Here is a 57671-nt window from a genome sequence, read left to right as displayed (position 1 = left end):
ATTCTGGCTCTACCCCAATTAAGGGGGCACTTTAATCGAATTAGTCTAAACTAAGTCCTTGATTTAGCGATCAAAAGGAGATTAAAGTGCCCGGATATAATCTTATCCTAAATTTACCTGGATTTTCTATAGTAAAAGTGAGTGGTTATCACCCATTAATATTAGATGTGGTGTATCAACGAAAAGCCCGTTGTTCCGATTGTAAAAGCAAAGAAGTAAGGAAGAAGTCGAGCAAAATAAGAGAAGTTCACCATGAGTTAATCGGTCATAGAAGAACGTTAGTGCGATTTAAAGCCTATAAGTTGTATTGCAAAGTCTGTAAACGCTACGGGAATCAGCAATTTCCCGGAATAGCCAAACACCAAAGGTCCACTGAACGGTTACAAGGAGAGGTATTCCATAGCCATACTAAGGGCGTGTCTCAAAAAGACTTGGCGAGCTATTATAAAAAAGGGAAAGCGACCATAGAGCGTTGGTACCAACGTCGTTATCGTCTCGAACATCAAGAATTACTCAATAGACCTTGTCCACAAATCTTAGGTATTGATGAGCATTTCTTTAGTAAAAAAGAGGGGTTTGCTACTACTTTATGTGACCTAAGGAAACATAAAATCTTTGATGTGGTTCTTGGGCGTAGTGAGCAGGACTTATCAACCTACTTAAATCAATTGCCCGGCAAAGAAAAAGTGAAGGTAATTTGTATGGATTTAAGCAGTACTTATCGGTCACTGATAAAAAAGTACTTTCCTAATGCGCTTATAGTAGCTGATAGGTTTCATGTCATACGGCTCATGCAACACCAGTGCATGATGACTTATCGAGAACTGTCTCATCAGGTCAAAAATAATCGAGGAATCCTCGCACTATTAAGAACAAGAGCAGACCGCCTCACTCCTGAGAAACAAAAGAAACGAGATGCCTTCTTGGCCCAAAATCCAGCCATAGAGGCTATTTATCAATTTCAACAACAACTTCATCAACTGTTAATGAACAAGTCTTTAAATCAAAAGAAGTGTCGCGAGGTAATACCTGTTTTTCTGGAGATGCTCAACGAGTTAAAGCAAAGTCCTTTCAAAGCCTTGTCTGCTCTAGGTAAAACGTTGATTACTTGGAAAGATGAAGTCGCTCGAATGTGGCGATTTACTAAATCGAATGGAATAACAGAAGGCTTTCATCGAAAGATGAAACTAATACAACGTAGAGCTTATGGCTTTAGGAATTTTGAAAATTATAGAGTGCGTGTTAAGGTGCTCTGCGGTTGATTGAAGCTGCCCCCTTAAATGGGAAAGAGCCCACAATGGTTTTTGTGGGGTTGGGATAGTCGATTGCAACTTATTGATTTTAAAGGTTTTAATTGGTGGGCCCACTAGGATTTGAACCTAGGACCAACGGATTATGAGTCCGCTGCTCTGACCAACTGAGCTATAGGCCCGGAAGAGGTGGTCATTGTAAACTTAATTTGTGTAATGTTCTAGTATTTTTTAATTTTTTTGATGTTCTTTTTAAAAAAATTTTCGGTGTTTGTTATTCGCTTTAGTTAATTGGCCAATTCAAGCTGGTGTAACGTAGCAACAGTAATGCTACGCTGTTATCCTGAGGAGCTTGTGACGAAGGATCTCCTTTGCCGCACTCTGTATGACAGATGAGTAGGTTAGTACAGCATGGATGGAGCAATGCGTAATCCGAACTCAAAGCTCGAATCAGATTTTGATCCTGGGCTACGGCGGTGCTTTCACCCGGGTTACATCTTTTAAGTTGATGCCATTAATAGCTCAGATCCCCCATGTGAATGTTTACATTAACTGCCGTTCCTGATCGTGGGGGATCTGACCTACAGATTATGATCACTATTTTTGTTTTAATATTCTGATGCGCATAAAAAAATGCCGCTTTAACAGCGGCATTTTTTTATTAGCCTTCATCACCTTCTAAGAAGCTTCTTAGCTTCTCTGAGCGGGATGGATGGCGTAGTTTACGCAGCGCTTTTGCTTCAATTTGGCGGATACGTTCACGGGTTACATCAAATTGTTTACCTACTTCCTCTAGAGTATGGTCGGTATTCATTTCTATACCAAAACGCATACGTAGGACCTTAGCTTCACGTGGAGTTAATGTTTCTAAGATTTCCAGTGTTGCTTCTCTCAGGCCTTCTGCTGTAGCCATGTCTATAGGTGATTCTATGTTGTTGTCTTCAATAAAGTCGCCTAAATGAGAGTCGTCATCATCTCCAACTGGGGTTTCCATGGAAATAGGTTCTTTTGCTATTTTTAGGACTTTGCGAATTTTATCTTCACTAAGCTCCATTTTTTCCGCTAGTTCTTCAGGAGTGGCTTCGCGGCCTGTTTCCTGGAGGATTTGGCGGGAGATACGATTAAGTTTATTGATGGTTTCAATCATGTGAACGGGGATACGTATAGTACGTGCCTGGTCAGCAATAGAGCGGGTGATTGCTTGCCTAATCCACCATGTTGCATAGGTAGAGAATTTGTAACCACGACGGTATTCAAATTTATCTACTGCTTTCATCAAGCCAATGTTACCTTCCTGAATCAAATCAAGGAATTGTAAACCACGGTTGGTATATTTTTTGGCAATAGAAATTACTAAACGTAAGTTTGCTTCGACCATTTCTTTTTTAGCACGTCTGGCTTTAGCTTCACCTATAGACATCTTACGGTTAATGTCTTTAATTTCACTAATACTTAATCCGTACTCTATTTCAAAAGAAGCTAATCTGGATTGTAGACGAAGAATTTCATCGGTGTATTCTTCTATACGTTGTACATCGAGTTTTTTGCCATTTTTTGCTACCAAAGCCTCCAGCCATTTGAGATCAGTTTCTTGGCCTGGGAAGGTATCAATAAATAATTTACGTGGAATTCTTGCTTTTTCTATGCAAAGACGCATTATACCACGTTCAAATTCACGAATATGATTACGCAATTGACGGAAATGACGCGTTAATTTATCTACCTGTCTTGACGTTAATTTAAGTTTCAAGAAGGAGTCAGACATCGCATCCAGCATTTTAATTGTTTTGGGATTGGTACGACCATGTTCTTTTAATGTCTTAATGGCATCATTATAGTGGATGCGCAAATCATCAAAATAAATTTTAGCCTGTTCAGGATTTGGGCCGTCATCAACTTCACCTAAACCACCCTCTCCTTCTCCTTCTTCATCTTCCTCATCATCTAGATTGATAATGACTTCTTCTTGTTGATCCTCATTAAGCATAGAGCCTATATTGGCAGCAGGGGCAATTTCTTCGTCAGAGTCGGCAAAGCCGCTAATGATTTCACTAAGACGGATTTCTTCTGCGTTGAAGCGATCATAATCGTCAAGAACCAATTGCACCGTTTCTGGGTAATGAGCCAAAGACTTAAGAACTTGGTAAATACCTTCTTCAATGCGTTTGGCTATGCGAATTTCACCTTCACGGGTCAGTAGTTCTACTGTTCCCATTTCACGCATGTACATGCGTACTGGATCGGTAGTTCGTCCTGTTTCTTTATCCACAGAAGCAAGTACCATTGCTGCTTCTTCTATGTCTGGCACTTCTTCTGTATTTAATAGAAGTGCTAACTCGTCCTCACTAGGTGGTAGTTCAAATACTTTGATGTTCATGCCTTCTAGCATGCTGATAATCACATCAAAATGTTCTGTATCTACTATGTTAGGTAGTAAGTCGTTAATTTGACTGTAAGTCAAGTAACCCTGTTCTTTTCCCAGGCTGATGACTTTAGTTATCTGTGAGCTCTGCTGTTCTTGGTCATTCATGGTCATAGGCACTTCTTATTCAGGGATAATTAGGATTTACAAAAAGGTTTAAATTATAAACTGGCTGACCGCAACATACCAGTAGTTCAGGTTTTATTTTTTACTATTTGTTAACACTTAATTGAGTAGTCAATCAGTAATAATTAATAATAACTTGTTGAATAATCAATATTTTTATATAGATTCCTTGGTGGGTATTGAACCTAGATAAGGTGAAAACAAAAACAAAAAAATAAAAAACCTTCCATATAACAGGGTATACCAATTTTCAACATGAGGCAAATAATCGGTCAGATTGACTTATAAGTAAATATATCCATTCAGTTCTGAGTATGTTTTTCTTTTAGCATTTCACGCAAAGTCAGTGCTTCTGTTTCAGTTAAGCCAACTAGGCGTGATTTTTCAATTAATTGACGGATTAATAGTTCCTTATTTTGTTTTTGTAAAAATAATAAGATATCAATAAATTCCTTAATTAATTCTTGTTCCGGAACTTGATGATCCCAGGCCGCGAGCTTATTAATGGAATCAAAATAGTCGCTGTTACGCCATGACTCTATCAAAGTAGCGGTAGTTGCTTGGGGATCATCTGCTAATTGTTGCAATAATTGTAGCAAAATATGATGTTCTTTGTCGTCAAGTAACTTGGGATTAATATGGGGCGCACTTTGTGTGTAAATTTCTGGGCTTTGTAATAGTAACGCTATGGCTAGTCGGATCGGTGTGCGGGTAATAGTAGTTAATTTCTCTTGCGATTTAATTTCTGAATTTTCAGTAATGAGGAGATTAAGCCTGTGATTTTCTATATGAGTTAATCGTGCCAAATCATCTATAAGCAATTGTTTATAAGAACTTTCACTCATTTTTTGTAACAATGGTTTCGCGAGATTGATGAGTTGAGTTTTGCCTCCGCGACTTGACAAATTCAGGTCTTTTGTCAGGGTATCAAAGAAAAAACGGTGCAAGGGAGTTGCTTGTTGCAGGCGCGCTAAAAAATTTTCTTTTCCTTCCGATCTAACCAGACTGTCAGGATCATGTTCTTCAGGTAAAAACATGAAGCTAGCGTCTAATCCTTCATTGAGGTGGGGTAGGCTGCTCTCTAGTCCTCTCCACGCGGCTTGTCTTCCTGCAGCATCACCATCAAAACAAAAGATCAATTGCTTCGTATGTTTGGCTAATAATTGAATGTGATAGGTACTTGTTGCTGTGCCCAGAGTGGCTACAGCATTGAAAATACCGTGTTGCGCTAGGGCAATAACATCCATATATCCTTCGACAATAATGATATTATTTACCGTTTTTTGCTGACTTAATATTTGATGTAAGCCATAAAGCTCGCGGCTTTTTTGAAAAATTACGGTTTCAGGAGAGTTGAGGTATTTGGGTTTTTGTTCGGCATCTAGAACTCGTCCGCCAAAACCAATGATACGCCCGTGGCGATCATGAATAGGGAACATGATTCTGTTGCGATAACGATCATAAATCTTACCGTCATCTGTTTTAATGAGCATTCCTGTTGCAATGAGTTCTTTTTGGTGACGAGGGTATGCCTTTTCCAGGTTATGCCAGCCTTCTGGAGCAAAACCTAATTGATATAACTTGGCTATAGTCCCACTTAGTCCTCGACCTCGTAAGTAATCTATTGCCACTTGACCATCGAATTTTAATTTTTTTTGATAGTAAGTATTGATTTCACCGAGCAGTTTATAAAGATCAGTGGAGGTGTTATTTTTTTCTGCTTGCCCTTCGCGCGGTACAGTCAGACCTAATCGAGCAGCTAGAGTTTCAATAGCATCAATAAAGCCCACATTTTGATAGTTCATTATAAAGCTAATTGCATTTCCTGAGGCACCACAGCCAAAACAGTGATAGAACTGTTTTTTAGCGACTACATTAAAGGATGGGGATTTTTCATTATGGAAAGGGCAGCAGGCAACGTAGCTAGTTCCTCTTTTTTTTAGAGGAACATAGCTGTCAACTAACTCTACCAAATCTGTTCGATGGAGAAGATCATCAATGAATGGCTGCGGAATTAAGCCAGACATAGTAATTATTAACTCAATTTGGCCTTAATTAAGGCGCTCACTTGGGTCATATCAGCACGCCCTTGTAATTGGGTTTTAAGCTGTGCCATCACTTTACCCATATCGGCCATTTTTTCAGCGCCAGTTGCTGCTATGGCTTCTTTAACTAATTGTTCTATTTCTGCAGCGGATAAAGGCTCAGGGAGATAGCGTGAAATAATGTTAAGTTCGAATTGCTCTTGCGCAACTAAATCATCACGATTTGCTTTTTCATATTGAGCGATAGATTCTTTTCGTTGTTTAGTCATTTTATCTAGAATGGCCAGCATTCGCTCTTCACCCACTTCAATACGCTCGTCTACCTCAATCTGCTTCACTGCCGCAGTAATTAAACGTAATGTGGTGAGTAGGTTTTTATCCTTCGCACGCATAGCATCTTTGATATCATTATTGAGACGTTCTTTTATAGTCATTTTTATTTCCTCAAAACGAAAAGGCCACATAAATGTGACCTGAACTTCGGCGATCAGATTATTTCGCTATTTTTAGCAAAAAACCGGATACAATTACTTACGTCTATGCTTCATAGAACGTCGTGAAGATGTATCACGAGAAAGCTTTTTCAGATGACGTTTTACTGCAGCTGCTTGTTTACGTTTACGCTCAGCAGTTGGTTTTTCATAAAATTCACGACGGCGTAATTCGGTTAAAATACCGGCTTTTTCACAAGAGCGTTTGAATCGACGCAATGCATATTCTGGGTTCTCGCCTTCTTTTACACGAACGGTAGGCATTAAACTAGTCCTCTGGTTATTTGATCTATATAGGTGGGCAATTCTAGTGCTAGTTTTAATAATCGTCAAGTTAAATTAACTTAAAGTTACGTTGAGATGGAAATTTAGCCAAATAATAGTCTTGAACGTGATTAAATGAGCTTGTGGTATAATGCAAACTATTTTAAATGATGTATTAATAACGCCATATAAACCCCAGGGTTTTATTATGACATTATTATGATTTTGAGGTTGGTTATGCGGGTATTAGGTATAGAGTCTTCATGTGATGAGACCGGAGTGGCTATTTATGATTCGCAGGCTGGTTTATTAGCCCATGCATTGCATTCACAAATTGCAACTCATAGTGTGCATGGCGGAGTTGTGCCGGAACTTGCTTCTAGAGACCATGTGAATTATTTAGTGCCTTTGGTCGATCAGGTACTTTCGGAAGCTCAATTAAGTAAAAAAGATCTAGATGGCATCGCTTATACAGCAGGTCCTGGTTTAATTGGTGCTTTATTGGTAGGGTCATGCTTTGCTAAAAGCTTGGCTTACGCCTTAGGTATACCAGCTTTAGCCATCCATCATTTAGAGGCTCATATATTAGCTGCCAAAATGGAAACCCCTTCTTTGGAGTTTCCTTTCATTGCTCTTTTGGTGTCCGGAGGGCATTGCCAATTAATTAAGGTAAACGCTTTAGGAGAATATGACTTACTAGGTGATACTCTCGATGATGCTGTAGGTGAGGCTTTTGATAAAACAGCTAAATTAATGGGTATTCCTTATCCCGGCGGTGCCGTGTTGGCTTCCCTTGCTGATCAATGCGCCACAACTCCTTATCATTTTCCTCGTCCTATGACTGATAGGCCGGGGTTAGATTTTAGTTTCAGTGGACTAAAAACTCATGCCCTAACAACTTGGAATAACAGTGGCAAGGAAGAACAAGATCGTTTAGCTATTGCTAAGGCATTTCAGCAAGCTATAGTGGATACCTTAATTATTAAATGTAAAAGAGCAGTACAACAGTCCGCTTGTAATCGCTTGGTAGTTGCTGGTGGCGTCGGCGCTAATAAAGCATTGCGATTGGCTTTACAGGAGTGGATAAAAAATATTCATGGACAGGTTTATTTTCCTGCTCTTGAATACTGCACTGATAATGGGGCTATGGTTGCTTATGCGGGTTGTCTCAGGATGTTGTGCGGAGAAAAGGATTCAGGGATTGGAATAGAAGTTAAAGCACGCTGGCCATTAGCCTGAGCCCTTGGCAAAAGATCGACTTGGTGCGTAATGGGCTGTAAAAAGAGGTAAGACAGCTGCTGTAAATGCTTCTGCATAGACTTCAGGACTTTGTACCAGATGAGCATAAACATCATAGGGAATATTTTGCGTAGACTCACTACTATCACCTAAACGAATGTCGCCTAGATTAACAATCCCATTGGTAAAATTGGAAATCATACCTCTGGTTACCCATTGTAATATGGATGCTGTCCCTCGATGATAAGGATAAGAGCGGACCAGATGGAAAACGAGTTTACCTAATTCCGTTACAAATTCTTCGTCATTCAACTCTTTGCTCTTACATCGTGCGAGAAAGTGCTCGTCAAAAAAACGAAGCATTCTTTCAAAGGTTTCTTGATCTAACTCAGAAAATTGTACACTGACTTGCAGAGGCGTTAATAGTTTTTTAGGATTTTGTTTTATGGTCAATTGCATTTCTTGATCTGGAAGCTCTATTTCCTCTCCGCCATCAAGCTGAAAAGCCAATTTGTTTATGAGGGTAATAGTAAATATATTGTTTTTTGATTGGCTTTTACTAGAGGCCTCTGCTATCAAAGCGGGGAGATCATAATTTTGTGAAATTATTCGAGCCACTGTAGGAAATAAAGACGTGTTGATTATTGATGTACTGTCATTTGAATAGGTATCTTGTAGTGACTTTCCTATTCTAACACCACCAAAGTTATAAGGATTATTAGACTCTTTTCTGTAAATAGCTATACGCTGTCTTATATCAGCGGCAAGGCTCAATTGTTCTTGTAAGGGTTTACCCTCATTTATTGTTGCGGCAAGTAGATGTTCTGCTCCAATACTGTAAATAGTCCACATGCGTTTATAGCTATCTTCATCACGACTTGCAGCACCAAAAAATGCATAACCAGTGGCTGTCGTTCGAGCTGGACACGATTTGTCTGGGAATGAGGAACCAAATAGAAAAAGAGGGGTAATGGTTTCTGGCATTACAAGGCCTAACTGGAAAAGAGAGGTCATCTGGTTATGAATTTGAATTATTTTTTCATTAGGCTCATCATCAGCCAAGAGAAATATCATTTCTAAACCATTAAATGAATCTTCATTTAATGCCTGATATTTGGAGATATTAGTTATAATGTCGTGCATACGGTTGAGATTAGAACATATTTTGCATAGTTCTTTTCGCTCACATGAGTCAATGTCACTGGGAATAAAGTAATGTTGTATTCTTTGAATTAGAGCGGCTTTTTCTCCTGCATAGCCTGGAAATTGGGATAATAATTCAGTGAATTGAGTTTCATATTGGTGAATCGCATTTCTATAGTAATCGGGACTTAATTTATTCGCACATAGAGTAAGTTCTTCTATGCAATTTTGAGTTACGGCTTTAAACAAATTAACACTGAGTCGTTGAGGGGAAGAGCAAGCAGAATAACGTTGCTCTAATGAGATAATATCCCCTTCATCTTGTGGATAATCTTCTTCTAGTTTAGTGAGTACTTTCTTAAGCTCATCAATATTATGCATTAATATATCGTACAGCCTAGAAGGTTCTTCTGAAGTATTTTCTGGGTTCTGCAACAATTCTTGGGCGTAACGAAAACTTCTATGCCAATCAGCAGTAATGATCTCTAAAAACTCTGTGTTCAGATATTGTGTTTTAAGGTTTTCAATCTCAATAGATAAATTCTTTAGGTATTGTTCAAAAACTTGTAAGTTATGTTCTTGTTCTGAGCTTACGGAGTCGGTGATAAATAGTTTTTTGCAGCGAGATAAAAGGTCGATGATTCTTGCGGACCACATCGAGTCTAATAAATCTATTCTATAACCTGCACCATCCATTACCAGACAATTATCAGGAGAGTCGTTATTTGTTGCTTCACGGACAACAGGTTCACCATCTGAGTCGGCTTCGGGAAACCCTTGTTTTAGGCGAGTACTAGCTTCATGGTCTCCTGGATAGTCTTCGATAATAAACTCAATAGAATCCAGCCTTAAATAAGATATTTGAGGCCAATGACTAAGTACATCCGTAGTAAACTTAAAATTGATTTTCATACCATTATTCTCCTTCATTAAGGGTATGTAATGGTAATTATAGTCGGATTATGTCTCCTTAGTTTTATTTATTTTAGTTTTATTTGGAGTAGCTTTTTTTACTGTCTTTTTTACCGGTTTTTTTACTGATTTCACCGTTTGATCAGTATTTTTGGTTTTGGGCTTAACAGCCTGGCTTTTTTTAATAGGTTCTTTTGTTTTAGCTATTTTTTTAGTCTTGGGTTGTTGTGACTGTATTGCCTTTACAGGAGTTTCTTCTTTTAATAAGGGCAATTGTTCTTCTATTGTTGATTTTTCTGTTTCCGTATGCATTGTATGCAGTTCTGGCTCTATGACTCGTTCCATCACATTGGATTTTAATTTTATTTTGGGCTCTACTCCATCAATAAGTCGAGTAATATTATTTCTATGCTTGAATAGAATTAGGATAACCATAATGAATAATGGTGGAAGAATGTCCTGTCGGCCTATAAGTAGTAGAGTATAAAATGGGGATAGGCCAATAGCCGTTATAGACGCTAAAGAAGAATAACGACTGAATTTAGCTATTAGCAACCAGGTGATTGCAACCATGACTCCAATGATAAAGTAAAAACCTAATAAAGCACCTATCGCGGTAGCAACACCTTTTCCTCCTTTAAATTCGAAGAAAACAGGATACATGTGGCCGACAACAGCAGCTAGAGCAGTAAAAGAGACTGTAACCGCATCGGCTTCGAACACCTTGGCTATAAGTACAGGAATAGTTCCTTTGAGGAGATCAGCGAGCATTACAAGGGCGGCATATTGCTTGCCAGCAAGGCGGAGCACATTGGTTGCCCCAGGATTTTTTGATCCTTCTTCGCGAGGATCAGGCAAGCCAAATAAACGGCATACTATAACTGCTGAGCAGAAAGATCCCATTAAATAACCAAGGGCTACTAAGAATAGAGAAAGAACCACTGATCACTCCCGTTGCAAAATATTTTTTATTATCAAGGAAACTTTATTTTCTAGCAACCTAAAGTTTTAATGCTAAAGATCGGGGTGTAGTCGAACCGGCCCTAGGGCAAAAAGAGGGCTTGCAGATCATTGGTGTAACGTCTGCCTAAAGTAGTAATTTGCCATTGAGTGTCGGTGAAGGTAATCAGATTTTTGCTTGCGGCGAGTTGTAATTTGGGTAAGAGATGAGTGAGATCTAAACCTGTAGTTTGAGTAAATAATTCCATAGGAATGGGCTGCTCTAGGCGTGTGGTATTAAGCATGAATTCAAATATTAGCTCTTCATCCGCAACTAATTCCATAGTGGCAAGGAAGGGTTTTTCTGAATTTTGATAGTCTTTGGGTTGTCTGTATTTCTGCGTTCTTTGAACCCCTTGGTTGGTGGTTAATTTTCCATGCGCTCCTGCACCAATGCCAAAATAATCGCCAAATGACCAATAGTTTAAATTATGCCGAGCTTGTTTGTTTGGTTTAGAAAAAGCGGAAATTTCATAACGGTTAAACCCTGCCTCTTTTAATAAGTTAAATCCTTGCTCTTCTAACAAAAACGCATCGTCTTCTGAAGGTAAAGGGGGTTGTTCTTTGTAAAAAACAGTATTAGGTTCTATGGTTAATTGGTACCAGGACAGATGTTCTGGTTGATAGTTTATAGCCGTAGTCAGATCCTCTAAGCCTTGAGCGACACTTTGTTGGGGTAAACCATGCATGATGTCTAGATTCAAATTGTCAAATCCAGCAAGGCGTGCTGCTTGGATGGCACTATGAGCTTGTTGCTCATCATGAATGCGTCCTAATGCTTTTAAATGCTGAGGATTAAAACTTTGGATACCTAAGGACAAGCGGTTGATGCCTATTTGTCTATATTCCGTAAAGCGTTGCTGTTCCACGCTTCCTGGATTGGCCTCCATGGTAATTTCTATGTTCTGAGCAAAGGGGAGTATTTTTTTTAATTCTGTAAATAAAACTCTGTATGCTTCTGCAGAAAAAAGGCTGGGGGTGCCTCCGCCTATAAAAATGGAGCAAATTTCACGAGCACCGAAATAAGAAACATCTGTTTGTAAATCAGCAACTAATGCTTGAACATAACTCTGTTCAGGTAAGATCTCAGGACTCTTATGAGAGTTGAAATCACAATAAGGGCATTTGCGAATACACCAAGGAATATGAATATATAAAGATAAAGGCAGCATTACTATTTTTAGACTGGCTTGTTTGGGAATGCAATAGTATCATGATCGCAGTTTTGTCACAAAATAAGTGATATCGAATCATGCGTGAAAAACCAAAGTGCAAACAAAGAACAGTAGTTGCAAAATCACGGTTGTTTACTATAGAAGAAATGCATTTAGAGTTTTCTAATGGCACGCAAAGGATTTTTGAGCGGATAAAAAGTCATGGTCATGGCGCAGTATTGATTGTTGCTTTAACGCCAGATGAGTCTTTAGTATTAGTTAGAGAATATGGTGCAGGAACTGATAGTTACGAGTTAGCCTTTCCTAAAGGGATTATCGATCATGGAGAGAGCCCAGTGGAGGCTGCGAATAGGGAGTTGCGAGAGGAAACTGGCTATGCGGCCAGAAAACTTCATTGGCTTCGCTCGTTGACACTTGCTCCAGGATACTTTGGTGCTCGTCTTGAGTTAATAGTTGCCCAAGATTTGTATCCTTCTCCTTTACCGGGGGATGAGCCTGAACCTCCTGAGGTGATCGAGTGGCCTTTAAGTGCGAGTATGGAGTTATTAGAAAAGCCAGATTTTACCGAGGCGCGCAGTATCGCTGCGCTATTTTTAGTTAAAGAGTGGTTGAATAAGAGGAAATAACATGACAAATAAACGAGTTAGAGTCGCTGTTACAGGTGCCGCAGGACAAATTGGTTATGCTTTATTGTTTCGTATTGCATCAGGACAAATGTTTGGCGCGCATGTTGATGTAGAATTAAATTTACTTGAGCTTGAACCTGCTCTTCCTGCACTGGAAGGGGTTGCAATGGAGCTTGATGATTGCGCATTTCCCTTATTAAAAAGAGTGGTGTGTACTGCTGATATGAATAAAGCTATGGACGGAGTTAACTGGGCTTTATTGGTTGGTTCTGTTCCACGTAAGCAAGGCATGGAGCGTTCTGATTTATTACAAATTAATGGCGGAATATTTACGAAACAAGGTCAGGCTATTAATGATCATGCCAGTGATGACGTTCGTGTATTCGTCGTGGGTAATCCTTGCAATACTAACTGTTTAATTGCAATGCATCATGCTAAGGACATTCCTAATGATCGATTTTATGCAATGACCACTTTAGATGAGTTAAGAGCACGTACTCAATTAGCGAAAAAAGCAGGGGTAGATATTACTGCTGTTAGCGAAATGACCATTTGGGGTAATCATTCTGCTACGCAATATCCTGATTTTTATAATGCTAAAATTAATGGTGTTTCTGCAGCGAAAGTAATTAATGATGACGCCTGGTTGAAAGATACTTTTGTTTCTACAGTACAACAGCGCGGAGCGGCAGTGATTAAGGCTCGTGGCTCTTCTTCAGCAGCTTCAGCAGCGAATGCCATTATCACTGGCGTTAATCATTTAGTAAATGATACTCCTGCTGGTGAGTCATTCTCTATGTGCCGCCACTCTGATGGAGAATACGGTGTTGATGAAGGATTGATTTTCTCATTCCCTTGCCATCGTGAAAAAGGTGAGTTAAAGGTAGTCGAAGGCTTGGAACAAAATGATTACAGCCGTGAAAAATTTAATGCTACCTTAAATGAGCTTAGACAAGAACGCGATACAGTTAAATCTTTAGGTTTATTAGACTAAGTGATATGAGACGCACAGTTGGGCTGCACTTTGTTTAGCCCAACTGTGCTGTCGTCCAAGGAGCTTGCGACGAAAGGCAACAAATTGGCCGACAAAATTTAATTCAAGACTAGGAGTAACTTGTAGCCTGGTTGGTTCTCATCAATATGGTTTCATCACTTCACCAAGAAGCTCTTCTTGTGGTAGCCGCACTCGTTCTTGATGTTTAGCATAGCCTTCACTTTGATATAGTTGAAAAAATATCGAATTGAATAAAATGGGTTTTGCTTCAGCATTGCGTAATAGGGTCGAGATTGATCGCCCATTAGATAAGATATCATTAAGCGTATGCACTAATTGCTCTACTTGTTCAAAGGGCTGGGCCTTTTTATGAACAAAAGAGGCAATATGTTTGATTATTGATTTTGCTATTTGTTGATCAGTTAAATAGAGAATTAACCGACTATGGCAAATTTTAATAAAATTCTTTTCCGAATCCATGATGAGATGAAATAAAAAATCAGGATTTTTTTTCAAATAGGAGCTTAACTTTTGGCTAAATCCAAGTTTATTCTTATTGTCAATGAGGGCCTGAGTGACTTCATTCGGTTCTAACTGAAAAAAAGACTTTCCTGTTCTGCTGGTAATCCAAGTAATTAAATCAGTATCTTTTGTTGCATGATGAGAGCCAAACTGAAAGCGTGACGAGGCTTGGGTATGTGTTTTTACCCTAGTCCAATCTATAGACTGAGTTTGGTGTATTGCTGCTAGAGCATCCATCGCTGTTTTAATTACATCAAGACTAACATGCCTTTTTCGAATATAAGGCATTGCGTCTATAATCGCTTTTTGCAAAGAGAGGAACGTATTGGTAGCATTAGGATTATAATGTTCCATGGCTTCTCGCAGCAGTTGAACTGCTGGATAAATGTACTTTCCATTTCTCATTACTTCCAAATGAAAGACAGACTGTAACGATTTTATCAATGCAGAGAAGGGCGCTTTCATACAATATTCCTTATCTATCCCTTCTTTAAAAGTAGTTTATAAAAATCATAAACGCCAAATTTTTTGCATAATGAATTGCAAAACACATTATCAATTTATAATTTCTATCGATTTTATAAATATAATTGATTTTATTTATCAATTGTTTTCATCTAAAGTTAACAGTGAGTGAAGAACATTTTATTGAGGAGAAAATGATGGTTACAGTTGGTGAAAAATTTCCACAATTTCAATTAAAGGCCACCGTAAGCAATGATTTGAATAATGCTTTTCAAATGATTACTAATGAAACATATCAAGGAAAATGGTTGGTTGTGTTTTTTTGGCCTAAGGATTTTACTTTTGTTTGTCCCACTGAAATTGCAGATTTTGGTCGGTTAAATTCAGAGTTTGCCGACAGAGATGCACAAGTTCTAGGAGCTAGCATCGATAGTGAGTTTGTGCATTTAGCATGGAGGAATCAGCATCCGGATTTAAAAGATCTTCCTTTTCCAATGTTGGCTGATGTGAAACGAGAGTTAACTCAAAGTTTAGGCGTTTTAGATGGGCAAGAAGGAGTCGCACAGCGAGCTACATTCATTGTCGATCCACAAGGTATCACTCGTTTTGTGATGGTTACTGATTTAAATGTTGGGCGCAATACTAATGAGGTCTTACGAGTCCTCGATGCGTTACAGACAGATGAGCTCTGCCCGTGTAATTGGAAAAAAGGCGAAGAAACTATTCATCTATAATAACTCTGAATTGAGGTATGCATCATGTTAGAGAATATAAAACAAGGTATTCCAGATATTGCTAAAGATATTCGCTTAAATCTTAGTAAAGTATTGGATTTATCACAAAATGATGGGTTAACTGAAGGGCAGATCTTAGGTTCTGCCCTGGCTGTTGCTTATTCTTTAGGTGATAAAGAACTCGTTACGGAGTTGAAAGAGGCAATTACTGATGAGCCATTAGTCAATGCGGCGCAATTGGCTGCTTCTTTAATGGCTATGACTAATATTTATTATCGTTTCACCCATCTCACTGGAAGCGCGGAGGTTGGGCATATTCCTGCGGGGTTACGCATGCAAGGAATGATGAATCCTGGGGTGGATAGAGTGACTTTCGAAACTTTGTCTTTAGCGGTTTCTGCACTTAATGGATGTGGCACTTGCATTAGTTCACACACGCGTCAATTGCAGGAGCATGGGTTGTCAGCTGCTACTATTGCGCGTATTGGTAGGATTAGTGCAGTGATTCATGCTGTTTTTGTTTGCAGGCAGTTAGCCAGTTGATGAGATATAGCGTACCCCACTTAACTTTATACAGCGTTGCAAGCTCACTCGGCTTCAGTCATGTATATTGATATGATCCTTTGCTTCATTCGTCTAAAGTTTAGTCGGGGGCACTTTAGATTAAGTCTTACCAATCACACCACAGGCTTCACGAGCACCGCCGCCACCTAATGGGGGAGTATCACTATAATTGTCGCCATTGGCATGGATCATTACGGTTAAACCCTTCAAATTTTTTAATTTTAAACGAGGAGCTAAAGTAGGGGTGTTTGCTTTGCCCTCACTAGTAACATAGAGAACGGGTAAATCTCCCAAATGTCCTTTGCCATAAGGGCCCTGATGGCTATTAGTATTGGCTGGATCATAATGTCCTCCAGCGCTCATGCCGCTGTTTCCACAATTGGGGTGTTGGTGAAGATGGAATCCGTGTAATCCTGCGGGCAGGTTATGTAAGTCAGGAACAATGAGCAATCCATAAGGGGTTTCACTAAAGATAACCGTTCCTAAAGATTCTTGATTGGCGCCTGTTGCATGTATCGTCGCTGTAATGGATGCAGCATGAATTGCATTGATGCTGAATAAAGAACCAATAAATAGCGCAATTAGTTTATTCATTCTCTTTCCTTGAGTTATTTTTTAGCTAGTATTACTCAAGAAGAGGATTTATTCTAGACCTGTATTGATTAAATTTTTTCTTTGAAAATAAGTGGTTATGGGATAATTTTGTAACTTATCAATAAGTTCGAGAAAAAATGTCATCTCGGGTTTATTAAGATGTTACGTGATTTTTGTCGTTGCTTTAATGCATCAAACACTTTATCTGTGCGTGTTTGTTGTTCATCAAAATAGTTTAGAAAACCAATCTTAGAATGAAGTCAGTTGTGTATTTTAGTGTCACTATATTCATCATACTCTCGTTTAAGTAATAGGTCATAATCTGCAGTCTTTATGCTATGTGTTATTTCTTAGGTTATCTTTAACTTAATCGAGGCGGTAGGCATACAATGCCTACTTCTAAAAGAGACCAATGGTCTCAGGTCCTATGCAGACTGGTTGGTTTGCAGCGTCTCTGATAGAATATTCTTCTTGCTTATTTCGGTATTGAATTATGCAATCCTTCAAAGTGAATTGTATTTTAGTAGGCACTATCGTTTTATGGGCCTCAGCATTTGTTGGAATAAGAATTGCTCTGGCCGACTATTCTCCAGGGCCTCTTGCTTTATTGCGTTTTCTTGTTGCCTCTTTCTTTATAGCGGTTATTTATCATTATCAAGAAGTTAGAAAACAGATGCCATGGAAAGATCGCGTGCAATTACTCATTGGGGGAATGCTGGGCATTGGTATTTACAATATCTGCCTTAATTACGGTGAAATTTCGGTGTCGGCGGGAGTGGCTAGTTTCATTGTAGGTTTAATGCCGGTAATTACTATATTGTTTTCTTTCATTTTTTTTCAGGAAAAATTAGCCGGGGCTGCATGGGTAGGGATTTTAATTAGCCTGTTGGGTTTATTTTTATTGGCCATTGGTGAAGGTTTCCATAGCGAGATGAGGCAAGGTATTTTATTGGTGTTAGTGTCTGCTTTGATGGGGGCTATTTTAACCATTATCCAAAAGAATTTTTTGAATAAATACCATCCTGTTACTACTATTGCTTGGGTCATGTGGGGGGGGACTTTACTGTTATTGCTCTATACTCCTGATTTAGTGAAAGAGATTAAAATAGCTGATTATCAGTCTACTGCTGCGGTGGTTTATATGGGGATTTTCCCCGCCGCGTTAGCTTATGTTGGGTGGAGTTATGTACTGAAAAAACTGACTGCATCTACAGCTTCGACTACTTTATACTCTTTGCCCATAGTTTCTACCGTGTTGGGTTTTATTGTCCTGGGCGAACAACCCTCATTAATTTCTTTAATTGGTGGTGGGCTGGCATTGTTTGGTGCTTTAATTTCTCGTCACTATCAAACAAAAGATGACTTAAATATGCCTTTAGATAAAAAAGTGGTTGCTGTATAACCAGTAGGGTTTATACTTCTTTGTTAAGTATTTAATTATTAGAGAGTCCTCATGGAATTGAGAATTGATAATACCCCTTTTAAATCCCTGTTTCAGCCTTTAGATTTAGGATTTACTCAGTTAAAAAATCGAGTACTCATGGGGTCTATGCATACGGGGCTTGAAGAGGATAAAGAAGGTTTAAAACGTTTAGCAGAATTTTATCGCGCTAGGGCATTAGGTGGCGCCGCTCTAATTGTTACCGGAGGTTTTGCTCCAAATCGTGCTGGACGTCTGGCTCCGTTTTCAGCAAAATTGACTAATCATAAAGAACAACAAAAACATGAAGTAGTCACGCATACAGTGCATGAGGCAGGGGGAAAAGTCGCCTTGCAAATTCTACATGCAGGACGTTATGGTTATCATCCTTTCATTGTCGCTCCCAGTGGCATTAAATCCCCTATTAGCCCATTTAAACCTTGGGTCATGAGTAAAAATCGGATTAAGAAAACCATCAACCATTTTGCTCGTTGTGCTCGTCTGGCTCAGCTCGCTGGATATGATGGCGTGGAGATTATGGGAAGTGAAGGGTATTTAATTAATCAATTTATCGTATCTCATACCAATCAACGTCAAGATGAATGGGGGGGGAGTTATGAGAATCGTATCCGTTTTCCCGTTGAGGTGGTTCGCCAAGTTAGAGAGGTCGTAGGCGAGAAATTTATCATTATTTATCGTTTGTCCATGTTGGATTTAATTGCTCAAGGCAGTAGTTGGGATGAAATCGTCACTTTAGCCAAAGCAATAGAGCAAGCGGGGGCTAGCATTATTAATACAGGTATTGGTTGGCATGAAGCACGTATACCAACCATTGCCACCATGGTGCCCTCTGCAGCATTTACTCATATAACCCAACATTTAAAGCCTGAAGTCACTATACCCGTGATTACTTCTAATCGTATTAATACACCGGAGTTGGCCAATCACGTAGTAGAGTCGGGCATGGCCGATATGGTTTCTATGGCAAGACCATTTTTAGCGGATCCTCTGTTTGTTGAAAAAGCCAAATTAGGGGAAAGTGATGCTATTAATGTATGTATTGCGTGTAATCAGGCCTGTTTGGATCAGGTATTTGTTCACAAAACAGCATCTTGTTTGGTTAATCCACAAGCATGCAATGAAACAGAGTTAGTCTATCAAGCAGTACATCAACCCAAATCTGTTGCTGTTGTTGGTTCGGGGCCAGCCGGTCTTGCTTTTGCAGCAGTAGCCGCAGAGCGGGGACATAAGGTAACTGTGTTTGAGAAAAACGATGGTCTTGGAGGACAATTTAATTTAGCAAAACGAATTCCAGGTAAAGAAGAATTTCAACATACGCTTAATTATTTTAATTATCAACTGCAAAAATTTAAAGTCGATATTCGTTTAAATACTGAAGCAACAGCTTCTATGCTAGAGGACTTTGATGAAGTCATTCTAGCTAGCGGAATTAAGCCGCGAGTCCCTGATATAAAAGGTATAGATAATAAGAAAGTCGTGAGTTACATCGATGTGATTATGGGGCGCAAGGAGGTCGGAGCTCGGGTGGCCATTATTGGTGCAGGCGGCATTGGCTTTGATGTTGCTGAGTTTTTGACTCATGAGCATCACGCAAGTAAAGAACAATTTTATGATGAATGGGGTATTGATGTCACAGGACTACACCGAGGCGGAGTGAAAGAGGCCAAACGCTCTTCGAGTCCGCGTGAGGTTTATTTGTTACAACGTAAGAAAGAAAAAATGGGGAAACGTTTAGGTAAAACAACCGGTTGGATTCATCGTTTAAGTCTAAAGCATAAACAAGTCCAAATGATCTCTGGAGTAATTTATGACTTAATTGATGATGAAGGATTACACCTTACTCTAGATGGTCAGCCGCAATTACTGGCAGTGGATACCATTGTTATTTGCGCAGGACAGATTGAATTCAAAGACCTGTATAACCCTTTAAAACAAGCTGGAAAGTCAGTTCATTTAGTGGGTGGTGCTTATAAGGCATTAGAATTGGATGCGCGTCACGCTATTGATCAGGCATGTCGTTTGGCTGCTTTAATATAACGGGTTGTTGGCAAATTTTGAGGGAAGTCATTTAGAGCTTAAGTAGTATTTATTGCTTAATATTAATGGTAATGCTGCTTATGTGTCACGGCGTGTTCGCGGCATTTATCAAGACCACAATTTGCTAAATTGCGTTTATTTTTATTTAACCATTTCCTGGATGTCGCGAACAAGTCGCGGCACATAAGAGTAGGACTAAATTGCAAACATAGCCAATAAAATCGCAGAGAAAAAATTATTTTTAAATCTAATTTAACTGAAAAAAACTATATTATTCAATAAGTAAGTCATTCTCTGTAAAGAGAAAAATAATAAATATAGTGCAAAATCTTGCTTATTTTGTTATTATACTGTTCAATTTTATAACTGTTCATGGCTTTGTTATTTTCAAGAGATTCCTCGCTAAGTTTTGAGAGGACTGGTAGTCGTAAGCGGTTATGTAATTTTTGTATTAATTAACGTAGCGTAGACATATAACAATATACTTATTGTTTATTTCGAACTCACGTTACTTAACCTTATTTCGTTTACGCTTTATTTTATCAGGATCTTTATGACTCAAGAAATAACAAACTTCACTTCTTTTAATTTTTCAGCCGCGTTAAATAAATCGCTAGAGGATATGAAGTTTATCAAGCCATCGCCAATTCAGGCTCAAACTATTCCCTTGCTATTAGAAGGGCGAGATGCAATTGCTTTGGCTCAAACAGGAACAGGTAAAACTGCTGCATTTGCATTACCTATTTTACAAAATTTATCACCGACAGTGCAGAGCACTCAGGCGTTAATTTTAGCACCTACCCGTGAATTAGCGATTCAAGTCGCAGAGCAATTTGAATTGTTAAGCGCTCATCAACGGGGTGTTACTATTGCTGTATTATGCGGTGGACAAGATTATGGGCGTCAATTAAAGCAATTACGTGGCGGCGCTCAAGTAGTGGTTGGTACTCCTGGCCGCATACTGGATCATATAGATAGAGGTACTTTACCTTTAGGTAGTTTGAATACCTTTATCCTTGATGAAGCAGACGAAATGTTGCGCATGGGATTTATAGAAGATGTTGAAACTATTTTAGCAAAATTACCAGAAAATAAACAAATGGCTTTGTTTTCTGCTACTATGCCTTATCGTATACGCCAAATAGCGAATACTTACTTAAATAACCCTGCTTCTGTCGAAATTCGTATGGAAACAGCTACAGTGAAGAGTATTGAGCAACGCTTTTTATTTGCTGCAGGCCATCAAAAGCCTGATGCATTGATTAGGGTGCTAGAAGTAGAAGAATATCAAGGCGTGATTGTCTTTGTTCGTACCAAGAATAGTACCGAAGAAGTGGCTGAATTATTACAAGAGCATGGATTAAGGGCAATGGCCATTCATGGTGATATTACTCAAGCATTGCGTGAGCGAATTATTGCTCAGTTTAAGCAAGGAGCTATAGACATTCTTGTGGCTACTGATGTTGCTGCTCGCGGATTGGACGTAGAACGAGTAACTCATGTGATTAATTACGATATGCCACATGATAACGAAACTTATGTTCATCGTATTGGTCGAACTGGAAGAGCGGGTCGCTCTGGGGTGACTATTTTATTTGTGACACCTAAAGAGTCTCGTTTAATTAGCTCTATTGAGAGACATACTCGTCAACGTATAGAAAAAGTGAATGTTCCTAATGATCATATGATTCAAGTTGCTCGACAGCAGCGCTTTTTGGCAAACATTACCGCTCGCTTAGAGCATGCTAATCTTCATTCATATAAGCGTATTATTGAAGAATATATTAAGGAAAGTAATGTTTCTGCTTTAGATGTTGCCGCAATTCTCGCTTTATTATTGCATAAAGACAAACCGTGGCAAAAAGAAATGTCTTCACCAAAATCAGCATCACAGCCAGCAAAAGAAGGGCGTTCCAATGGTAAATTTGAACGTTCTCGCGGCGGCGATGATAGAAGAAGTTTTGGTGGTGATAAAAAAGGTTTTGGCAATGATCGCAAGACTTTGGGCGATAACCGCAGAAAATTTAGTGGTGATGTATCATCATCTCAAGATCTATTCCGTATTGATGTGGGTAAAGTTCATGGAGTCAAACCAGGTAATATCGTTGGTGCTATTGCTAATGAAGCCGGTTTGCAAAGTAAGTTCATTACTGGCCTTAAAATTCATGAAGAGCATTCCACCGTACGTTTGCCTAAAGGGATGTCTAAAGAGGTAATGCAAGATTTAACTAAGGCCTGGGTTTGTGGCCGCCAGTTGAACATCACTTTGATTGGTAGTGAGGCGTAATAAAGTAAGTTGGGTCATTTGGGCTTATAGCGTTAGGTGAAGGCGGAAATGCATTTCTAAGGCCTCTCCCTAACCCTCTCTCGCGATTTGTTATCGATTTCTAAACAAAAAACACTTTGCGCGGGCGAGGGATCTTTCGTGCTATCGATTATTTCATCTCTTATCCCCTCTCCCTCGAGGAAGAGGGGTAGAGGTGCTAACGCTATTATCGTGTGAACGCTACAGTAGTTATTGCAGCTAGCCCTAATCCCACAACAGCAGCAACCTTGAAGAAGGTATATGGATTAGATCCTTCATCAGAATAATGCTTAGATACTTCGACCGGTTCCTTATCAATTTGTAATTTAATCTGGTCGATGTTCTTTCTTACCGAAGCCAATCTATTGTCTGACTCTGTATTTTGGGTAATTAAAGACAAATAGCGGTCTCTGAGCAAAGTGGTTGCTGCCTCTACCTTAGAGGTTAATACTTCACGAGTGCAAAACTGAAAGCTGGCACGGGCTGTTGCCTCAAAAACAGCAGCTGATAGTACAATTTTTTCTTCGGCCGTCCAGTCTGCTGAATCAGTAATTTTTGATTGTATTTGGTAACGTGGATCTTCCTCATTACCTTGACTAAAAATTAAAACGACCCTTTTTATCTCTTCTTTATCTGAGATAATAGTTGCTATAGAGTCTAGGCATTGTAGTAAGAAGTCCTTTTCAAACTTAGTCATTACAGTCTCCCTGAAGAGGTCTATTATTTGGAGGCGTCAGTGCCCATAAATAGTCACTATAAATAGGTTAGGTTCATAGAGCAATAGAAAAGTGATGCTTCATTATCACTTTAATAAGATCATGAGAAAATTGATTAATTGCCTTATTTTGTAATATAATGATGAACCTTTTTTTTCTAAAAAAAATCAATTAATTAAGGGTATCCATGAAGCTAATAACAACCATAGGTGCTTTTTTATTCTCTGGCATTGTTGCAGCAACTCCGCTTCACAACATAGTCGTATTTGGGGATAGTTTGTCTGATAATGGAAATCTTTATGAATTTATGAAACATCAATTACCTCAATCACCACCATATTTTGAAGGACGTTTCTCTAATGGTCCTGTCTGGATTGAACACTTAACTGCTTCGTATTTTCCTAAAGATCCTCAATCTCATTTGCTTGATTATGCTTTTGGTGGGTCAGGGGTATCGGATGATGATGGCGACGATGCACTATTCACTCTAAAAAGAGAGATGGACAATTACTTTGATGATTATAAAGAGGCAAATGCTGACAGCCTTTATGTTGTCTGGATTGGTGCGAATAATTATCTCGGTATGCCAAGTGAGGTAGAGCAAACTTTAAAACAGGTGAATACAGGTATTGCTCGAGGATTAGATCGTTTAGTGCAAAAAGGTGCTAAGCACATATTACTTCTCAACATACCTGATTTAGGACGTACACCTGCCGCATATGAGTTTGGCTCAGCCGATGTCTTTAGTTATTTCTCAACGCAACATAATAAATCATTAAATGAGACCATTGCTGATTTGAAACAAAAATATCCAGATATTGAGTGGTTGTTTTTTGATCTAAATAGAGCTTTTGATGACGTACTTGAACATGCAGGAGAATATGGATTTAATAACATCACGGAGACGTGCGTTAATTCTGTAGTTGATGATTTAACTAACAAATCAGTTTTAAATATTGTTGCTCGCACTCAACCTAAAATAGGTAGTGATGCTTGTGATGGTTATTTATTTTTTGATTTGGTACATCCGACAGCATTAGCCCATAAAATTTTATCAGAGAAAGCTCGTGTCATGCTGGACGAAGCGGGCGTCGAATTTTCAAATGAATAAGGGCTGTTACAGTTTATTATTAAAAGTATTAGGATATTAGTAGAGCCGTGCTGTATGCACGGTATCCAAAATGCTATTAGAAATTAGAAACATTCTCTCTATTAGAGAGCGAACTGCTAGATGCCGCGCATAAAGCGCGGTGGGCAGAATAAAAGGTTTTTAGGGATATATGAACCATTTCATAAGGACTGCTTTTCTTTTTCTTCTACTCTTATTCAGCTCCCACTGCGGGGCAGACACTCTGGTAATTAAAGTAAATCAGAATCCTATCGATTTGTCTTATTGGCCCGCTGGTAATAAGCATTATGGTGCGGTCTTGCTTATTAGCGGTGGTGAGGATGTGGTTCAATCTCCCATTTTATTAACTCATGTTGCTGAACAATTATCTAGTTATGGCTGGTCTGTAGTTTTATTAAATTGTACTAAAGACAGCCCTGTTCCTTGGGTAAAACAAATTCCACCTACTATTAATATTCTACGTGAACACAAAAATAAACGTATTGTATTGGTTCATTATGGAGAGCAACTGAATCAATCCTTGGAGTATTTTAGTAGGCCTCAGTCTAAAATGATCAATGGATTGATCATGCTTTCTGCTTATGACGATACTAATTGGAGTAAACTTAAAAAACTGCGTTTTCCTGTATTCGATATAGCCGGTCAATTCGATTACGATGCCGTGTTATATCAAATGGAGGTAAGAGAGAAGGAGTTTGGGAGGCATAACTATCAATCTATTGAGATGCCTGGGGCACATCATGATTATCGCTACAGTCAAAAAATGTTGTTGGCTTTTATTCATGGTTGGATGGCCAAATTGCCAGAGTCTGAACCTGAGCCCCCACCAATTTTGGTTTCTTATATTGAACCAGTTTATTCGGCAGCTAGCCATATTGCCAAAGTAGATCACTCTGATTGGGCCGGATTTATTGATGATCCGATTGAACCCGAATAATCGTTTTACCAACCCTTAGTTTTACAAATTAATTCATAAGCTTTCATTATTTTTTGTGTTTTATCATTTGCCATTTTAATCATCTCTTCGGGCAAACCTTGAGCAATTAATTTGTCGGGATGATTTCGACTTAATAAGCGCCGATAAGCCTGTTTGACTTCTTGCTTACTTGCATTGGCGGGGACTTCAAGCAATGCGTAGGCATGGTCGAGATGATTTACAGAAGCTCTTGGCTTATAATAATTTTGTTTGTAAGAGGATGAAGAAGAGTTTGTATTATTTTTTTGTTGATTTTGTTGGCGTTGTTGTTCTTGATATTCTTGGTAGTGATGATAAGCCGTGTAATTAAAGTCTTCGTAGAAGCGATATTGCTGATGTAAAGGGGCAAACCCCAATCGAGACAGGATGAGATCCAAGGCCTGAATTTTTTTTGTGGATAAACCATCGACTTGTGCTGCCCTATATTGGATGTCTATGAATAATTTTAACAATTCACGATTATCTTTACAGGCATTTTGCAATTGAGTGAGGACTGCATCCAATTTGAAATAAGTTTGTTTGCCTTCGTTAAATAAGTGCTTGGCTAATTCTTTTTGTTCACGATTCAGGTGCATTTCCGTCATAAGTAACCTGGCCATTTCAATTTCTTGTTCGGAAACGCGACCATCCGCTTTTGCTATGTGACCCATAATGCTAAACGTCGCTTCAAAGTATATTTTTTGAACTATTTTACGTTTTTCCGCATGATATAAAAAATGAGGATTAGAAAAATGATTTGCCAAGCCTTTATCAAAAAAATTACCCAGCAGTATGCCAAACATTGCTCCCATTGGGCCATGAATCATGTAGCCAAAACAAGCTCCGAGAACTTTTCCCCACCAGGCATTTGTTATAAAAAAATCCCGAATATTCATTGCTAAATAATTCCCTTGAGAAATTGAATCAGTCCAGCTATTGTCTATACTTTAGGCCATGGAATAGATTTCATCCATAGCAAACATCCTCTACTTTTTTGTTTACGTTATTTACTCATCAAAACAGGGACGCCTTACACCAAAGCAAAATCTGCCAGCTATATAAGAAAGTCTAATTTAAAAGTAACGCTTTTAAAGGACTGAGTTAAGTGACAGGTTTTAATTAAATTGTAACATATCGCATAATTGGCTGCTTTAGGTATATACTGTTGCTTTTTTGTATTGGTATTTTTATGCGTTTTATTTATTCCTTTTTGATGTATTTACTGACTCCCTATTTACTATTACGTTTATGGTGGAAAGGTAGACGCTTACCCGCTTATAGAAAGCGTATATTAGAACGATTTTGCCTGGATAAGAAAGAGAATAGTGGTTTTGATGTTTGGGTACATGCTGTTTCTTTAGGGGAAGTTATTGCCGCTACCCCGTTAATCGATGCTATGTTAGACAAAAACTGGTCTGTACTAGTCACTACAATGACGCCAACTGGTTCTGAACGAGTACAGGTTCGTTTTGGTAGCAAAGTGGCTCATCGATATGTGCCTTATGATTTACCTGATGTGCTTAAGCGGTTTTTTAAAAGACAAAAACCTCGAGTTGGTGTCATCATGGAAACCGAATTATGGCCTAATTTGATTTATCAAGCGCACGCTGCTAAGGTGCCTTTGTTACTGGCTAATGCACGTTTATCAGAGCGTTCTTTAAAAGGCTATATGAAATTTAAGTTTTTGTTTAAACCCGTGTTAAATCAATTTACTGGTATCTTAGCGCAAAGTGAGGATGATGCTAAACGGTTTATTGCTTTAGGCGCTAAAGAAAATTTAGTTCATGTATTAGGTAATATGAAATTTGATTTACAAACGCATACTGTAGATAGTGGGAAATTTAATGCACTAAAAGAGCATTGGGGTGCAGACCGAATCGCCGTAATTGCAGCCAGTACCCACGAAGATGAAGAGTCACAAATTCTGGCGCATTTAAGAAAATTACAAAAGGCTATACCTGAAGTTGTTTTATTAATTGCCCCACGTCATCCGGAGCGTTTCCAAACGGTATATCAATTATGCGTTCAGGCAGGATTTAATACGGGATTGCGAAGTACTGTTGATACTTTATCCAGAGACAATGAAGTCGTTGTATTAGATAGCCTTGGCGAACTTTTAGGATTATTTCTGATTAGTGATTTTGCCTTTGTTGGCGGTAGTTTTGTGCCTGTTGGCGGTCATAATGTGCTTGAGCCAATTGCCATGAATGTCCCCGTGTTTAGTGGTAAACAAGTTCATAATTTTAAAACTATTTGTCGTGATCTAGAAGCAGCACAGGCAATTCGTTTGGTCAGTCAAGCTGACGAGTTAATTGATGCCATTATTGAATTACACACAAATCAAGAGTTACAAAAGCGTATGGTCACAAACGCAACTGCAGTCCTTGAGAATAATAAAGGCTCTTTAGAAAAGCATTTACATCAGATAGATGGTGTTTTGGCAAGTAAATAGAGCTTAGGTGATGTTGCTAATACCCTCTCCCTCCCTAGCCCTCTCCCGCGATTTATTATCGATTTCCAAACAAAACTCCTTGCGCGGGCGAGGGCTGATGTATTCCCCCCAATATTGATTAAAGATCGAATTACCGTGGCTTGACCCCTGTATCTACAAGAGGGGTAATTGTTAGTTTAAGCCCAAGAAATAGACTCGTTTTTAACAACTTCATTGAAGAGATAGAGGTGATTTAATAAAGCAACGTGTGGATACCGTGATCAAGCCGCGGTAATTCGAGAGATGTTATAATTTTGTGGGGATACCTCAGGGGCGAGAGGACTTTTCGTGCTGTCGAAATATTATTCCTCTTTTGTCCTCTCTCCGCATCGTGGGAGTCGGATAAGGTTGCAGGATGTAGCCTGGGGACAGCGTTAGCATAACTCAGGAACGATGTGGCAGGAAAAGTCAGGATAAACACCGCATTAGACGTTCTTTGTATCGCTAATAAGGTGCAATAAAGTCTATTTTGATCCTGGGTTACGCTAGTGCCGCACCCAGGCTAAAAACTCTGTCTTATCCGAAACTTACGTTAAGTTGTATCCCCAGTCACGAACCGTTCCACAGTATATAAATTCCTTAATTTTTCATACCTAACACGGTTTGGTAAAATTTTACAGTCTTATCAATGTCGGCGATGGTCAAAACAATATGATCAGCTCTGTCAATGTGAATGTTCATTCATACCTTCTGTGACGAGTGAATCTAAGAAGATATTCTTTAACCGTAAGCATTTTCAATTTCAGGAGTACTTGGAATATCTCCAACAATAGTTAATAGAATTTGTTCTTCGAGTGTTTTTGCAACATTTATAGGTTTATTTACGCCATTGATTATTATGGAGAAGATCAACGTTCTTGCTTTAGGATTAACAATATAACCCGATAAAGATGAGATATCATGCATGGTTCCTGTCTTAGCAATTACCAGTTTTTCTAACTTCGTCTTTTTCATTCTACCTATTAAGGTTCCTGACACCCCTGCTTGAGGTAGTGCTTTTATTATAATAGGGCGCAATTCTTTATCGTTATACAAATTTGCCAGAAGCAAGACAAGTTGTCTTGGCGTTGCCAGATTATAGCGGGTTCCCATACCGTCTGTGAGTTCAATTTGATTCATATTCACATTAGTATGTTCCGCTAATATTTGTTTCATAGCGAATATGCCTTGTTTGATAGATCCCTCTTTTGTTACAGAAAAGGCTAATTCTTTGGTTAAGCTATTGGCATAGAGATTATCTGATTCTTTCAACATGTGAGTAATAAGCTGCACTAAATCGTGAGATTGATGTTGGGCAATCACTTGAGCATCAAGTGGAGCCTTTCCTTCGAGGATTTGTCCTTTTAATGTTAGATTGTTTTGTTTTAGGGTTTTCTTAATAATGTCTTTTGCCATGTAAACTGGATCAGGAACAGCCAACTGAATTGCTTTCGGGGCTTTCTCTTGAACCATGCAGCCATAGAGACGCAGTGTATTATGAGGCTCAATTTCTATATTAAAACTGCAATGATCTTTTTCTTCCTCCTTATCTACAGAGATAATTTGATTAATAATAGTTAAATTTTTCTCTTCTGCCTTGGGTTTTATGGTCACTGCTTGTCTCAATTTTTTGGAGCTAATTACTTCATAGGTTTCAGCATTTTCATTTAAGATCAACGCAGTAGTTGGTGCAGTGTAGTACCAACCGAGATCATCGTAAGATACCCCTCCAGGATAAGCGGGCGCCTTAAAATGAGTGCTGTCTATAATGATATTGCCATTAATTGTTTTACTATTACTTTTTTTAATTTTGAGTAACAAATCGCTAAATTCAGCAATGGTTAACGAGGGTGAACCTGTAAAGGTGATATAAAAGTTATTATTCTTTTGGGATAAAGTGGTTAAAAAATGATAGTTAGGTTTCAATTGATATAATGCCGATGCGGCAGTAAATAATTTGATATTACTGGCGGGATATAACAAAGTATCCGCATTTTTCTTATAAATGACTTGGCCTGTTTGCGCATCTTTAACAAGAATGCCAACAGTTGCAAGAGGTAATTCCTTTTTAATTAACGCATCAATTTTCTCTGGTAAAGTTTGGGCATAGACAACTTGTTTAACAAAATAAATAAGCAAAAACCATACGAACATCGATCGCTTCACTAGAATCTTCCTTTTTATGGATATAACGGAGAATTATCTAATATGGAAAAATATTTGGCAACTCAGGTATCAAGACAATCAGACAACGGCGCTTAAGATAATATCAATTAATTTTATTATAAATAATAGACTTCTTGCGAAACTCTATTGTATCGAAAGAGGCCTAATTAATATTTCTCATAAAATTTTAATCGTCTTGCCCCACAAGAATGATTTTTATGTTTTATAATTTTAATAAGCAGACTTGAAGTGATTATCGGGATATGCAGCTGTTTCTATAGTGGATGGATAAATCCTATCAGTCTGGTCTTTATAGCGTGTAATAAAATGGCTAAGTGAGTTATGGAATTTTTACATATTTAAATGGAATTTTCATATGTCAAAACAAAAACAACAATATCTATATAACCCACATTTTCACGTAAAAATTTGGTTTAGTAATGATCCTAATGTATTTCTGAATGATGAAAATCAGATGCGTTTAATTGAGATGCGTTACAGAAATTCAGAGGACTCGATAAATCTGGTATATGATTCATCGTTATTAGAGACCCATACTGTTGCCGATTTACATCAATTTTGCGGTGAATATTCAATTATTCCTATCGATGCGGCTCAATTGGCTGCATTGCTTAAGACGGATAGAGAAAAAAAATTATATGAATATTATCAAGATGAAATTAATTATTTGCATCATGGTGGTAATTTAGCCGTTGCCAGCGACATTATTAGATGGTTGTCTCCTGTTTATTCATGTGGGACTTACACTGACTTTGATGTTCCTGTAGATACCTCTATGCTTTCTGATACAGTTGAGGTTCATTCACCTTTATTGATGAATATTGGTAGTTTAAAAATTAGAAATAAGGAAGTTATTCTATCTAACAATGATTACATCGCAGTGGTTGACCCTCTTGCGGCGCAAGGCGATATAGAAAAAATACAAGATGGATTTATCAAGATTTTAAATACCTATACTAATGATTTTATAGAAAAAACAGAAAAAGAACTTGTTGGCGATAGCCTGATTAATCGTTATCTATTTGGTTTTTTGCGCAATCGTTCAGAATCAATATACATTGCTAAATCAAAGTCTATTTTTCCAATAACGAAACCAATCTCATCACGCAAGCTCAGAGGGCATATTAATAAAATAATGAGTGATGAGAAGAGGTTTATTGATTTTCATCGGGTTTCTCCAACAGACACGGATGAGTCCATAATAGAAAAGCTACGAGAAGATCTTAAGAAGCAACTTGGACTAATTAAATGGTTGTTTTTTAGTCAGGAATATTATGAAATTAAAAAAATGCTGTCATTGCCCGATAGAGAATTAGTTACTGTACTCATGAGAAAAGAACGATCACTTTATCTAAAATCAATTGTAGTCTGTACAACAGGTCCTCTAGCAATTGCAGACGCTTTATTTCAGGGGCATGTGTTTCATTCAAAATATATGCGTGAAAAGATAGAGCCTTTTTCTTTTAATAGTTATCGATTACAGCGATCTTTTATTTCGAAAAACTCTGTAGGATTACATGATAATGTCTTAAAGATGTTGTGTTTTTTAGGTGCGAGTGAGGGAGAACTTAATGACTCTTCTTGGTTGGAGGAAGGGGCAAAGTTACAAGCACTACGCGGAGTGATTCTTGAACAGAGAAAAAAAGCACTTAGTGTTAATTTACCTCACGTGATAAAGAGGTTAAAAGCAAAGATGCAACTTCATGTTACTACTCTGTTAGAGGGCTCCAATAGTTTTTTAACCTTCTTTATGAGAGAAAAAAGAAAGGAGCAAATAAATACCTTGCATACTATTTTGTCTTGTTTTAAAGAAACCCCTGAAAAAGAGTTTGATTTGATGGCGTTCAGAAAGATTCTACGTGATGACTATTTCAAAAAGAATCAAGTCTTTTCTGGATTACTTTATAAGCAAACAAAAGCGCTTATCCACGAATTAGAGCGATGCATTCATGAGGCAACAATTTTAGGTTTAACTAAAAATCATAAAATAAAACTAGGTGATAATATGGATGAGCATATTATTTTTCCTTATCAAAACCAATTACCTGTTAATACTGTTGAGCCCATTAGTGATCTGATTTTATGAAACGAATTATCATTTGTTGTGATGGGACTTGGGATTATCGCAATATTCAAGTTAATGGGCTACCCGCGATAACTAATGTAGTGAAAGTTGCTAATGCAGTATTAGATATCTATTTAGGTGTAGAACAAAAATTATTTTATGAACCTGGTGTTGGCACTCATGGCAGCCTATTGCGGCGTTTAATCGATGGAATCACTGGTAACGGTTTGTTTAAAAATATATTAAATGCTTATCGTTATCTCGTACAACATTATGAACCCGGTGATGAATTGTTTCTTTTGGGTTTTAGCCGCGGAGCATTTACTGTACGCGAATTAGTTGGCCTGATTCAACATTGTGGAATAGTTCGTATTGATAGTATAAATAAAGTGGAGGAAGGGTTTCATCTTTATAATTCAAGGACATTAAATACACCTGAGGGTAACGCTAAGACGGCACTTTTTCGCCAGCAATATGCTGTGGAGGAAAGTACTCCTATTAAATTTCTTGGCGTATGGGATACGGTGGGTACCTTAGGAAATCCATTATTACTCAATGGTATTTTTACCAAAAGGTATAGCTTTCATGATTATAATCTCAGTCCTACGGTGGCCTATGCTTATCAAGCAATCGCTATTGATGAACAGCGAATTTTTTTTAAACCAGCATTATGGATGAAAGATAAAGTGGATGTCCATCAGGTTATGGAGCAAGTTTGGTTTATTGGCGTACATGATGATGTAGGCGGTGGTGGAGCAATAGGGCTATCTGATATTACGCTGCAGTGGATAATTGATAAAGCAACAAATTTGGGACTAGGGTTTAAGGCCATTGATTTTAAACCTGATTGGATGCAAACATATAGCAACTCCAGAACCGGTTTGTATAGATTATTCCCTCCCTATTATCGCAGGATAGGGGAAGAAATAGAGCCTGAAGGCAAAGAAAGTTGTCAATCAATACATGTTTCTGTTTTAGAGCGCTATCAGCAAGATAAGACTTATAGACCAAGAAATCTTGTCGATTATTTACGGCGCACTAATAAAGGCGGTGGGATTATGGAATAGTCTTTGGTATTGTCGGTCGAGCAACAAATTGCCCGACGCTATAAGGAAGGCGACAAAGAAATATGGCTGCTCCTATTCGCGTGATTTTTCGAATAGGAGTTATGGCGAGGATATTTTGTCGGGCGACACTACAGAAACAAGCCTATTTTTACTGATTTATTGTTAAGGGCTTAGTTAATGTAGCAGAGACATCCTCATTAAAATTGGCCCCTCTAGAGTTCCAAAATCCATAATAGCCTTCAGTAAAATAACTGGTTATTAGATTCTTTATACCTAAAGATAATATAGACGCCACCATATTTAAGAGTCTTATCCCAAACGAGTCTCTGTGTGACGCAATGGTTTCCTGTCTGTTTTTTTGGTTATATAGGTTAGTAAATTCATCGAGGCGATCGTCATCATCAAGCAAAGGTCCTTGCTGGTGTAATGAAACATATAGTTCATATACCGCTTTGTATTTTTTGCTCAAGGAATCATTTTGAGAGGACAGCTCATTGGGTAATGGGTAATTACCTCCTTTTTCTCTCTTCAACTTTGCCAGAATATAGTCCATGTATTGGGTACATGATTTATCTAATTTGGCTATCGTTGTTGTAGATTCTAGGGTATCTCCAGGCTCTATAGGTTCTGGTTCAGAATTATGGTTAGCCGCTTCTTGAGCTTGCTTAAAAGCTTCTTGTCCTTTTTGTGGATTTAGTGAGCCCGGGGCAATTTGTTGTTTAATCCTTTGCCTAAGGGCTTCCTCCATTCTATAGGAACTTTCGTTAGTCTCTAGAGCAAAGAGTTGAAACGGTTTATTAGTACCAATATGATATTCTAATAAAAGATATAAGACATCCATTCCCCATGAGTGCAAACAAGCATTTTCCGGGTTTGAAAAAGCATCACCGGTCAAGACATTTCTTTGTCCATAGGGGCTATATTTTCCAAACTCTATCGCCCATTGATAATTATTTTGCTCTACAGGATCGTGCTCATTGGGGATCCATTTAGCAGGAAAAGTCCATAGTTCTCCTCTAGGCGTTAATGTTCTATAGAGTGTCCTATTAGTAATAAATAAAGAGAAAAATGCATCCTGTTTTTGGGGAGGCATATCCGCAACAGCTTGATAGAATCTATCTAACTCTTCACTTTTGTTAGCGAAAATATCGTCTTTATCTGTATCTATGAATGCCATTTTATCGTTTATGTTTAATATTTCTTTGACATAAGTTTTTAATAGGGGAATAAACTCAGGATGCTTGTCTAAGATATGGGCATTATAATGAGGGGCATTTTGTTCGAATTCAATTCCAGGTTGAAATTCAGGTACTTGGTTAATAATGTCTTGTCTCGTTAAAGGATCCACTAAACGACAGTAATGACTTGCTTTGAAATGTTCTTGAAGTTCAGAGAATAAATACAATCTTTTACGACCATCGGGATCAGTGATTAGTACGGCCTGTTCTTTTAGCTCTTCAGCTGTGAAATCATCTAACGCCTTTATCTCGGTGATGCCCACTAGATCTGCATTGAGGATTTCGTTTCTGTGGAATTTTCTACCGTAACGATCTTTCATTACTATTTACTCTTTAAAGAAGTTATAAAATTAGGATTTTAATTGTACATTATTTTTCTTAAGTGAATATTAAAATGCATCAAGAGTTTGTTTTTAGACATACGGTTTCTAAATTGGCTTTCTCAATGTAGATCAAACTATCCTGCTATAATTGTACTAATAAATCATCTCAACCAAGACAGCATTAGAGGAGTTTTGCTTTTAAATAAGAATAGGACTTCTATGGAAGCATTGCGGTTCAGAAAAGCCAAACTAATTTATAGTACGTTTTTTATAGCATTGGTTATTTTGATTGTTAGTGGCGTTGCCGTCATTCAACAGCTAAAAGAACGTTCTACTAACGTCCAATGGATACAGCATAGTGCCGTTGTCATTAGTACTATTGATGCAATGTCTTTAAATCTCATCGAAGTACAAAGACAATTTCAGTTCTATGTCATGACTTATAATAAAAAATATTGGTCTTTATATGGCACTGCGATTACGAATGCAAAAAGGAAATTGGTGGATTTAAAACTACTGACCGTAGATAACTCGATGCAACAAGGCAGAATTAAAGAACTTGGAACTGTATTAAATAAACTCATTCAATCTAATGATAATAAGGTGGGGCATTCAAATAAAACCAATTGGCTATCACGTTTAGGACAAAATGAAAAAATATTCGCGCAACTTAATGCGCTAATCAATACGATACGTGCTGAAGAAATATCGTTACATAATTTGCGTATCCAAAGATATGAACATACAGCATATATCAATAACATTGAAATAGTAGGGACAATGATTCTTGGCTGTTTGTTTTCAACTGTTGCATTTATTGCGATCATCAATCTAGCGAAAAACAATGATGTGCAATACAAGCGCAAAGAACAGTTAGAGCAAGAGAGATTATTACAGCAGGAAACGCAGCGATTACAGTTAGAGTTTAGCTTAAGCACAACAAAACAGGGTTTTTGGAACTTAAATTTAGAAACTCACAAAATAGATCGCACCTTATTACATGACCAAATCTTTGGTTATTCCTCATTATTACCTGAATGGACTATGGATAAGTTTGTAGCTCACATTCATCCTGATGATCGCTTTATGATGGCTCAAGCTCTTAAAGAAAGTGAGGAAAACAATGTTTCTTTAGAAACTGAATGTAGAATTTATAGGGTTGATGATAAAAGTCTGAGATGGATCTCTGTAATCGGAAAAATTTTGCAGCTTCATGGTAATAAACATATGCTCGGTTTGATACGGGATATTACTGAGCGGAAGTTGATGGAACATTTGCTGACAGAAAGTGAGGAGCGATGGAAATTTGCTTTGGAAAACGCACGTCATGGAGTATGGGATTGGTATGTTCCAGAAAAAATTATTTATTTTTCTCATTATTGGAAGAAAATGCTGGGTTATCAAGATGACGAAATAAAAAATGAACAATATGAATTTGAATCTCGAATTCATCCTGACGATAAAGAGAAGGTATTGAAGAATCTTAATAACCATTTTACTCAGGACACTGATGAATATGTTTGTGAGGCGCGTTTTCGTTGTAAAAATGGTAGTTATAAATGGATTCTTGAACGCGGCCAAGTGGTGAGTCGCGCTCCTGATGGGACTGTACTAAGAGCGATAGGAACTCATACTGATATTAGCGAGTTTAAGGAAAATGAGAGTAATTTAAAACATTTGGCGGAGCATGACTCATTAACGGGTTTGATTAATCGTTCGCTTTTTGAAGACCGGGTAGAACAAGCAATTCTCTTAGCTAAAAGGCAAAAAAGCAGTCTTGCTGTTTTGTTTGTTGATGTGGATGAGTTTAAACAGATTAATGATTTGTATGGTCATGCACTAGGCGATTTAATATTACGTGCTACAGCAAATCGACTTTTATCCAGTATTCGTGATATGGATTCCTGCGCTCGTTATGGGGGTGATGAGTTTATTTTATTGATGCAAGACGTCAAAAATGAGGAAAATGTTATTTATATTGCTAAAACAATTCTTGAACAGTTTTCAAAAAAGCTTGTTCTTGATCATCAGGAATTTAGTATCACCTTAAGTATTGGTATTGCAATGTACCCCAAGGATGGGGAAGAGTTTCTCATTAAAAAAGCGGATGAAGCGATGTATTTCGCTAAAAAGCATGGAAAAAATAATTTTAAATTATACACGAGTGGTCTTTCGTAACCGTATATAGTGAACGCGAACGTTTAAGTTGAGTTAAAGAAAGAAATGTGCAGGTTTATTAGTCATCAGATAAAAAACGACAATAAGGCTAATAAATGCTGGCCAGCCTAAACAAAACCAGTATTTAAAATAGCGAAAATAACCAGGTGGTAAAGGGGCATTATTTTGTTCTGCTGCAACGGCAAAATCACGCATTTTAATTTGCAGATAGACTACTGGAAACCAACAACAAGCAGCAATAACATAGCCAATAATTGAACCCATGATCCATAATGACGTCCACGGATAACCAACCAAATACACCATCCAAAATCCAGTAAGTGGTTGTAGAAATCCGGATGTCCCTGTAAAAATCCAGTCAGCAAGCACAACGTAACGTGTGGTTGCTGCAATCACTTGGACATTTTTAGTGTAATGGCCATATAACATTGTGCAAGCAGTTCCTATGCCTGTACCAAAGAGTATTGTAGAGCTAATTACATGGATAAATTTAAGCCATAAATAAAGCATTATCGTTCAGCCTCCAACGCCATAGAAACCAAGATAGCAGCTAAAAGTGGGATGTTTTTCGCCAGAGGAGCAAACGGTTCAAACCATAAACCAGGCAGCTTCCAAGTCAGCAGCCCACTATATAATAAAATGATAATGAGCTGTAATAGACCAATTTTTTTGGGTTGGATATTGAATAATAGAGCTATTCCTATACCTGCATCAATAATACAGGCACCATAAAATAAAATAGGTTGCCAAAATTCTTTAACCCCAATTTGTGCTAGAAGATTGTAAGAGGCCGACTTAGGATAAAAAAACAAGCAACATAATGCGGTAAATAACCAAATAAAAGCAATACTAAATTTTAAAATGGGTTTGATAAAATACAATCTGGAATGAGTTCTATCTTCTACTGAACTCGGATGACTATAGATCCCTTGGGTAAATTCTCTAGGGACAAAACCAATAGCATCATGAAATTTTTTAGTCTCTTCCTCGCTAGTAATGTTATTTTGGAGCAGTAATTTATAGGAGTTAGTATTTAAAACTGAATAAGGAATAATATCTCCTATAAAAGCCCCTATACGAATTAATCCCACGGGTATAAAAATCAATTTTGATTTGGTAAAGCCTAACCAGGCACGTAATGTGGTTAAGACAGTAACTAGATTGGTCTTTTTTGCACTTACTGCACTAAATATTATGCTTTGTTTCTGTGATGGCTCAATAAGTTTGATGACCGCTTTAGAGAGATCTTCGAGATGAATCGGCTGAAATTCTTGCTTGCCCTTATCGGGTATAGGAGTAATCCACGGTAATCCGGCAAGCCCACGAAATAAAGAAGTTCCTCCATAAGAACCACGCCCATATACTAATGAAGGGCGCAAGATAATGGATAGGATAGGTAACGTCAGTAAGTAATCGTCCGCCGCTTTTTTACTGGTGGCATAGGCTACCTCGGATTGTTCTATGCCCAGCGCTGAAATTTGAATCACCTTTTTTACCCCAACCTGAACGCAGGTATCAAACAGCGCCTTGGGAGTGTGATAATGGATATTCCAAATTACTTTTTTATTGGGATGATAAAGAACTCCTACACAATTAATCACTAATTCAATGTCTTTTAAACGTTCAACCCAAATGGTCGAAGTGTTGTCATTTATAAAATCACAGGGAATTACTTTCGCTGTTGGGAATAGGTTTTGTGTATAAGTAGTATTACGCACACAGCAAGTGACTGTATGTCCTACAGCAAGGAGATCGGTCACGATTTGTGAAGCGATAAATCCGGAGGCACCAGTCACTAAAATCTTCATTAATTAATCACCCACAAAATCATGGGCTGAGGCAAAGAGTTCTTGGCTGTCAGAATAGTCTATTGCTATTTCAACAAGCACTGGGCCTTGAGCCTGCATGGCTTTTTGCAATACATGAGAAAGCTCATCCGAATGATGGACACGCAAGCCAAGAGCTCCAAAACTTTCTGCATATTTTACAATATCTATTGCTCCAAAATGTACCGCGCTATCACGTTTATATTTCATTAATTGTTGTTCTCTCACCATATCATAGGTGCCATCGCACCAGACAAAGTGAATGAAATGAACCTTCTCACGCACTGCGGTTTCCAACTCATTGGCTGAAAAAAGAAAACCACCGTCACCAGAAACGGAAATTACCGTTTTTTCTGGATGCACCAGGCATGCAGCAATCGCCCATGGTAAAGCAACTCCAAGTGTTTGTTGGCCGTTGCTGAATAATAGATGATGTGGCTGGTAGCAATAGAAGTAACGAGCCAACCACATATAATGCGTCCCTATATCACTAATGACTATGGTATTGTCATCAGCGACCTGGCTTAATTCGTAGATAAATCTTAAGGGATGCAATAAATGGCCGGCGTGTTGTGCCCCTCTTGCTATTTTATCATTAAGTTCTTTCTGGTATTCGCTAATACGAGCAGTAGGTTCTTGGTGCTTATTTGCTTTTAGTTCTGCCGCTAATTTGTTAATAGTGGAGGCAATATCACCTATAACCTCCAGTTCGGGCAAATAAGTTGTATGTATTTCAGCACGATTATAATCTAAGTGTATGATTTTTTTAGTATTGTCGCTGTTCCATATTTCAGGATCATATTCAACTGGATCATAACCTACAGTCATGATGAGATCCGCCTCATCTATTAATTTATCTCCTGGCTGGTTTTTGAAAAGACCTACGCGTCCAACAAAGCAATGGAGAAGATCATGAGAAATAACGCCTGCTGCCTGATAGGTGCTCACCACGGCCAGAGGTTTTTTGGTCAATAATTGACGAAGCGCATGAGTATTTGCGGGACGAGTTGCCTCCAATCCCAGGAGTAAAACAGGGCATTTTGCTTCATTGAGTAGTTTTGCTGCTTGGCTGATGGCTTTTTCTGCAGCGGGGCCGTATTGAAGGGATGATAAGGCTGGGTGTGCTTTGGCAGAGGTATTTTCATGCGTAATGTCTTGAGGAATACTAATAAATACTGCGCCACTACGTGGTTCCTTGGCAATTCTAAATGCATTTTCAACAACTTCCGGAATACTCTCCGGTACAAGAATTGCCATGCGCTCTTTAGTAACTGCCTCCATTAGTTTAATATTATCAGTACTTTGATGAGACGATTTTAGACTCATGTTGCGTGCTACGTTGCCACCAATAGCAACTATAGGATCGCCTTCGGTAGTTGCCGTCAACAACCCTGTAACCAGATTGGATACTCCAGGCCCAGAGGTGACTAACACTACCCCTGGTTTCCCCGTTAAACGACCATAGGCTGCGGCCATAAATGCTGCATTTTGTTCATGTCGACATACGATAACTTTAATCGGACTGTCTATGAGCGCATCAAAAACCGCATCAATTTTGGCTCCAGGGATACCAAAAATGTATTCAACCCCTTGTTGTTCAAGACACTCAACTAATAAGGTTGCTCCGTTTTTATTTGCCTCCATGGTTTGAATCCTTTTTATCCAGTTCATCAAAGACTTCTTGTGCTGTTAACAACGCATTGGTTGCTGCTGGAAAACCGCAGTATGCCAACATTTGTGTAATAATTTCTAGAATTTCCTCTCGTGTGACTCCATTATAAAGAGCTCCTTTAATATGCACTCTTAATTCAGGTTGTGAGTAGCCTTGCACTGTTAAAGCGCCAATGGTAATCATTTCTCTTGTTTTGGGATCAATGACAGTACGTGAATAGAGATCTGCGAAAGGAAACTCTACATTAACACGGCCAAAGATTTCGGAAATTTTTTTAATTTTTTCTACATAACCGTCTGCTTCAGGGCCAAGTTGTCTGCGAATGATTTCCATACCTTTCTTATATCGTTCATTTTCCATAATGAGTCCTATCGTTAGTGATTAATGAATTCATCCTATAGGAATATAGGACAAAAATAAAAGTAAAAATTGTTTTTTAAAATTTAAATTCCAAACTACATTGTTACATCTTAAAACAGTAACTTCTCAATAGGTCTGGGCAAGACATCATCTCGAACGTAAGCACAGAGCCACATTCAGGAGATTCCTCACCTTGTTCGGGACTTATTGATAAGTTACTTAAAACAGCAAATAAAGCATACCTTTTGGCTGATCTATACTTTAGTAAGAACAGATTGTTGTCTGTATTTTACTTAACAATTAATGGTACTAACTTAAGCTTTTGTAAGATAGGTTGGGCCAAAGGTTCATAGCCGTCAGCTTAAGGATTACATGAGGCAATAAGTCCAACCTACTTCTTAATAAGTCTACTGAACAACTTAAAATGAGGTTTATGATGGTTAAGGATTATCATATTGAGCGAATGAGTCAGGATGAAGTTAATTTGGCGGTTCAATGGGCAGCTAAAGAGGGATGGAATCCTGGCATCAATGATGCAGTTTGTTTTTATCAGACAGACCCTCAAGGTTTTTTTGCAGGAAAGCTCAACGGTAAAATAATCGCTGTCGGTTCGGCCATTATTTATGATGAGCATTTTGCTTTTTGTGGTTTTTATATTGTCGATAAAGCGTATAGAGGGCAGGGGTATGGCTTGGAGTTAACTCGTGCCCGGCTATCCTATATAGGGCAACGCAATGCAGGTATTGATGGCGTGATGAATATGTTGGATAAATATGCCCGTTTAGGTTATCGCTTTGCTCATAATAATGCTCGTTATACTTTGGATAATCTGCCAGAGCAGAAGGTATCTGATGACCAGGTTATTGCTATTGATCAAATCAGTTTTGCCCAATTATGTGATTACGACCGGTTACATTTCCCTGCGCCACGACCACAATTCCTTAAGTGTTGGCTTCAACAACAGCACAGTTTAGCCTTGAGTTACGTGCAAGAGGGACATGTTAAAGGTTATGGACTAATCCGGACTTGCCAACAGGGATTTAAAATCGGCCCCTTATTTGCCGATACTCCTGAAATTGCAAATACCTTATTTTATAAATTGGCACAGTACGCCAAAGGACAAGTTATTTTCTTAGATATACCCGAAAATAATTCTTTTGCTGTAGAATTGACTCAGCGTTATCAAATGGAAAAAATTTTTGCTACCGCCAGGATGTATTTAAAAGGGGAGCCCCAAATAAAGCAGGAGCATATTTATGGCATTACTTCTTTTGAATTGGGATAAATTAGTACACTCCTGTTCTGTGTTCCTCCCAGGATTTACCTTGCTGCAGTGAGGAGAACATTGCATATTTGGTCAAGATATTTTAATATTGGAAAAAATATGAACTGTATTGGCAAGATAATGACTAAGCAGCAAACTAGTAATTATCTTGCCTTTTTATTAGAGGTATAATAAGTATGCCATTTGTTAAACCAATTTCCTTTCAAGTATTAAAAACCGAAACTCACAAAGAATTAAATTTAGGTTCTTCGCAAGAGTTAGAAAAAAAAGCAGAAGAACATCGGTTACCCAGGCGACAGTATCAGATTTATGCTCCAGTTATTGGCCTTAACTGGCTAACCATGGGCATACCCGCAAGTAGAGATGTCTATGTGCCTATATTAACAGATATATTACGCAGTATTTTCAGCGGACAATTTGACACGCAAAGAATGGGTATCAAAGATGCAATTGAAACAACTCACGAAATAGCCGCTTCTGTTATTCATCAAGTGTATTTTAATTTGTCAAAAAACCACACTCCTTGGGAGGCTAACAAAAAAGAGGTGCTGACCCAATACAAAGACGTTTTTTGTCAATTAGAAGCATTTGGTGCTGACTGGTTTTCCATTCGCTTAAAGAATAAGGCAATATTTGATGACTTGGTTCGTTATGTCTTTAATGCAGATTCTTTAACTAAGGCCCTTGGCGATGCTGAAATAGGTGGCGCTCAGGGCTTTGATAAATTTAAAGAGTTGGCTAATGCTTATTTACCATTGGGTGCTAATATTAATGCTCCTATGGTCTGTAATCCTGATTTTGGTACATTTCTTCATTATTATTTGGCCTTTGAAATGCCCTATGCTGTAGAGTTTATTCAGTTTATAGAGTCAAAACGAACGCAACAGGTACATACTCAATTTCATTACGAAGCTAAAGATGGCTATGGGCACACGCCGTTACACATTGCTCTGATGACTCGCCAGGAAGAAGCCGTTTTGGCATTACTTGCATTAAATAAAAAAGGAATAAAAACAGGTATTAACATTGCCTCTTCCAATGGCAGTTCTCCTTTATTGTTAGCCGCTGCCCTAGGTATGAAAAAAGTAGTCGCTGAATTATTAAAGCAAGGTGCTAATCCTTTAGTAAAAGATAAAAATGGGCTGGGTCTAAGCGACTATGTTCATTTTAATATAGAAAAAATAGCGGAACTTGTATCTCCTTTATTGCATACAGAACGCAGTAATGAGGTGAATCATAGTTATTTATATTATAACGATATATGGAAAACCCCACTTTGCTTTTATGAAGATGATGAATTGGAAAAGGAAGGTGATGAACAGATACCTCATCTTGTCGTTTTATCTCCTTCGTCTCCGCATAAAGAAAAATTGGAGAGAGTAGTTGGTTATTTGAAGGTGGAAGTAAAACGAGGCAATAAAGAAGCCAAAACTTTGTTACCTTTTGTGATGCAGCAAGTAGATCAGGTTCTTGGGAAGAAAACGTTTACGCAAGTGTGCCAGAAAGGCCAAGAGCTTGTAAGCGTCTATCTATCATCTAGCGAGGCCACGGCAAATATTCGTCTTTATAAAGAAAAGCAATTAAGACGAGCATGTGCTTTAGGTCAACTTGATGTTATTAAAACTTTGTTGGAAGAAGGCGTCGATCCTAATGCAACAGATGTACTACAACGAACAGCATTACATTATGCCGTTATGCGTTTGGAGTTAGTGCAAAAAGAAATAGTATTGGAGGCAACTGATCGGGGGAGTAAATTACCTGACGATGTGTTGAGTCAGGCGGAATTAGCGTGTCAACAGCATTCTTTGGTTATTGAATATTTGCAAACTTATAGTAAAGTACCTCTTAATTTCACTGCAACAAATAAAACAGGCAACACAGCAGAAGCAATTTTATTACGAGAAGCCAAAAGTGATAATCTTGTGGATGCACAAAACGCATCGGAGTGTTTAGAGAAAATTAATAAAATAAGTCAAGTTCCATCCTCAGGATACGAAGTGGAACAAGAAAGCACTTTCCATTTATAATATACCCCGTATCTTCAGTGGCGAGGGGGGATAGATTTCTTTCTTAACCCAGTAGAGTTTGGAATAATGTCTCACTTAAAAGAATGGACTTTATAAAAATTGATTTATTTATCACAGGACTTTAAGTGATGTTTCATTGGTTAAAGACATGGTGGCAGGAACGCATCATACAGCATGCGCAATTTACTGATACGCAGTGGCAGGAGGCCTTTCAGCATCTTCCTTTATTACATCGTTTAACAGAACAAGAGAAAATAAAATTAAAGCGATTGGCTATTTTATTTCTTCATTCTAAATCATTAGAGAGCGTGGGCGATCTGGAAATTACTCCTCTCATGCAGTTATATATTGCTTTACAGGCCTGTCTGCCAATATTGTACCTCGGATTAGATTGGTACCGCGGTTGGGTTTCTGTAATGATTTATCCAAGCACCTTTTCACGAAATAGTAATGAAGTGGACGAGTACGGCGTAGTCCATCAGGGAAGATCCATCCTCAGTGGTGAATCATGGCAACGGGGGCCAGTGATTTTATCTTGGGATGATAGCGTACATCGTAGCGACAAGGAGGGACGAAATGTAATAATTCATGAGTTTGCACATAAACTGGATATGTTAAATGGTAAAGCCAATGGCTTTCCTCCTTTACATGGCAGAATGTCAGCTCAACATTGGACTAAAGTTTTCAAAGAGGCCTACGCCGATTTTAATCAACGATTGGAAGAGGGTGATCCTGTTCCCATCGATTCTTATGCCGCTACTTCTCCAGGAGAGTTTTTTGCAGTATTCACTGAAGTTTTTTTTGAGGCTCCTGCAATAATGAAACAGTGCTATCCAGAAGTTTATGAGTTGCTTGTTAGTTTTTATCGCCAAGATCCATTAAATTTCTGAACCTATGGGCTGCTCATATTTTTCATTAGCCCTTTCCAAGGCATTGATATCATTAGCACAGAGATGCTCTTTTAATGCATTAAACTTGTCTTCACGCCAATCATATATCTTTAGCTTAATAAGCCGTCTAATGACATCATCGGAAAAGCGTTTTCTGATAATTTGTCCTGGGCTACCCGCAACAATGCTATAGGGTTCAACATCTTTAGTGACTACGGTATTGGCGGCAACAACGGCCCCTTCTCCTATAGTTATACCGGGCATAATCATTGAACGCATGCCAAGCCAGACGCCATCTTGAATTACAGTATTACCTCTTTTTTCATAAGCTTCGACATATTTATCAGCAAAAGGATACAAACTGAACCAATCTATTCTATGGTTGTGATTACCTCCCAACATAATAATAGCCTCGGCAGCAATACAGACATAGTCCCCTATGTAGAGTTGATCTATATTCCATTGAGGAGTCCAATGGTTCAAGCTGTATTCATCACCATAAAGATAACGTACGACAGTCTCTTCAAAGCTCCCAGTCCAGGCATCACTGTAATAGCTGTGTGTCCCTTTGATGTGGATATTCGGATTTTTTACATTTTGATGAAGTAATTCGATTTTTGACCAATGTTTTTCTTTATTTTTTTCCATTAGTAGTGACTCTTATTTTTTTGAGCGACCCACACGGTAGCTTCTCCGCATTCAGGATCTCTAATTTTATGGATTAAGACAGTAAAGTTATTTTCTTTAAGAATTTGATTATACTCTTCTATCGATAGAGATGCATGGTATAACTCATATCCTCCATTATCGCTCCAAATCTCTCCGTATTCGTCTCCAGAGGTAAATATTAATAAACCATTAGGAAGCACTAATTCGGCCAGTAATTTTAATGTGTGCCGTTGATCCTCATGAGGGAGATGAAAAAAACTATGCCAAGCGATAACAGTATTGAATTGCTCATCTAAACTCAAAGTTCTCATATCCGCCAGAATCCAGCGTTGATTAGGAAAATGTTGTTTGCATTGTTCAATCATTTGACTACTGGCATCTATTCCGGTTACTTCATAACCGTGTTCGATCAAATATTGAGCTATAGGATGGCCTGTACCACAACCTACATCAAGTACTTTGCCTCCAGGAGGGACATGTTTTTGTATAAGATTTAAATAGAACCGTTCCATAGTCAGTTCTTTATTGCGATGCTTATCAAACCAATCAATGAGTTCGTTATAAATTTGATATACGTTATTTTTGTTTTTTTTAGTCATGATTAATCTGAGCCCTCATTAAATAGTAGGGCTAGGTGCATCAGGATTTTCATTTGTTTTATCAGAGACTTTTGTACTCAATGGTGAATTAGTATGGAGGAGTTCGGTTGATTTTGTTCGCTCTTGTTGATGCGATACGGTAGGTTGAGGTACAGATAATTCTAATCCTTTTTCATACATCGTACGTGTTGAGCCGCCGACCACGGTCAACGTCCAAGGATTTTTTTCAAGGGTGAGCATTTTTTCAGTGAACTTTCCTCTAATTTGTCCAGTATTTTGATCGATGACAAAAGTATAGGGAGGATTAAATAAAGAGGTAGATCCTGGTTCTTTTTGTACATTATAAACACTTCGTGTTTCACCATATTCAAATTCTGAGGTAATGCCAAAGGTTTCGTCAAAGAATAATTGAAAATTTTTCCCATGCCCAAACATCCAGTAATCATTTTCCCCTGATTTCAAATTGTCTCTAATTAATCGCCGCGTTTTTTCTGCTTTTTGTACATCCGAAATGTTGGTATCAAAATAATAGGTTCCATCGTTAAGGTTTGCCTCACCTTGAGAATAATAGGTTTCTTCATCGACACCAGGAATTTGTAGCATGAGGTTATCTGTCTGAGTTGATTTTTCCTGAATTTGTTTAAAGACTTCAGGATAACCAAAAAACAATATGGATAATGCATAAATGATCACTTTTAATGGTGTTTTCCAAAATGACATTTGTTGGTATTCATTTTTCATTTGTTCCAATGAGGTAATATTGCTTCCTGATGGAGTATAGCTATTTTCAGATAAAGCGGGCTGAATAATGATTTGTGCAGATTTTAAACCTTGTGGAATGACTAAACTGGCCGTTTGCTTGGCTCGAACTAAAGGTGACACTGCAATATGCACTGGTTGATTAGGATAATGTAATAAGCCCATAGTCATTTGATTCGTTTGGGACATATTCACTATGGCCTGCTCTGCCAGAGGGGCATTGGGATTTAGTCCTAATTTCTTTTGGTCCCAGTTAGAGCTCTCGCCGTGACGGCTAAACAATACATGCCCCTTGATGCTGAGTCCTAAATCTGCAAGAAACTGTTGATCCATCGTTTTAATCTGCTGCACTATGCCATGAACTTGGCTTTGGTAATCATCTATATTAAGGTGATTCAATTGTTCTACTAAGTTCTGAATTTTCTTTTGGTATTCAATAACTTTGTTTGAGGTAGTATCAATGTTTATGAGTTGACTTAACCCCATATTGAATCTCCGATTGTGTTCAAATTAATCAATTTTATTGTATATCAATAGAATTAAGATAATATTAACTCTTTTATGTAGGTTGGACTCATTGGCGCAACAAAGGCTTAGCTCTTTTCCCTTGCTATTTGTGCGATGTTTGATTCGATTGTTCGTGTAATAGCGCCAAGATTTAAACCGTTATCACATATTCTAAAAGGATCCTCTAATTCTTCAGAGACGATCTCCAATCCTAATAAAATATAAACTATCATAACCATCATTGGGATAACCAATATTCCAAAAGAATGAATCCAGCCAAAAGGAAACATTAAGGAATAAAACAGTAATGCTTGTTTCACGAAGAAGGCATAGGCTGGTGGTACTCGAGTTTTGGCAATACGTTCACAACCGCCTACCATATCAAGCAAGTTGGAGATATGGTTATCTAAATGACTACATTGTTCTACCCGTACCCGAGTTTCATTACGTAGCTGATGGACAATTCCATACAGGCGTTGTGCTATTAGAATGACGGGTTGTTTCGCATCGTATTCAGTAATGCCTAAAGACTGCATCGTCTCTTGGAGTAGTTCATTATCATCACGTAGTTTTGCTTTAAGAACTATAGGTAATTTACCGAGTAGTTTTGGAAATTCAGGATATTGATTAAGACCTACATAGGTGTCGAATTTTAACGCAAGATTGCGGCAATTATTTACAATTGATCCCCAAAGAGTGCGCCCCTCCCACCAACGAGAATAACTGGTATTGACCCTAAAGCCGATAATGATAGCTAAGATAAAACTAAAAATCAGATGAAATTGACCAAGATTGTAGCTGCCTCGTCCTTTAAAACAAAGGCCGATGATAATTGCATAAACGGCTAACACTATCATTATGGGAGTTAATTTACGAAATACTCTTTCTTTGTGAAATAAGAAGAGATGCGGTACCCATGTCCAAAGATTATGGGATTTTTTGGTCATAAAATAAGATCTTTTTTGCATAAGAACTCCAATTAATAAGGCCTTTAGGAGATATGATGAATAAACATTTTAGACTTCTTTCGAAACTCTACTGTATCAGCGAGTTGCTTCGTCGGTACAGCGAGTTTCGAAAAAAATCTATTGATATTTTTTCACTGGCCTTTAAATTAATTATTGAAGAGATATCTTTATAAATCAATTCAATTGCTCTTAATTTTATTAGAATGCATTGCCCTATTCTATTCTATACTAAATGAGTTGTTCTCGTTAGATATCAGGGGATTAGTTCATGATGAATCTAAAAAATAAAAAAGTCTGGATTACTGGGGCATCTTCAGGGATTGGTGAGGCTTTGGCTTATGAAATGGCCAAAGCTGGGGCAAAAGTCATACTTTCTGCTAGAACTGAAAAGGATTTAGAGCGAGTACGTACAGCCTGCCATACTTCTGAGAACCATGTTGTGGTTCCTTTAGATTTGGAACAATATTTTCAGTTAGAAGAGAAGGTGAATAGTGTATGGGAACAGCATGGACCGATTGATATTTTGATTCATTGTGGCGGAATATCACAGCGATATCTTGTTGCTGAGTCACGCCTTGAACTTGATAAGAAAATAATAGATATTAATTTCTTTGGTGCTATTGCTTTGACCCGCCCTGTGCTTAAGAAAATGCTGCAACGTAATAGCGGCCATATAGTGGTGATTTCAAGTATGTTAGGTTTGTACGGAATGCAGACACGTTCTGCTTACAGCGCGAGCAAGCATGCTCTTAGAGGGTATTTTGAAAGTCTGCGCAATGAATTATTTAAAACAAAATTAGGAATTACTTTGGTTTATCCTGGATATGTAAATACCCATATTACTCATAATGCCTTACTGGCTGATGGGACAACCTTTGGTCAATTGGATACAGTACATGCCCATGGTATATCACCGGAGCATTGCGCGCAAAAGATCGTACAAGCCATCAGACAAGGAAAGGCTGTGGTCGTTATTTCTGGAGTTAAAGAACGATTTGGCGCGTTCTTAGTCCGTTTTTTTCCTGCACTATTTAGATTGGTGTCTCCTCGATTCAAGGTATAACAGACGCGTCTGTAAGCTCTATTTTATGTTCTACATATTTTGCTAATTATGGTCTACACTTTCTTGAGGGCGCTTAAAAATAGATGTTATTGCATCTTTTCTTTGTCTTGTGCGCGATGAAGAAGCTCCTGAAAAATAAGACTTTATGCTATAATAAAATGGAAACTTCGTTAGGCTCTAATAATAGAGGAAAAACTCAAAATAACGGAGCGAGTAGTAATTCGAAGATTAAAAAATCTATCGTTTTATTTTAATTTTAAGGATATAGAAAATGAAAAATAATAAAAAAATTGCAATGGTCTGTTTTTTTCTAACTACACTGTTTCTATTAAATGGATGTAATACAGTGAAAGGATTTGGCAAAGACGTTTCTAAAACCGGTCACGAAATTCAGAAAGCGGCTTAATAATTGTTTGTTTAAAATAGGTCGGACCAAGGGTCCGACCTATATATCTGAGAAATTTTTCACATTGGATTACAATTTAAAAACTCCTAAGCAATTAGAAAACTAAAGAGCTACTTTGGGTTTTGGATTGTCTTGCGTCTAACTCCATTCTACATGCCTTTAAAAACGCTTCCTTAGCCGTTTTTGCTTCATTATTAGGCAGAGGTATATTATCGATTACTGTCTGTAATGCAGTGAGAAAATCCAAACATTCTTGTTCAGTATGTTTTTTATGCGAATCTATGCTTTCAACAGTTGTTTTAACTGGTTCTTTGCTATCCAATTCACTAGTTAGTTGATGTTCTAATATCGGACTAGGGCTGAGCATACTTTGTAAGTAGGGGGTGTAAAACGGAGACATATCTAATCGCTCTTTACCATCTTTTAAGCCTGAAGTGTTATACCATCGTTCTAGGGCTGCCTTAAACTCAGCTATAGCTTGGGACTCAAGGAATTGATCATAGCGCAATACGCCTGAAGGGAAGTTTTTACCTAAATGATTTCTAGGAGTAATGCCCATTTCTTTCAAAGAGGCTAAAAACTGTTGTTCAAAATGGGTGATTCCTGGGGCATCGGGATGAGTCACTATATCGATGGCCAAAACGCGTTCTTCTTCAGAAGAGGTAGCACTAGTTGACAATCCTCCATTAGTGCCTTTTATATAACGTACATAAATAGCATAGGTTACTGGATATTCGCCTTTTTTACCGCCATTTTCTAATAATTCCTCTATTTTTTGCAAAATAGTTTCTAGGGTTTGGCCTGCCTCATCATCATTTACTGGGATAAGATAGCTAACATCCCTCATTAATTTGGGAAAACCAACCTGGGGGTGTGTGATGTGGTTTTCATAATCAATGACCGACTTTGTACCACGAGATCCGGTGACTGTAGCTGCTGAAAATAGCATAAAATAAGGCAATAAATGTTTTAAACCAGAATCCAGCAGAAATTCCATTATTGATGCGCCTATTCTTACCTCCAATTCTTGAATAAACGAAGTCAGATCTGGAGCATAGGGGGCCTTTTCTTTTTCGGTGGGTTTTGAATCTGAGTAATTCCATTTGCGAATTTGCCATTTGGATATTAACTGATCTGTTTCTTTATTGGTGAAGCTTGGCATACCTATAAAGCTAACATACTGATTATTCTTTAAAATATTTCCTAATTTACCTGACATTTCTTTTGTATTGTGAAACAAATCGACGGTTTCACATAAATTAAACGCCCGAACGGTACGTATTTTCATACTCAAGATAATGCCTAGCAAACCACTATGTCCTCCCATTAGTGTTGCAAAATCAGGATGATCCCTATTAATTTCACGGATAGTTCCATCCATATCACATATCCTGACTGATTCGATTAAGCCACTAAATCCTGGTTCATCACGCCCGGTTCCATGTCCAGCAGTTCCTGACAAGCCTACAGCGCTAACCCAGGCAATCATACTTACTGTCGTTAAAGAAAGATTGTTTTTACGTAAGAAATCGGAAAGTTCCGTAATTTGTACTCCGGCACTTACTTCAACTTCAATAGCGGGCAGTTGATGAATAGGAGTATCCGGATTAAAAATAAGAGGTTTTTTTATAGGGCCTATAATTTGGGTTTGGTGAAATTTTTTACTAAAACGAATAATTACGTCGGTACCCGGAGTATTGGGCTCTGCTCTTCCCCCAACGACTTGGGAAAATGAAAAACCTTCATTATATTCTTCCTTTTGCACCTGACTCCAAGGAAATAAACAACAGGAAACTTCGTGGGTATCTGACCAGCCTGCTGTAGCCCTCATAGTAATTTTATTTTCGGGATTTCTGTTAGCATTGAGCGTTTTAATATTGGTTACTACAGTCTGTAACTGTTGTTCATTGTCGATTTCTATAACGAGGGCTGCTGGATTTTGCACTGTCCCCATATAATTATCCCAGCCATGGCTATAGGATATTTTATTCTTTCTTAATTGTTCAATAAATTTGGATTTTAAATCAGCAGGGAAACTCATTATTACTCCTTGTAGGTTAAATAAACGTCATGTTTTAGCCTATTCCAGTGTAGGTAATAAGTTTCAATTTAGCTACTGGGAGTATGAAAAAAGACCATGGCTAGGTCATTTTATGGACTTGAATTCCTAAAATGAAACAATTATGATGATTTTGCGTTATTCGATCTAAATACCTCAGTTCAATGAATTGCTGGATTTAGATTTATTAATTATCTTCAGTAAGGTAGTAATCACCATGAAAAAATTACTTTCTATTTCAGCCTTGACTATTATGATTAGCGGTTGTGCTTCTATTCCTCTAGACCCGCAAGCTGCTCGCATAGTCGCTACTCCTAACCCTGCACCAAAAGGTTGTAAATATTTAGGGCAAGTCGTTGGCAATCAAGGTAATTTCTTTACAGGAAGTTATACCTCCAATCGCAATTTGGAAGAAGGTGCGATGCATGATCTAAAAAACAAAGCAAGCCAGTTAGGTGCTAACTATATACAATTAATTACCAATAGAGCAGGAGTAACTGGCTCCATGGGGGGATCTTTTGATCGTCATGGCGGTTTTATAAGTGGTAGCTCCGAACAAACCAATGTGACCAATTTGGGTAATGCATATCGCTGCGATCCTAAGGCTATTGGCTTAGAGTAGGTTATTTTTGTACTCAGGTCACATCAATTTAAGACAATCTAACGTCGGTCGGAGCCTCAGAGGGTGCAATGCGTGGCTTCGGCTCTGATTTCTATTGATTTAAATGCTTTTTAGCGTATCATGCCGTTTTTTTTATGTTATTTTTGGAGAAAAAAGATGCAAAGAATTTCTTTATCACAAAGACAGTTGGAAGAACAAAGGTTGAGAATAGAAGCCAATGGGACTTTAGCCCCAGCTAAGCCTGGAAGTGTTTTTGAGACAAGGAGAAAAAATCTTATTGAAAAGCGTGTGCAAGAAGGGCTTCAGAAATTCGACGAAGAACAAAATGAGAGTACAGAATTAACATCTACAATGCAGACAATGAAGCTTTAAATCAAGCGAAATCTGGGGCCAAGGCTGCGTAGGGTTTAGCTTTTGCGCTGACGCGGCCCCAGTCTATGAACCTAGTGCGATAAGGATAGTTGATCATTTTGGTTTTGAAGAGGTGTATACCTCTCATAGTTATCGTCTTAACATCTTCTTGCTGGCCGTATTCTTTGATTCTTTATGCATTAGCATAACCGTCCAAATGAGGTAGCTGAAACATCATGGCCGGAACAAATCTTCCGGGAAATGATTCAAATACTCCAATGTTTTTTGCTCCCATGTATTGATAAAATTGTTCTGCGTGGGGATCTGCAATGATCTTAAATTCAGTCCAGTTCTGTTCAACAGCATAGTGCATTACATGTTGCCACATGATTTTTCCTATCCCTTTACCTATCTGATTGCGGTGGACAAAAAATAAATCCAATTCAGGGAGCTGTTCTTCATTTATTTTGAAAGCAAATAAGCTAATTAGCTCTTTTTCTTTTTCGAGCAAAACGACTTCATTAGTATGAATATAATGCTCCTTTATTCCCCATTGCTTCATGAATTCGTCTAAAAAAGTCTCTGTATATCCCCAATGTCCTTTGGACTCTCTAATTAGAGTGTTTATGATGTTGATATCAGTAGTGTGAGCACGACGAGGAATCATTCAACGTTCTCCGAAAATTAAAAGGGAATTGCTATTTATTGAGCCATTACGATTCTAACTGTAAGCTGTAGGTTTTGAAAATAAAAAGATTATAAGTTATTGTCAGTTCGCGATCTGAGGTATCCCCACAGAATTATAACTTCTCTCGAATTACCGTGGCTTGGCCACGGTATCCACAGGTTGCATTATTGAATCACCTGTATTTCTTGGGCTTAAATTAACCATTACCCCTTCTTGTAGATACCGTGGTCAAGCCACGGTAATTCGATCTTTAATCAAACTTTGTGAGGATACCTCAGTTCGCGATAAGAAACTCAATTATCCCTGAATCGCTCGTCTAATGTTTGCTATAGGTCATTAAATAGTTTTGCCGCAATATCATTATAATGTTAGATTAATAAAACTAAATTCTTTTGCAGGTATTTTAAAATGAGTGGCAAACTAGGAAAGGGACTGGCTAAGTTTAAGGTATTAATTCTCGTGGGGGCGCTGTTTTCATCAAATTGTTTCGCTGAGGATAAAGAAATTGCGATTACTATTGATGACTTGCCACTTGTTGCATCGCAAATGAATACACCGAATAATCAAAAACGCTCTATAGAACGATTTACTAAAATTGTTGAGGCATTACAAAAATATAAGGTTCCTGCTACTGGCTTTGTGATTGCAGGCGCTATAGAGAAAGGACAGTGGACTTTTTTAGAGCAGTTCCGCAAAGCCGGTCTGATGTTAGGAAATCATACTTATTCTCACTATAACTTGAACCAAATGAGTGCAGAAAAGTACATTGCTGATGTTGATCGCGCAGATAAGATTTTGGCTCCCATATTAACTGAGCCTAAATATTTCCGTTATCCTTATTTGGCTGAAGGTAATAAGAACAGCAAACAGAAAGTTTATGATTATCTTGTGGCACACCATTACACTATTGCTCCAGTGACTATTGATAGTAAGGACTTTAATTTCAATGAAATGGCGTATAAAGTGCCATTTCGCTCAAGAGAAGCGTATATTATGAAATTGAAGCCTCGCTATTTGGCTTACATCTGGAAGCAAACGCAATTGGCAGAGAAACGCTCTAAAGGCCAAAATACAAAACAGATTCTATTAATTCATGCTAATTTGCTTAATAGCTATCTACTGGGCGATATTTTAGAAATGTATCAAAAAAATGGATACAAATTTATTAGCCTAACAGACGCTTTAAAGAATCCTGCTCCGACTCTTTCTGTTCCTGCCCATGAAAATGTAGGAACACAATTAGAAAACGAATTATTGGGAGGAACATCCTCACGTTAACTGTTTATAGGGAAAGAATAAATCGTAAAAGGAGGTATTCTAATGGGTCGATTAATGCAATTGCAGCAGCATACAAAATATAAAGAGGTAGACGATACTGATTTTATATTAAGACTGCATTTTAAAAAAGCGAATGAATTACCACAGAAAGCCGATTGTATTAATCTTTCCATTCAATATATAGCGCTTTATCAGGCTATGGAAAAACGTTTAGGGCAGTTAATTAGCGAAAAAACTCTTTATTTGGATGTTTTTAATAAGGAGCCATGGGTAGATCGTTCGGAGTTTTTAAAAAACGATGTGCGTCAAATGAGGACCTGCCTTGCTGATGCAGAAAAATGTCGGGTAATAAGAGACGATCATCTCTACCCCGCAACACAAGAGATGATTAAAAAAATTGAGGTAGCGGATTCGGTCACTTTATTTGCCTATTTTGCTGTGCGCTGTCTAGGCGATGCCTGTGATGCCCAGGCTCTAAATGAGCATAACCAACGAATTTTTGATGGTAATCCATTAACTGGGGAGTTTTACCGTAGTATTTTTCACCAAGTAGATCCCTTGGATAATTTTGTGAGTCAGTTCGCATTTTCTACAGAGCAAGAACATAAGTTTTATACTGCAATAGACGAGTTTTATCAATTGCATATAGATTTATTTAAGCAAATGGAAGCCGAACGCGTTTTACCAGAAAAAAGTACATCTCAGTCCTCTTATTATAAAAACAGTTGTCGCTATGCATTATTTGCTCTTACGGCTGTAGCTGGATTAGCCGCAGTTGCAACTACAGCATACTGTAGTATGACTTATTCCTCAAAATAAAAGAAAAGGTAATGGGTAGGGAGATAATCAATGGCCATTAGACGATTTACTAGAGGTTCTCTATGTTCCTATTTATTAGGTTCAATTTTTTTTATAGCAAACATTAAGCTGGCTGGTGCAGTGAGCCCACCTAAGACTATCAGATCTGGGCACTTAATTGTCGCCACTTATTTTACTAATCCACCCTTTGAATATTTAAAAAATGGTCGTGAAGTTGGGTTTGAAGTCGATTTAATTAAGGAAGTTGCAAAACGATTAAATTTGACCATTGAATTTAAGAATACTCAATGGGAAACGATCATTGCTAATCTAAAGAAGAATAAATACGACCTAATCATGGGGGCTATTACAATAACACCTAATAGGAAAAAGATAATTGCATTTTCAGAACCATATATGACTACTACTTTGAGTATCATTATCAATAAAGAAAAAACGCCACAAATTAATAGCCTTACTGATCTTCATGAGTCTATTGTCGGTGTACAAGCAGCGACAACAGACTATGATATTGCGGTAAAAATGCAAAAAGAACAGGAGATTAAGGGAATAAAGATTTATTCTTTTAAAGATTTTTCTACTGCCATTAACGACTTGCGTGCAGGTAAAGTCGGTGTTGTGATGAAGGTATTTCCAGTGGCGTTCTACTATGTTGAGCATTATCCTGAATTAAAAATTCTTGCTCCGGTTCCTAATGATCCACAACCATTGGGATTTGGTTTTAACCCAAGCAACAAAGAGTTAATGAAGGCAGTCAGTACTATTCAAGCCGACATGCAAAAAGACGGGAGTTATAACACAATTTATCAACGATGGTTCGGCCGATAGAAAAGGAAAAAATAAAACAGTACAGTGCTGCTATAGGCCTGTCACAGTACTATAATTTAATTATAGGGCTTTACTTCATTCAAAAAAAGTCTCAACTAAAGTAATTATTTGCTCGCTTATGTCCTTAAAATAAGCATTTCCAATGACATTTATTGGATGAGAGGTGAAGGATCATGCTGAGCTGGATTGTTAGGGCACTGCTGCTGCTATCGAGTACTATTACAGGCTGGTTTGTTGCTCAAGACTCATCAAAATTTGATATTATTCAGATGGTTGTTGTTATCTTCCTGGTTACAATGACGTTAATTATTATTGCATTTGGGTATTCTCTTTTTGATTGGTTTAAAAATATATTAATAAAATCAAGTCATAAAATTCATAAAGACAAGTTATTGAGACCTAAATAATAGGGGGGATCTCTACTATTATGGCTATAGACTTAAATTAACGTCAGTTTTGGATAAGGAAGTGGTTTTGTTGCAAAATTTTTCTAGGCTAAAACGAGTTTATTTGGGATGAGTTTAGGCAGCCAATCCCAAAAACCGTTTAAAAATAGTAATGTACTAACCTCAATTTTTATTGTATTTTTTCAATAGGTTAGTGCTGCCTTATCCGAAACCGACGTTCGCTAATAGTTTTTGAAACCATTCAAAAAGCACTAATTTTGACAGCTGCTTCCTGAGGCTCAGGGATAATTGAACAAAGATTCTGTATGTTACTATCAACATCAATAATATTCTTTTCTCGTTGAGTTTTATCAAAAAAGAAGGAAGGTTTCCCTTGAGCTAGTGATCTAACGACAATAAATAGTGCACCAACCCCTGTTAATGCCAATAGAATGTTTGCAGTGACCACTTTCCACCATTGTCGATGAACAGCCATTTCAGGATCTTTACTATGCAATTGTTTAATAAAGTTATTTTTGAAATCTGAAAAGTCTATTTCATGCCGCTCTTTATTCTCATTTTTAGTAATAAAATCCTGAGTCAGTTTTTTTAACTTTTTAGCAAGCACAGTAACCATCTCACCATGTACTGAACCTGATAGAGATAAGGTTTTTCCATGCCTTTTCATGTTTTGGATGGATGTAAATAAAAGATCTATTTCTACTTGTTTCGATAATATAAAATTAGATTTTTTGTGTAGATATTTCCCATCAATGGGTTGAGTTTCTATAAAAAGATCTGAGTCTAACTTTTTACTATCAACTATAATTGTTTCTTTTTCTTCTTTAGGTGCAATAGATCTTTTCAGCGGTATGTTTTTATCTGTTGAGGCTATATTTTTTTCATGTTTTTCTTCGCTAAAGAGCGCTGAAC

At 37.9% G+C, this 57671-nt stretch carries 51 protein-coding genes, 1 tRNA gene and 1 pseudogene (2 of these 53 running past the window's edge); 27 read left to right on the top strand and 26 right to left on the bottom strand.

Going from position 1 to position 57671, the window contains the following annotated elements; genetic code table 11:
- Together LFA_RS14945 and LFA_RS14940 are read left to right on the top strand one after the other, a co-directional pair.
- Positions 1 to 11, top strand: a pseudogene (locus LFA_RS14945) (site-specific integrase) (its annotated part extends 571 nt beyond the left edge of the window); the annotation flags it as partial.
- Between the two features lie 75 nt (positions 12 to 86).
- Entirely contained in the window at positions 87 to 1262 is a 1176-nt protein-coding gene (locus tag LFA_RS14940; protein ID WP_045096886.1) for an ISL3 family transposase, read from the top strand.
- A gap of 93 nt (positions 1263 to 1355) precedes the next feature.
- Here the strand turns inward: LFA_RS14940 and LFA_RS14935 are convergent.
- The 5 genes from LFA_RS14935 to rpsU form a co-directional block, all read right to left on the bottom strand.
- A tRNA-Ile gene (locus LFA_RS14935) sits at positions 1356 to 1432 on the bottom strand.
- A gap of 479 nt (positions 1433 to 1911) precedes the next feature.
- On the bottom strand, positions 1912 to 3786 hold the full coding sequence (rpoD, locus tag LFA_RS14930; RefSeq protein ID WP_045096885.1) for an RNA polymerase sigma factor RpoD: 1875 nt from the start codon (positions 3784 to 3786) through the stop codon (positions 1912 to 1914).
- Between the two features lie 314 nt (positions 3787 to 4100).
- Positions 4101 to 5825 carry a DNA primase gene (dnaG, locus tag LFA_RS14925; protein WP_045096884.1) on the bottom strand — a complete coding sequence of 575 codons (1725 nt, stop codon included), beginning with the start codon at positions 5823 to 5825 and terminating at the stop codon, positions 4101 to 4103.
- Between the two features lie 8 nt (positions 5826 to 5833).
- The gene (locus tag LFA_RS14920) at positions 5834 to 6277 is read right to left on the bottom strand and encodes a GatB/YqeY domain-containing protein (RefSeq protein WP_045096883.1); all 444 of its coding nucleotides are present in this window, start codon (positions 6275 to 6277) and stop codon (positions 5834 to 5836) included.
- 93 nt (positions 6278 to 6370) lie between these two features.
- Positions 6371 to 6598 carry a 30S ribosomal protein S21 gene (gene rpsU / locus LFA_RS14915; RefSeq protein ID WP_045096882.1) on the bottom strand — a complete coding sequence of 76 codons (228 nt, stop codon included), beginning with the start codon at positions 6596 to 6598 and terminating at the stop codon, positions 6371 to 6373.
- A 237-nt stretch (positions 6599 to 6835) separates the two neighbouring features.
- Here rpsU and tsaD point away from each other — a divergent pair, with 237 nt between their 5' ends.
- Positions 6836 to 7837 carry a tRNA (adenosine(37)-N6)-threonylcarbamoyltransferase complex transferase subunit TsaD gene (gene tsaD / locus LFA_RS14910; RefSeq protein WP_045096881.1) on the top strand — a complete coding sequence of 334 codons (1002 nt, stop codon included), beginning with the start codon at positions 6836 to 6838 and terminating at the stop codon, positions 7835 to 7837.
- Here tsaD and LFA_RS14905 read toward each other — a convergent pair.
- The 3 genes from LFA_RS14905 to hemW form a co-directional block, all read right to left on the bottom strand.
- A complete protein-coding gene (locus LFA_RS14905) occupies positions 7829 to 9892 on the bottom strand; it encodes a hypothetical protein (RefSeq protein WP_045096880.1) in 2064 nt (687 codons plus the stop codon). The two genes, tsaD and LFA_RS14905, sit on opposite strands and share 9 nt — an antisense overlap.
- A gap of 48 nt (positions 9893 to 9940) precedes the next feature.
- Positions 9941 to 10834: a glycerol-3-phosphate 1-O-acyltransferase PlsY gene (gene plsY / locus LFA_RS14900; RefSeq protein WP_084602204.1), complete on the bottom strand. Its 894-nt coding sequence runs from the start codon at positions 10832 to 10834 to the stop codon at positions 9941 to 9943.
- A 101-nt stretch (positions 10835 to 10935) separates the two neighbouring features.
- Entirely contained in the window at positions 10936 to 12063 is a 1128-nt protein-coding gene (hemW, locus tag LFA_RS14895; protein ID WP_045096879.1) for a radical SAM family heme chaperone HemW, read from the bottom strand.
- An 80-nt stretch (positions 12064 to 12143) separates the two neighbouring features.
- Here hemW and nudE point away from each other — a divergent pair, with 80 nt between their 5' ends.
- Together nudE and LFA_RS14885 are read left to right on the top strand one after the other, a co-directional pair.
- Positions 12144 to 12692, top strand: coding sequence for an ADP compounds hydrolase NudE (nudE, locus tag LFA_RS14890; protein ID WP_045096878.1), 549 nt, complete (start codon positions 12144 to 12146; stop codon positions 12690 to 12692).
- Position 12693: 1 nt separating this feature from the next.
- Positions 12694 to 13686: a malate dehydrogenase gene (locus LFA_RS14885; RefSeq protein ID WP_045096877.1), complete on the top strand. Its 993-nt coding sequence runs from the start codon at positions 12694 to 12696 to the stop codon at positions 13684 to 13686.
- 141 nt (positions 13687 to 13827) lie between these two features.
- On the opposite strand, the gene LFA_RS14880 is transcribed toward LFA_RS14885, so the two are convergent.
- Positions 13828 to 14673 (bottom strand): hypothetical protein, encoded by an 846-nt coding sequence (locus tag LFA_RS14880; RefSeq protein WP_045096876.1) that lies wholly within the window; start codon positions 14671 to 14673, stop codon positions 13828 to 13830.
- Positions 14674 to 14870: 197 nt separating this feature from the next.
- On the opposite strand from LFA_RS14880, the gene LFA_RS14875 reads away from it, so the two are divergent.
- A complete protein-coding gene (locus LFA_RS14875) occupies positions 14871 to 15407 on the top strand; it encodes a peroxiredoxin (protein WP_045096875.1) in 537 nt (178 codons plus the stop codon).
- A gap of 24 nt (positions 15408 to 15431) precedes the next feature.
- Positions 15432 to 15950, top strand: coding sequence for a carboxymuconolactone decarboxylase family protein (locus tag LFA_RS14870; RefSeq protein ID WP_052673993.1), 519 nt, complete (start codon positions 15432 to 15434; stop codon positions 15948 to 15950).
- A 120-nt stretch (positions 15951 to 16070) separates the two neighbouring features.
- On the opposite strand, the gene LFA_RS14865 is transcribed toward LFA_RS14870, so the two are convergent.
- Positions 16071 to 16565, bottom strand: coding sequence for a superoxide dismutase family protein (locus LFA_RS14865; protein WP_045096873.1), 495 nt, complete (start codon positions 16563 to 16565; stop codon positions 16071 to 16073).
- 493 nt (positions 16566 to 17058) lie between these two features.
- Between LFA_RS14865 and LFA_RS14860 the strand changes: the two genes are divergently transcribed.
- From LFA_RS14860 to LFA_RS14850, 3 genes are all read left to right on the top strand, one after another.
- Positions 17059 to 17967 (top strand): DMT family transporter, encoded by a 909-nt coding sequence (locus LFA_RS14860; protein ID WP_045096872.1) that lies wholly within the window; start codon positions 17059 to 17061, stop codon positions 17965 to 17967.
- Between the two features lie 51 nt (positions 17968 to 18018).
- Positions 18019 to 20043, top strand: a complete 2025-nt coding sequence (locus tag LFA_RS14855) for an NADPH-dependent 2,4-dienoyl-CoA reductase (RefSeq protein WP_045096871.1) — start codon at positions 18019 to 18021, stop codon at positions 20041 to 20043.
- 553 nt (positions 20044 to 20596) lie between these two features.
- A complete protein-coding gene (locus tag LFA_RS14850) occupies positions 20597 to 22330 on the top strand; it encodes a DEAD/DEAH box helicase (RefSeq protein ID WP_045096870.1) in 1734 nt (577 codons plus the stop codon).
- Between the two features lie 205 nt (positions 22331 to 22535).
- On the opposite strand, the gene LFA_RS14845 is transcribed toward LFA_RS14850, so the two are convergent.
- On the bottom strand, positions 22536 to 23045 hold the full coding sequence (locus LFA_RS14845; protein WP_045096869.1) for a hypothetical protein: 510 nt from the start codon (positions 23043 to 23045) through the stop codon (positions 22536 to 22538).
- Between the two features lie 206 nt (positions 23046 to 23251).
- Here LFA_RS14845 and plaA point away from each other — a divergent pair, with 206 nt between their 5' ends.
- Complete coding sequence (gene plaA, locus LFA_RS14840; protein ID WP_045096868.1) at positions 23252 to 24175, top strand: GDSL family lysophospholipase PlaA; 924 nt, start codon at positions 23252 to 23254, stop codon at positions 24173 to 24175.
- 169 nt (positions 24176 to 24344) lie between these two features.
- A complete protein-coding gene (locus LFA_RS14835) occupies positions 24345 to 25130 on the top strand; it encodes an ATPase (protein ID WP_045096867.1) in 786 nt (261 codons plus the stop codon).
- A gap of 5 nt (positions 25131 to 25135) precedes the next feature.
- Here the strand turns inward: LFA_RS14835 and djlA are convergent, their stop codons facing one another.
- Positions 25136 to 26044: a co-chaperone DjlA gene (gene djlA / locus LFA_RS14830; protein ID WP_045096866.1), complete on the bottom strand. Its 909-nt coding sequence runs from the start codon at positions 26042 to 26044 to the stop codon at positions 25136 to 25138.
- A gap of 293 nt (positions 26045 to 26337) precedes the next feature.
- On the opposite strand from djlA, the gene waaA reads away from it, so the two are divergent.
- Complete coding sequence (waaA, locus tag LFA_RS14825) at positions 26338 to 27600, top strand: lipid IV(A) 3-deoxy-D-manno-octulosonic acid transferase (protein WP_045096865.1); 1263 nt, start codon at positions 26338 to 26340, stop codon at positions 27598 to 27600.
- A gap of 618 nt (positions 27601 to 28218) precedes the next feature.
- Here waaA and LFA_RS19600 read toward each other — a convergent pair.
- Both LFA_RS19600 and dacB read right to left on the bottom strand, forming a co-directional pair.
- The gene (locus LFA_RS19600) at positions 28219 to 28320 is read right to left on the bottom strand and encodes a VOC family protein (protein ID WP_084602203.1); all 102 of its coding nucleotides are present in this window, start codon (positions 28318 to 28320) and stop codon (positions 28219 to 28221) included.
- 39 nt (positions 28321 to 28359) lie between these two features.
- Entirely contained in the window at positions 28360 to 29784 is a 1425-nt protein-coding gene (dacB, locus tag LFA_RS14820) for a D-alanyl-D-alanine carboxypeptidase/D-alanyl-D-alanine endopeptidase (protein ID WP_231865858.1), read from the bottom strand.
- 376 nt (positions 29785 to 30160) lie between these two features.
- On the opposite strand from dacB, the gene LFA_RS14815 reads away from it, so the two are divergent.
- Both LFA_RS14815 and LFA_RS14810 read left to right on the top strand, forming a co-directional pair.
- A complete protein-coding gene (locus LFA_RS14815) occupies positions 30161 to 31891 on the top strand; it encodes a glycosyltransferase family 88 protein (RefSeq protein WP_045096863.1) in 1731 nt (576 codons plus the stop codon).
- On the top strand, positions 31888 to 32937 hold the full coding sequence (locus LFA_RS14810; protein WP_045096862.1) for a DUF2235 domain-containing protein: 1050 nt from the start codon (positions 31888 to 31890) through the stop codon (positions 32935 to 32937). Before LFA_RS14815 ends, LFA_RS14810 begins: the two co-directional genes overlap by 4 nt.
- Before the next feature lie 148 nt (positions 32938 to 33085).
- Here LFA_RS14810 and LFA_RS14805 read toward each other — a convergent pair whose 3' ends face one another.
- On the bottom strand, positions 33086 to 34495 hold the full coding sequence (locus LFA_RS14805) for a hypothetical protein (RefSeq protein WP_045096861.1): 1410 nt from the start codon (positions 34493 to 34495) through the stop codon (positions 33086 to 33088).
- Between the two features lie 222 nt (positions 34496 to 34717).
- On the opposite strand from LFA_RS14805, the gene LFA_RS18995 reads away from it, so the two are divergent.
- Complete coding sequence (locus LFA_RS18995; RefSeq protein ID WP_052673992.1) at positions 34718 to 36676, top strand: diguanylate cyclase domain-containing protein; 1959 nt, start codon at positions 34718 to 34720, stop codon at positions 36674 to 36676.
- Between the two features lie 33 nt (positions 36677 to 36709).
- On the opposite strand, the gene LFA_RS14795 is transcribed toward LFA_RS18995, so the two are convergent.
- The 4 genes from LFA_RS14795 to LFA_RS14780 are packed head-to-tail and all read right to left on the bottom strand — an operon-like array spanning position 36710 to position 40534.
- Positions 36710 to 37186, bottom strand: a complete 477-nt coding sequence (locus tag LFA_RS14795; protein ID WP_045096860.1) for a DUF2269 family protein — start codon at positions 37184 to 37186, stop codon at positions 36710 to 36712.
- On the bottom strand, positions 37186 to 38484 hold the full coding sequence (locus tag LFA_RS14790; RefSeq protein ID WP_045096859.1) for an SDR family oxidoreductase: 1299 nt from the start codon (positions 38482 to 38484) through the stop codon (positions 37186 to 37188). The genes LFA_RS14795 and LFA_RS14790 overlap by 1 nt, the downstream gene beginning before the upstream one ends.
- Before the next feature lie 3 nt (positions 38485 to 38487).
- On the bottom strand, positions 38488 to 40146 hold the full coding sequence (alsS, locus tag LFA_RS14785) for an acetolactate synthase AlsS (RefSeq protein ID WP_231865857.1): 1659 nt from the start codon (positions 40144 to 40146) through the stop codon (positions 38488 to 38490).
- The gene (locus LFA_RS14780) at positions 40133 to 40534 is read right to left on the bottom strand and encodes a carboxymuconolactone decarboxylase family protein (RefSeq protein WP_045096857.1); all 402 of its coding nucleotides are present in this window, start codon (positions 40532 to 40534) and stop codon (positions 40133 to 40135) included. The genes alsS and LFA_RS14780 overlap by 14 nt, the downstream gene beginning before the upstream one ends.
- A gap of 436 nt (positions 40535 to 40970) precedes the next feature.
- Here LFA_RS14780 and LFA_RS14775 point away from each other — a divergent pair, with 436 nt between their 5' ends.
- The 3 genes from LFA_RS14775 to LFA_RS14765 all read left to right on the top strand — a co-directional run bounded on the left by LFA_RS14775 (position 40971) and on the right by LFA_RS14765 (position 44736).
- Positions 40971 to 41819, top strand: coding sequence for a GNAT family N-acetyltransferase (locus LFA_RS14775; RefSeq protein ID WP_045096856.1), 849 nt, complete (start codon positions 40971 to 40973; stop codon positions 41817 to 41819).
- A gap of 176 nt (positions 41820 to 41995) precedes the next feature.
- Entirely contained in the window at positions 41996 to 43846 is a 1851-nt protein-coding gene (locus LFA_RS14770) for an ankyrin repeat domain-containing protein (protein ID WP_045096855.1), read from the top strand.
- Between the two features lie 128 nt (positions 43847 to 43974).
- Positions 43975 to 44736 (top strand): M90 family metallopeptidase, encoded by a 762-nt coding sequence (locus LFA_RS14765; RefSeq protein ID WP_045096854.1) that lies wholly within the window; start codon positions 43975 to 43977, stop codon positions 44734 to 44736.
- On the opposite strand, the gene LFA_RS14760 is transcribed toward LFA_RS14765, so the two are convergent.
- From LFA_RS14760 to LFA_RS14745, 4 genes are all read right to left on the bottom strand, one after another.
- Positions 44725 to 45384 (bottom strand): CatB-related O-acetyltransferase, encoded by a 660-nt coding sequence (locus LFA_RS14760; protein WP_045096853.1) that lies wholly within the window; start codon positions 45382 to 45384, stop codon positions 44725 to 44727. The two genes, LFA_RS14765 and LFA_RS14760, sit on opposite strands and share 12 nt — an antisense overlap.
- Positions 45384 to 46004, bottom strand: a complete 621-nt coding sequence (locus LFA_RS14755; RefSeq protein ID WP_045096852.1) for a class I SAM-dependent methyltransferase — start codon at positions 46002 to 46004, stop codon at positions 45384 to 45386. Before LFA_RS14755 ends, LFA_RS14760 begins: the two co-directional genes overlap by 1 nt.
- An 18-nt stretch (positions 46005 to 46022) precedes the next feature.
- Entirely contained in the window at positions 46023 to 47249 is a 1227-nt protein-coding gene (locus LFA_RS14750; RefSeq protein WP_052673991.1) for a phosphoglycerate mutase family protein, read from the bottom strand.
- Positions 47250 to 47356: 107 nt separating this feature from the next.
- Complete coding sequence (locus LFA_RS14745) at positions 47357 to 48238, bottom strand: bestrophin family protein (protein WP_231865856.1); 882 nt, start codon at positions 48236 to 48238, stop codon at positions 47357 to 47359.
- Between the two features lie 268 nt (positions 48239 to 48506).
- Here LFA_RS14745 and LFA_RS14740 point away from each other — a divergent pair, with 268 nt between their 5' ends.
- Entirely contained in the window at positions 48507 to 49301 is a 795-nt protein-coding gene (locus tag LFA_RS14740) for an SDR family oxidoreductase (RefSeq protein WP_197541192.1), read from the top strand.
- Between the two features lie 271 nt (positions 49302 to 49572).
- A complete protein-coding gene (locus LFA_RS14735) occupies positions 49573 to 49707 on the top strand; it encodes an entericidin A/B family lipoprotein (RefSeq protein WP_045096851.1) in 135 nt (44 codons plus the stop codon).
- 94 nt (positions 49708 to 49801) lie between these two features.
- Here the strand turns inward: LFA_RS14735 and LFA_RS14730 are convergent, their stop codons facing one another.
- Complete coding sequence (locus tag LFA_RS14730) at positions 49802 to 51748, bottom strand: FAD-binding oxidoreductase (RefSeq protein ID WP_045096850.1); 1947 nt, start codon at positions 51746 to 51748, stop codon at positions 49802 to 49804.
- Between the two features lie 235 nt (positions 51749 to 51983).
- On the opposite strand from LFA_RS14730, the gene LFA_RS14725 reads away from it, so the two are divergent.
- Both LFA_RS14725 and LFA_RS14720 read left to right on the top strand, forming a co-directional pair.
- Positions 51984 to 52388 (top strand): DUF4156 domain-containing protein, encoded by a 405-nt coding sequence (locus tag LFA_RS14725; RefSeq protein ID WP_045096849.1) that lies wholly within the window; start codon positions 51984 to 51986, stop codon positions 52386 to 52388.
- Positions 52389 to 52544: 156 nt separating this feature from the next.
- Complete coding sequence (locus LFA_RS14720; protein ID WP_045096848.1) at positions 52545 to 52760, top strand: hypothetical protein; 216 nt, start codon at positions 52545 to 52547, stop codon at positions 52758 to 52760.
- A gap of 172 nt (positions 52761 to 52932) precedes the next feature.
- Here the strand turns inward: LFA_RS14720 and LFA_RS14715 are convergent, their stop codons facing one another.
- On the bottom strand, positions 52933 to 53406 hold the full coding sequence (locus tag LFA_RS14715; RefSeq protein ID WP_045096847.1) for a GNAT family N-acetyltransferase: 474 nt from the start codon (positions 53404 to 53406) through the stop codon (positions 52933 to 52935).
- A 429-nt stretch (positions 53407 to 53835) separates the two neighbouring features.
- Here LFA_RS14715 and LFA_RS14710 point away from each other — a divergent pair, with 429 nt between their 5' ends.
- The 4 genes from LFA_RS14710 to LFA_RS14695 all read left to right on the top strand — a co-directional run bounded on the left by LFA_RS14710 (position 53836) and on the right by LFA_RS14695 (position 56759).
- Complete coding sequence (locus LFA_RS14710; protein ID WP_045096846.1) at positions 53836 to 54705, top strand: polysaccharide deacetylase family protein; 870 nt, start codon at positions 53836 to 53838, stop codon at positions 54703 to 54705.
- A gap of 42 nt (positions 54706 to 54747) precedes the next feature.
- Complete coding sequence (locus LFA_RS14705; protein ID WP_045096845.1) at positions 54748 to 55524, top strand: hypothetical protein; 777 nt, start codon at positions 54748 to 54750, stop codon at positions 55522 to 55524.
- Positions 55525 to 55554: 30 nt separating this feature from the next.
- Entirely contained in the window at positions 55555 to 56352 is a 798-nt protein-coding gene (locus tag LFA_RS14700) for an ABC transporter substrate-binding protein (protein ID WP_045096844.1), read from the top strand.
- 173 nt (positions 56353 to 56525) lie between these two features.
- Positions 56526 to 56759 carry a hypothetical protein gene (locus LFA_RS14695; RefSeq protein ID WP_045096843.1) on the top strand — a complete coding sequence of 78 codons (234 nt, stop codon included), beginning with the start codon at positions 56526 to 56528 and terminating at the stop codon, positions 56757 to 56759.
- A 241-nt stretch (positions 56760 to 57000) separates the two neighbouring features.
- On the opposite strand, the gene LFA_RS14690 is transcribed toward LFA_RS14695, so the two are convergent.
- Positions 57001 to 57671: the 3' portion of a hypothetical protein gene (locus LFA_RS14690; protein ID WP_045096842.1), read on the bottom strand. 925 nt of this gene lie beyond the right edge of the window; only the last 671 of its 1596 coding nucleotides appear in the window; its start codon lies beyond the right edge, outside the window; the stop codon is at positions 57001 to 57003.

It is taken from the genome of Legionella fallonii LLAP-10 (assembly GCF_000953135.1).
In the GTDB taxonomy this organism is placed as follows: Bacteria; Pseudomonadota; Gammaproteobacteria; order Legionellales; family Legionellaceae; genus Legionella; species Legionella fallonii.
Note: the sequence above shows the minus strand (reverse complement) of the source record. Positions and strands in the feature narration are given on the sequence as shown.

Coding starts and splice junctions, on each gene's coding strand:
- rpoD (WP_045096885.1), bottom strand. CDS start 3,786: ATGACCATGAATGACCAAGAACAGCAGAGCTCACAGATAACTAAAGTC.
- dnaG (WP_045096884.1), bottom strand. CDS start 5,825: ATGTCTGGCTTAATTCCGCAGCCATTCATTGATGATCTTCTCCATCGA.
- LFA_RS14920 (WP_045096883.1), bottom strand. CDS start 6,277: ATGACTATAAAAGAACGTCTCAATAATGATATCAAAGATGCTATGCGT.
- rpsU (WP_045096882.1), bottom strand. CDS start 6,598: ATGCCTACCGTTCGTGTAAAAGAAGGCGAGAACCCAGAATATGCATTG.
- tsaD (WP_045096881.1), top strand. CDS start 6,836: ATGCGGGTATTAGGTATAGAGTCTTCATGTGATGAGACCGGAGTGGCT.
- LFA_RS14905 (WP_045096880.1), bottom strand. CDS start 9,892: ATGAAAATCAATTTTAAGTTTACTACGGATGTACTTAGTCATTGGCCT.
- hemW (WP_045096879.1), bottom strand. CDS start 12,063: ATGCTGCCTTTATCTTTATATATTCATATTCCTTGGTGTATTCGCAAA.
- nudE (WP_045096878.1), top strand. CDS start 12,144: ATGCGTGAAAAACCAAAGTGCAAACAAAGAACAGTAGTTGCAAAATCA.
- LFA_RS14885 (WP_045096877.1), top strand. CDS start 12,694: ATGACAAATAAACGAGTTAGAGTCGCTGTTACAGGTGCCGCAGGACAA.
- LFA_RS14880 (WP_045096876.1), bottom strand. CDS start 14,673: ATGAAAGCGCCCTTCTCTGCATTGATAAAATCGTTACAGTCTGTCTTT.
- LFA_RS14875 (WP_045096875.1), top strand. CDS start 14,871: ATGGTTACAGTTGGTGAAAAATTTCCACAATTTCAATTAAAGGCCACC.
- LFA_RS14870 (WP_052673993.1), top strand. CDS start 15,432: ATGTTAGAGAATATAAAACAAGGTATTCCAGATATTGCTAAAGATATT.
- LFA_RS14865 (WP_045096873.1), bottom strand. CDS start 16,565: ATGAATAAACTAATTGCGCTATTTATTGGTTCTTTATTCAGCATCAAT.
- LFA_RS14860 (WP_045096872.1), top strand. CDS start 17,059: ATGCAATCCTTCAAAGTGAATTGTATTTTAGTAGGCACTATCGTTTTA.
- LFA_RS14855 (WP_045096871.1), top strand. CDS start 18,019: ATGGAATTGAGAATTGATAATACCCCTTTTAAATCCCTGTTTCAGCCT.
- LFA_RS14850 (WP_045096870.1), top strand. CDS start 20,597: ATGACTCAAGAAATAACAAACTTCACTTCTTTTAATTTTTCAGCCGCG.
- LFA_RS14845 (WP_045096869.1), bottom strand. CDS start 23,045: ATGACTAAGTTTGAAAAGGACTTCTTACTACAATGCCTAGACTCTATA.
- plaA (WP_045096868.1), top strand. CDS start 23,252: ATGAAGCTAATAACAACCATAGGTGCTTTTTTATTCTCTGGCATTGTT.
- LFA_RS14835 (WP_045096867.1), top strand. CDS start 24,345: ATGAACCATTTCATAAGGACTGCTTTTCTTTTTCTTCTACTCTTATTC.
- djlA (WP_045096866.1), bottom strand. CDS start 26,044: ATGAATATTCGGGATTTTTTTATAACAAATGCCTGGTGGGGAAAAGTT.
- waaA (WP_045096865.1), top strand. CDS start 26,338: ATGCGTTTTATTTATTCCTTTTTGATGTATTTACTGACTCCCTATTTA.
- LFA_RS19600 (WP_084602203.1), bottom strand. CDS start 28,320: ATGAACATTCACATTGACAGAGCTGATCATATTGTTTTGACCATCGCC.
- LFA_RS14815 (WP_045096863.1), top strand. CDS start 30,161: ATGTCAAAACAAAAACAACAATATCTATATAACCCACATTTTCACGTA.
- LFA_RS14810 (WP_045096862.1), top strand. CDS start 31,888: ATGAAACGAATTATCATTTGTTGTGATGGGACTTGGGATTATCGCAAT.
- LFA_RS14805 (WP_045096861.1), bottom strand. CDS start 34,495: ATGAAAGATCGTTACGGTAGAAAATTCCACAGAAACGAAATCCTCAAT.
- LFA_RS18995 (WP_052673992.1), top strand. CDS start 34,718: ATGGAAGCATTGCGGTTCAGAAAAGCCAAACTAATTTATAGTACGTTT.
- LFA_RS14795 (WP_045096860.1), bottom strand. CDS start 37,186: ATGCTTTATTTATGGCTTAAATTTATCCATGTAATTAGCTCTACAATA.
- LFA_RS14790 (WP_045096859.1), bottom strand. CDS start 38,484: ATGAAGATTTTAGTGACTGGTGCCTCCGGATTTATCGCTTCACAAATC.
- alsS (WP_231865857.1), bottom strand. CDS start 40,146: ATGGAGGCAAATAAAAACGGAGCAACCTTATTAGTTGAGTGTCTTGAA.
- LFA_RS14780 (WP_045096857.1), bottom strand. CDS start 40,534: ATGGAAAATGAACGATATAAGAAAGGTATGGAAATCATTCGCAGACAA.
- LFA_RS14775 (WP_045096856.1), top strand. CDS start 40,971: ATGGTTAAGGATTATCATATTGAGCGAATGAGTCAGGATGAAGTTAAT.
- LFA_RS14770 (WP_045096855.1), top strand. CDS start 41,996: ATGCCATTTGTTAAACCAATTTCCTTTCAAGTATTAAAAACCGAAACT.
- LFA_RS14765 (WP_045096854.1), top strand. CDS start 43,975: ATGTTTCATTGGTTAAAGACATGGTGGCAGGAACGCATCATACAGCAT.
- LFA_RS14760 (WP_045096853.1), bottom strand. CDS start 45,384: ATGGAAAAAAATAAAGAAAAACATTGGTCAAAAATCGAATTACTTCAT.
- LFA_RS14755 (WP_045096852.1), bottom strand. CDS start 46,004: ATGACTAAAAAAAACAAAAATAACGTATATCAAATTTATAACGAACTC.
- LFA_RS14750 (WP_052673991.1), bottom strand. CDS start 47,249: ATGGGGTTAAGTCAACTCATAAACATTGATACTACCTCAAACAAAGTT.
- LFA_RS14745 (WP_231865856.1), bottom strand. CDS start 48,238: ATGCAAAAAAGATCTTATTTTATGACCAAAAAATCCCATAATCTTTGG.
- LFA_RS14740 (WP_197541192.1), top strand. CDS start 48,507: ATGATGAATCTAAAAAATAAAAAAGTCTGGATTACTGGGGCATCTTCA.
- LFA_RS14735 (WP_045096851.1), top strand. CDS start 49,573: ATGAAAAATAATAAAAAAATTGCAATGGTCTGTTTTTTTCTAACTACA.
- LFA_RS14730 (WP_045096850.1), bottom strand. CDS start 51,748: ATGAGTTTCCCTGCTGATTTAAAATCCAAATTTATTGAACAATTAAGA.
- LFA_RS14725 (WP_045096849.1), top strand. CDS start 51,984: ATGAAAAAATTACTTTCTATTTCAGCCTTGACTATTATGATTAGCGGT.
- LFA_RS14720 (WP_045096848.1), top strand. CDS start 52,545: ATGCAAAGAATTTCTTTATCACAAAGACAGTTGGAAGAACAAAGGTTG.
- LFA_RS14715 (WP_045096847.1), bottom strand. CDS start 53,406: ATGATTCCTCGTCGTGCTCACACTACTGATATCAACATCATAAACACT.
- LFA_RS14710 (WP_045096846.1), top strand. CDS start 53,836: ATGAGTGGCAAACTAGGAAAGGGACTGGCTAAGTTTAAGGTATTAATT.
- LFA_RS14705 (WP_045096845.1), top strand. CDS start 54,748: ATGGGTCGATTAATGCAATTGCAGCAGCATACAAAATATAAAGAGGTA.
- LFA_RS14700 (WP_045096844.1), top strand. CDS start 55,555: ATGGCCATTAGACGATTTACTAGAGGTTCTCTATGTTCCTATTTATTA.
- LFA_RS14695 (WP_045096843.1), top strand. CDS start 56,526: ATGCTGAGCTGGATTGTTAGGGCACTGCTGCTGCTATCGAGTACTATT.